Origin of the sequence: Rhodococcus sp. KRD162, assembly GCF_017168335.1 — a bacterium.
Lineage (GTDB): Bacteria > Actinomycetota > Actinomycetes > Mycobacteriales > Mycobacteriaceae > Rhodococcoides.
Map to the genome: position 1 here is coordinate 35,803 of NZ_JABFAU010000016.1, position 41,181 is coordinate 76,983.

The 41,181-nt window shown below is 65.9% G+C and carries 31 protein-coding genes; 14 read left to right on the top strand and 17 right to left on the bottom strand.

Annotation, left to right across the window (positions count from 1 at the left end):
- Positions 1–148 precede the first annotated feature (148 nt).
- Positions 149–1,399 (bottom strand): pyridoxal phosphate-dependent aminotransferase, encoded by a 1,251-nt coding sequence (locus J1M87_RS22330; protein WP_206491999.1) that lies wholly within the window; start codon positions 1,397–1,399, stop codon positions 149–151.
- 65 nt (positions 1,400–1,464) lie between these two features.
- Positions 1,465–2,370: an SDR family NAD(P)-dependent oxidoreductase gene (locus tag J1M87_RS22335; RefSeq protein WP_206492000.1), complete on the bottom strand. Its 906-nt coding sequence runs from the start codon at positions 2,368–2,370 to the stop codon at positions 1,465–1,467.
- Positions 2,371–2,425: 55 nt separating this feature from the next.
- Between J1M87_RS22335 and J1M87_RS22340 the strand changes: the two genes are divergently transcribed.
- Complete coding sequence (locus J1M87_RS22340) at positions 2,426–2,980, top strand: helix-turn-helix domain-containing protein (RefSeq protein WP_307830904.1); 555 nt, start codon at positions 2,426–2,428, stop codon at positions 2,978–2,980.
- A gap of 40 nt (positions 2,981–3,020) precedes the next feature.
- On the top strand, positions 3,021–3,725 hold the full coding sequence (locus J1M87_RS22345; protein WP_206492002.1) for an SOS response-associated peptidase: 705 nt from the start codon (positions 3,021–3,023) through the stop codon (positions 3,723–3,725).
- A 3-nt stretch (positions 3,726–3,728) separates the two neighbouring features.
- Here the strand turns inward: J1M87_RS22345 and J1M87_RS22350 are convergent, their stop codons facing one another.
- Positions 3,729–3,989 (bottom strand): DUF3263 domain-containing protein, encoded by a 261-nt coding sequence (locus tag J1M87_RS22350; protein ID WP_241257368.1) that lies wholly within the window; start codon positions 3,987–3,989, stop codon positions 3,729–3,731.
- Between the two features lie 67 nt (positions 3,990–4,056).
- On the opposite strand from J1M87_RS22350, the gene J1M87_RS22355 reads away from it, so the two are divergent.
- Positions 4,057–5,970: a prolyl oligopeptidase family serine peptidase gene (locus J1M87_RS22355; RefSeq protein ID WP_307830905.1), complete on the top strand. Its 1,914-nt coding sequence runs from the start codon at positions 4,057–4,059 to the stop codon at positions 5,968–5,970.
- Positions 5,971–5,984: 14 nt separating this feature from the next.
- Here the strand turns inward: J1M87_RS22355 and J1M87_RS22360 are convergent, their stop codons facing one another.
- The 3 genes from J1M87_RS22360 to J1M87_RS22370 form a co-directional block, all read right to left on the bottom strand.
- Complete coding sequence (locus J1M87_RS22360; protein WP_206492004.1) at positions 5,985–6,320, bottom strand: hypothetical protein; 336 nt, start codon at positions 6,318–6,320, stop codon at positions 5,985–5,987.
- Between the two features lie 233 nt (positions 6,321–6,553).
- Positions 6,554–7,474, bottom strand: coding sequence for a hypothetical protein (locus J1M87_RS22365; RefSeq protein ID WP_206492005.1), 921 nt, complete (start codon positions 7,472–7,474; stop codon positions 6,554–6,556).
- A gap of 169 nt (positions 7,475–7,643) precedes the next feature.
- Entirely contained in the window at positions 7,644–10,898 is a 3,255-nt protein-coding gene (locus tag J1M87_RS22370; protein ID WP_206492006.1) for a (Fe-S)-binding protein, read from the bottom strand.
- A gap of 595 nt (positions 10,899–11,493) precedes the next feature.
- Here J1M87_RS22370 and J1M87_RS22375 point away from each other — a divergent pair.
- On the top strand, positions 11,494–12,147 hold the full coding sequence (locus J1M87_RS22375; protein ID WP_206492007.1) for an ammonium transporter: 654 nt from the start codon (positions 11,494–11,496) through the stop codon (positions 12,145–12,147).
- Between the two features lie 63 nt (positions 12,148–12,210).
- On the opposite strand, the gene J1M87_RS22380 is transcribed toward J1M87_RS22375, so the two are convergent.
- The 5 genes from J1M87_RS22380 to J1M87_RS22400 form a co-directional block, all read right to left on the bottom strand.
- On the bottom strand, positions 12,211–13,353 hold the full coding sequence (locus tag J1M87_RS22380) for a S1 family peptidase (RefSeq protein WP_206492008.1): 1,143 nt from the start codon (positions 13,351–13,353) through the stop codon (positions 12,211–12,213).
- Positions 13,354–13,439: 86 nt separating this feature from the next.
- Entirely contained in the window at positions 13,440–14,738 is a 1,299-nt protein-coding gene (locus tag J1M87_RS22385) for a S1 family peptidase (protein WP_206492009.1), read from the bottom strand.
- Positions 14,739–14,813: 75 nt separating this feature from the next.
- Complete coding sequence (locus J1M87_RS22390; RefSeq protein WP_206492010.1) at positions 14,814–16,469, bottom strand: Hsp70 family protein; 1,656 nt, start codon at positions 16,467–16,469, stop codon at positions 14,814–14,816.
- Positions 16,466–17,632, bottom strand: a complete 1,167-nt coding sequence (locus J1M87_RS22395) for a hypothetical protein (protein WP_206492011.1) — start codon at positions 17,630–17,632, stop codon at positions 16,466–16,468. Before J1M87_RS22395 ends, J1M87_RS22390 begins: the two co-directional genes overlap by 4 nt.
- 40 nt (positions 17,633–17,672) lie before the next feature.
- The gene (locus J1M87_RS22400) at positions 17,673–21,560 is read right to left on the bottom strand and encodes an Hsp70 family protein (protein WP_206492012.1); all 3,888 of its coding nucleotides are present in this window, start codon (positions 21,558–21,560) and stop codon (positions 17,673–17,675) included.
- A gap of 257 nt (positions 21,561–21,817) precedes the next feature.
- On the opposite strand from J1M87_RS22400, the gene J1M87_RS22405 reads away from it, so the two are divergent.
- The 3 genes from J1M87_RS22405 (at position 21,818) to J1M87_RS22415 (ending at position 27,699) form a co-directional block, all read left to right on the top strand.
- Positions 21,818–24,304 carry an IniB N-terminal domain-containing protein gene (locus J1M87_RS22405; protein WP_206492013.1) on the top strand — a complete coding sequence of 829 codons (2,487 nt, stop codon included), beginning with the start codon at positions 21,818–21,820 and terminating at the stop codon, positions 24,302–24,304.
- A gap of 129 nt (positions 24,305–24,433) precedes the next feature.
- The gene (locus tag J1M87_RS22410; protein ID WP_206492014.1) at positions 24,434–26,242 is read left to right on the top strand and encodes a dynamin family protein; all 1,809 of its coding nucleotides are present in this window, start codon (positions 24,434–24,436) and stop codon (positions 26,240–26,242) included.
- Positions 26,239–27,699 (top strand): dynamin family protein, encoded by a 1,461-nt coding sequence (locus J1M87_RS22415; protein WP_206492015.1) that lies wholly within the window; start codon positions 26,239–26,241, stop codon positions 27,697–27,699. Before J1M87_RS22410 ends, J1M87_RS22415 begins: the two co-directional genes overlap by 4 nt.
- Here the strand turns inward: J1M87_RS22415 and J1M87_RS22420 are convergent.
- Positions 27,688–28,242: a hypothetical protein gene (locus J1M87_RS22420; protein ID WP_206492016.1), complete on the bottom strand. Its 555-nt coding sequence runs from the start codon at positions 28,240–28,242 to the stop codon at positions 27,688–27,690. The two genes, J1M87_RS22415 and J1M87_RS22420, sit on opposite strands and share 12 nt — an antisense overlap.
- A 40-nt stretch (positions 28,243–28,282) precedes the next feature.
- A complete protein-coding gene (treS, locus tag J1M87_RS22425; protein ID WP_206492017.1) occupies positions 28,283–30,463 on the bottom strand; it encodes a maltose alpha-D-glucosyltransferase in 2,181 nt (726 codons plus the stop codon).
- Between the two features lie 298 nt (positions 30,464–30,761).
- Here treS and J1M87_RS22430 point away from each other — a divergent pair, with 298 nt between their 5' ends.
- The 6 genes from J1M87_RS22430 (at position 30,762) to J1M87_RS22455 (ending at position 36,535) form a co-directional block, all read left to right on the top strand.
- On the top strand, positions 30,762–31,262 hold the full coding sequence (locus J1M87_RS22430; RefSeq protein ID WP_206492018.1) for a Pro-kumamolisin, activation domain family protein: 501 nt from the start codon (positions 30,762–30,764) through the stop codon (positions 31,260–31,262).
- A gap of 248 nt (positions 31,263–31,510) precedes the next feature.
- Entirely contained in the window at positions 31,511–33,355 is a 1,845-nt protein-coding gene (gene dnaK / locus J1M87_RS22435) for a molecular chaperone DnaK (protein ID WP_206492019.1), read from the top strand.
- The gene (gene grpE, locus J1M87_RS22440) at positions 33,352–34,014 is read left to right on the top strand and encodes a nucleotide exchange factor GrpE (RefSeq protein WP_206492020.1); all 663 of its coding nucleotides are present in this window, start codon (positions 33,352–33,354) and stop codon (positions 34,012–34,014) included. Before dnaK ends, grpE begins: the two co-directional genes overlap by 4 nt.
- A 31-nt stretch (positions 34,015–34,045) precedes the next feature.
- The gene (dnaJ, locus tag J1M87_RS22445; protein WP_206492021.1) at positions 34,046–35,221 is read left to right on the top strand and encodes a molecular chaperone DnaJ; all 1,176 of its coding nucleotides are present in this window, start codon (positions 34,046–34,048) and stop codon (positions 35,219–35,221) included.
- Positions 35,221–35,637 (top strand): heat shock protein transcriptional repressor HspR, encoded by a 417-nt coding sequence (locus tag J1M87_RS22450; RefSeq protein WP_206492022.1) that lies wholly within the window; start codon positions 35,221–35,223, stop codon positions 35,635–35,637. Before dnaJ ends, J1M87_RS22450 begins: the two co-directional genes overlap by 1 nt.
- Before the next feature lie 151 nt (positions 35,638–35,788).
- Positions 35,789–36,535 carry an FAD-binding oxidoreductase gene (locus J1M87_RS22455; RefSeq protein WP_206492023.1) on the top strand — a complete coding sequence of 249 codons (747 nt, stop codon included), beginning with the start codon at positions 35,789–35,791 and terminating at the stop codon, positions 36,533–36,535.
- Position 36,536: 1 nt separating this feature from the next.
- On the opposite strand, the gene J1M87_RS22460 is transcribed toward J1M87_RS22455, so the two are convergent.
- Both J1M87_RS22460 and J1M87_RS22465 read right to left on the bottom strand, forming a co-directional pair.
- The gene (locus tag J1M87_RS22460) at positions 36,537–36,941 is read right to left on the bottom strand and encodes a MarR family winged helix-turn-helix transcriptional regulator (RefSeq protein ID WP_206492024.1); all 405 of its coding nucleotides are present in this window, start codon (positions 36,939–36,941) and stop codon (positions 36,537–36,539) included.
- The gene (locus J1M87_RS22465; RefSeq protein ID WP_206492025.1) at positions 36,938–38,353 is read right to left on the bottom strand and encodes an MFS transporter; all 1,416 of its coding nucleotides are present in this window, start codon (positions 38,351–38,353) and stop codon (positions 36,938–36,940) included. Before J1M87_RS22465 ends, J1M87_RS22460 begins: the two co-directional genes overlap by 4 nt.
- A 143-nt stretch (positions 38,354–38,496) precedes the next feature.
- Here J1M87_RS22465 and J1M87_RS22470 point away from each other — a divergent pair, with 143 nt between their 5' ends.
- Complete coding sequence (locus J1M87_RS22470; RefSeq protein ID WP_206492026.1) at positions 38,497–38,727, top strand: hypothetical protein; 231 nt, start codon at positions 38,497–38,499, stop codon at positions 38,725–38,727.
- A gap of 1 nt (position 38,728) precedes the next feature.
- Here the strand turns inward: J1M87_RS22470 and rsgA are convergent, their stop codons facing one another.
- Both rsgA and J1M87_RS22480 read right to left on the bottom strand, forming a co-directional pair.
- Positions 38,729–39,754: a ribosome small subunit-dependent GTPase A gene (gene rsgA / locus J1M87_RS22475; protein WP_206492027.1), complete on the bottom strand. Its 1,026-nt coding sequence runs from the start codon at positions 39,752–39,754 to the stop codon at positions 38,729–38,731.
- Positions 39,755–39,895: 141 nt separating this feature from the next.
- Positions 39,896–41,181, bottom strand: a 1,286-nt coding sequence (locus J1M87_RS22480) for a trehalose-6-phosphate synthase (protein ID WP_206492028.1), incomplete at its 5' end; no start/stop codon positions are given.

Here is a 41,181-nt window from a genome sequence, read left to right on the forward strand (position 1 = left end):
CCACCTGGCCGACCCAGGGGGGAGGGGGCGACCAGGGCTCGCGGGCACAGAAGTGCCGTCCGCCAATGTACAGATCATTTGCTGATCGGGCGGGATCACGCCGATGTTTTTTGCGTCACGTTCAACTACTTTCCGATAACTACGACGCTCACTGCTTGTACGAGGCGAGGAAGTTGCCGAACCTCTCGATCGCCACCGCCAGATCGCGAGCCCACGGCAGTGTCACGATGCGCACGTGGTCGTGTCCCGGCCAGTTGAATCCAGTGCCCTGAACCACCAGGATCTTCTCCTGTAGCAGCAGATCCTGGACCAGCTTCTCGTCGTCGTAGATCTCGTGCACCTCGGGGTCGAGCTTCGGAAACGCGTACAGAGCGCCCCTGGGTTTGACGCACGAGACTCCGTCGATCTCGTTGAGCTTCTGCCATGCGACGTCACGCTGCTCGAGCAGCCGACCGCCGGGCAGGATCAGATCCTCGATGCTCTGATAGCCACCGAGTGCAACCTGAATGGCATGTTGCGCAGGCACGTTGGGGCACAACCGCGTCGACGCCAGCAGGTCGATGCCCTCGATGAAACCTGCCGCGTGCTTCTTCGGGCCGGTGATCGCGAGCCACCCCGCCCGGTAGCCGGCCACCCGATAGGCCTTGGACAACCCGTTGTAGGTCAGGCACAACAGATCCGGAGCCAAGCTCGCCAACGAGGTGTGCTGTGCGTCGTCGTAGAGGATTCGGTCGTAGATCTCGTCGGCGAGCAACAGCAGCTGATGCTTTCGCGCCAGATCGACGATGCCCTGCAACACTTCCTTCGAGTACACCGCACCCGTCGGATTGTTGGGGTTGATCACCAGCAGCGCGACGGTCTTCGGCGTGATCTTCGATTCGATGTCGGCCAGATCGGGGTTCCACCCGTTGTCCTCGTCGCACAAGTAATGCACGGCCTTGCCCCCGGACAGCGTGGTCATCGCCGTCCACAGCGGATAGTCCGGGGCCGGGATCAGCACCTCGTCACCATCGTCGAGCAATGCCTGCATCGTCATGGTGATGAGCTCGGACACCCCGTTGCCGAGGTAGATGTCATCGACGTCGAGCTCGGGAAAGCCGGGTTCGAGCTCGTAGCGGGTGACGATGGCCCGCCGCGCCGACAGAATGCCCTTCGATTCCGAGTAGCCCTGGGCCACCGGCAGAGCGGCGATCATGTCGCGCACGATCACGTCCGGGGCTTCGAATCCGAACGGAGCCGGGTTGCCGATGTTGAGCTTGAGGATGCGGTGCCCCTCGGCCTCGAGGCGGGCAGCGTGGGCGTGTACCGGTCCGCGGATCTCGTACAGCACGTTCTGCAGCTTGGTCGACTGCTGCAGCGTGCGATAACGCGGCTGGGAGTTGCTCTGCGGAGTGGTCACCCGTCATATCGTGCCAGGCGAACGGTCTCTGTTTCCACAAGGTTGTTTCGGTGCGCGGCATGCGGTCAACCGTGAGCCGGATCGGATCGGCGATACCACCACGGTGCGGCGGCGGTCGGATCCAGGCCGACCAGGTCGTTCAGCTCGTCGAACAGCTCGAGTTCTCTCGCGTCGTCGTAGGACTCGTCCGAGGAGGCAGTCCGATGGTCGATCTCGACGTAATCGCCTCGCGGCCCGTCTGCCAGTGCGAGGTCGGCCAGGTTCCGGCCCGACACCTCGGGGGTGGACACTCCTGGAAGCGGTCGCAGGCTCGGCATCACCCGCCTCCACATGAACTGTGCGACGGTTCCGCGATTCCTCGCGAGCGCGGTCCCAGGCATCATTCCGGGATCGAAACACATGGGTACGACGGATTTCGGTGCGCGCCGCGCAAGCTCGTGAGTGTGATGGAGCAGCGCGAGTTTGCTCGTCGAATATGCGGCACCTCCGTCGATGTCGCTAGTGATCGCCAATCGACCAGCCGATGCCCAGCGCGGCGCGGGCACCATGGCGTACGAGCGTCGGAACTGTCCGTAGTGCGTGCCGGATCCGACGTGCACGACTGTCGTGTGGTGTAACTGCGGCGACAGCAGTGCAAGAAGCAGGTGTGGCGCAAGCACATTGACGGCAAACGTGAGTTCGTATCCGTCCGAACTTCGCGCGGCGGTGTCCACCGTCTGAATCCCAGCAGCCAAGACGACGCCCTGCAGTGGTCTGCTGATTTGCTCGACCGCTGCGCGTACCGACTTCAGGCTCGACTGGTCACAGACGACGTACGTCTGCCCGGGAATCGCCGTTTCGAGCTCGGCCAGCCGGCTGGCCGACCGCGCGGTGAGTACGAGGGAGTGACGCTCGGCCAGGTGCAACGCTGCTTGCTTACCGAGGCCCGAGGTGGCACCGGTGATCAGAACCGTAGTGTCATCAACTGTCATTATGTCACTGTATGACACAATTGCGCGCAGTGTCGAGGAGTGTTGTACTCGGGAGGTGTCAGCACCCTCCTCTCGACGTCAACTTCGCACTCGAGATCGACTGGCGTCCGCGGCATTGCGACTTTTCGCTGAGCAGGGCTACGACGACACCACTGTGGCGCAGATCGCGGACGGGGCGGACCTGTCCGCTCGTTCGTTCTTTCGGTACTTCTCAGACAAAGACGCGGTGCTGTTCTCCGGAGAAACTGCGTTGCTCGATGCTGTGGCAAGGGTCGTCGAAAATTACGCCGACGACCTCGGGGCACTGATGCACGATGCGCTGCACGCCGCTGCGGACGCGCTGGACCTCGATAGGGACGGCTTCGCGGTGCGCCACCGTGTCATCTCTGCGAGTGATCGACTGAGAGGGCGTGAGCAGGTGATTCAGCTGGACATGCTGGCGGCGCTGTCTGCTGGACTCGTCGCTGCTGGTGTCGAGCACGACGAAGCCTCGCTGACGTCGCGAATGACGATGGCGCTGTGGAACGAGGCGTGCGAACGCTGGGTTGCGTCGGGAATGCGTTTGGGCGATCACCTCGACGCCGTGCTGGCGGAATTCCGCAGCCTGTAGACCGTAGTGGTTGTCGGTAATGGGTGGAAGAATCGCAACCATGTGCGGACGGTATGCCAGTACCCGGAGTGACACCGACCTCCAGGCGGTGTTCGACATCGCCGAGACCGTGGGCGAGGAGGTGCCGCCGTCGTACAACGTCGCCCCGACCCAATCGGTGCGGACGGTGCTCGAACGCGCGCCCAGCGGCGATCCCGAGTCCGACGCCGTGCGGCAGCTGCGGTCGGTGCGTTGGGGCCTGATCCCGTCCTGGGCGAAAGACGCGAAAATCGGTTCCCGACTGATCAACGCCAGGTCGGAAACCATCACCGAGAAGCCGTCGTTCAAAAAAGCAGCAAGCCGTCGACGCTGCGTCGTGCCTGCCGACGGGTACTACGAGTGGGAGAAGCGCGACGGGGGCAAAGTGCCGTACTTCCTGCATACCGAAGGCGTGCTCGCGATGGCGGGTCTGTACGAACTCTGGCGAGATCCCACCAAGGCCGAGGACGACGAGAACAGGTGGGTCTGGTCGGTCACGGTGCTGACCTCGCCTGCAGCCGACGCGCTCGGTCACATTCACGATCGCTCGCCGGTCGTGCTACCACCGGATCTCCGCGCGAGCTGGCTCGATCCGACCGTGACCGACCTGGGAGCGGTGCAGGACATGTTGGCAGCAATTCCCGAGCCGCGGCTCGAGCCCTACGAAGTGAGCACTGCGGTGAACAGCGTCAAGAACAACAGCCCGGAGCTGTTGACGCCGGTGTGACGATCAGGTGAGTCTCGTTCGGCAGATGTCGAGAATGGCGGCCCGCTCGTCGGGGGACAGATCCTCGGCAACCGGCGAATCGAGAATGCGACTCAGACGCTGGAAATAGGTGCGCCCGTCGACGCCGAATGCCACGTAGATGTCCTCGTCACTGCCGCCGCCGTACCCTTGCCAGGCTCGGCCGAAGGCCAGAATTTCGTGATCTACCGACTGGCTGCTGGTCCGGCGCATCATGTTCCCCTCGTGGTACCTGGCTTCCATCATCCTGGTCACGATTGAAGGGCTGGTGAACACTGCGTTACGCCCGCGTCAGTTCACTAGGGTGGTGCTCGTGACCGCACTCGCCTTCGGATCCTGGCCTTCACCCATCACCGCAGCCGACCTGTCCTCGGCCGGCCATCCCATAGAGGGCGGCCGCTTCGTCGGTGGCGAAATATGGTGGTCGGAGCTGCGGCCGGCCGAAGGGGGAAGGACGGCCATCTGCCGTCACATCGACGGGGAAGTGCACCCGGTCCTGCCCGCCCCGTTCAACGCCCGCACACGAGTTCACGAATACGGCGGGGGAGCCTGGACCGCCACCGACGACGGCGATCTGGTGTTCGCAGAATTCTCCGACCAACGTCTCTACCGACTCACCCCCGGCGGGACGCCGACGCCGCTGACTGTGAAACCGGCTGTGGCGTCGAGCATCCGGTATGCCGAACTGTCGGTGGTCGGCAGCGACGTCATCGCAGTCCGAGAGACTCACGACGCCGGCGAGGTGTCCCGAGACATCGTGGCCGTCGACCTGGGCGGCGGCGGACTGCGCTCACTGGTCTCCGGCTCGGATTTCCTTGCGTTCCCGACCCTGTCACCCGACGGCACTCGCATTGCCTGGATTGCCTGGAATCACCCGCAGATGCCTTGGGATGGAACGGAACTGCGTGTTGCCTCCCTCGCCGATCCGGAGAACTGGACGGTGCTGCTCGGCTCGACCGAGGAATCGGTCATGCAGCCGCAGTGGATCGACAACCATTCGCTGTACGCCATCAGTGACCGAACCGGTTGGTGGAACCTGTATTCGGTCGGTATCGACGGGCCGGTGACCCCACTGCGGACGCTCGACGCGGACTTCGGGGCACCGCTGTGGCGGCTCGGATCCAGTTGGTACCAGGTGCTGGGTGACGGAACGTTGCTGACCGTGCGGACCGTCGGCACCGATACCCTCGCAGTACTCGACCCGGTATCTGGGACGCTGGACGATATCGAGCTCGACGGTGTGACCTCGGTGGGACTGGGCGGGAGTTCGGGATCGACCGTGCTGATCAAGGGCGGCGGAGCGCAGCTGGCCAACGGGCTCTTCGCCCTTGACCTCGAGTCTCGCCAACTGACCTGTGTACGTTCGAGTTTCGACTCGGTCCCCGAGAGCGCCCATCTGCCGGAAGGTCGGCAGGCGACGTTCCGCGGACCTCGGCGCGAGGTGCACGCCATCGTCTACGCGCCGCGAAATCCGTCCTACGAGGGATTGGACGGCGAGCTCCCGCCGTACATCGCGTTCGTCCACGGCGGCCCGACGGCGCACGTGGTCCCCGCCCTGAACCCGTTGTTCGCCTACTTCACCAGCCGCGGCATCGGCGTCGTCGACGTGAACTACGGCGGCTCGAGCGGGTACGGCCGCGAATACCGCAATCGGCTGCGCGGGCAGTGGGGGGTCGTCGACGTCGAAGACACCATTGCCGCAGTGCAGGGGCTGGCCGAGAGCGGTCTCGCCGATCCACGCAGGTTGGCCATCGAGGGCGGCTCCGCGGGTGGTTGGACGGTGCTGGCCGCGTTGACTTCCTCGGACGTGTTCGCTTGTGGGGCATCGTATTTCGGTGTGGCCGAGCTGGAGCTGTTCGTCGCAGAAACCCACGACTTCGAGTCTCGATACATCGATGGGCTGATCGGACCACTGCCGGAGGCGATCGACCTGTACCGGACCCGTGCCCCGGTCAACAACGTCGACGGACTCTCGTGTCCGGTGTTGCTCTTGCAGGGTTTGGACGACCCCATCGTGCCACCCTCGCAGGCCGAGAGGTTCCGAGACGCGATGGTGCAGAAGGGAATACCGCACGCTTACCTCGCCTACGAGGGCGAGTCGCACGGATTCCGGAAACTCGAAACACAGGTGAACGCGCGGGAAGCGGAACTGTCGTTCTACGGACAGGTCATGGGATTCACCCCGCCCGGAATCCCCGAGCTACAGCTGTGGCGTCCCGCGACGTGAGGCTCGTCGACGCATCACCGGGGCGGGTGGGCGCGCTTGGATTCGAGGAACTCGAGTAGGGCGCTGGGAATGGCGCAGTACTTACTGTTGCCCTCCGACAGCTTGCTGCCCACCTCGAACGCTGCCTTCGAGGGCCCGTCGTTTTCGAGGATGAGCGCACAGAGGCGCTCGTCGGTGCGGCCGGTCTCGCAGCATTGCTCGACGTGCGCTCGATCGTCCGGCGACAGAGCCGTCCACCACTTGTCGTAGCGGCGGAAGAGCCTGTCCGCGTCGTCGGTCATGCCTGCTCCTACTTCTCGGGTGAGCCGTTCGATTCCGACGATACTCACGGTGTCCGATTCGTCCAGCATTGCGGGGCGATGTGGGGATTGTGCCGGGCGGGGACGTTACACCCGCCGTGTGGACCGTGTGCCTGTGGTGCCGGTAGTGCCGGTAGTGCCGGTAGTGCTGAGCTCGCGCCCCCAGTGCTCACCGCGCCTCCGCTGCTGACCTCACACCCCCGCTGCCGACTTCACACCTTTAGTGCCGACCGCGCGCCCGCGCTCGGAGGTGAACATACGCGCGCAGTCGGCAGCGGAGGCGCTCACTCACCCCTTCGGGCACGGTCGGCAGCATCGCGGATCATTCGATCGACCAGCTCGGGCTTGTCGAGGTCGGTCCAGGTCAATCGCACCACCTGGCGCCCGGTCCCACGTATGCGATCCTCGCGACGCTTCTCCTCCCACAACACGTCTGCCGCAGACTTTCCCTCCGGTACGTAGCGCCCGTATTTGACCTTGCCGTCGAATTCGAGGACTGTTCCGATTGCCGGTAGCTCGAAATCCACGCGCCCGCAGCCACCTCGAGCATCGACGATCTGTACCTGCAGCTGCGGTGTGTAGCCCAGGCGATGGAGCAGCACTCGGGTGCGTGATTCGCCTACGCTCTCGGATCGACCGTCCATGAAGTCGGCAACCTTGCGTGCCATGCGATTGCCCGGATGGTTCGGGCACGAATCCAGCGCCGCCGCAACGTGTTCGGTGGCCACACCGCGAGTTCGCGCGGCGACATCGGCGATACAGACCGCCGTCTCGAAATCGAGCGTGCGAGCGATGTCGGCGATGGTTCGTGCCAGTGCAGTCACTCGCACACCGTCGATGTTGACGACTTCCTCGTCCGTGTACGGGGAGGTGTGCAGAACTCTGATGGCACTGCTACGTCCACCGCCGCGGGCGCGGTTGCGCGTGATGTGCACGCGGCTCAGATCGGCATTCCACATGTCGAGGCCGTGAAAGACCGCTGCTGACACGTGGCTGACGACGGCATCGGACGCCGTAGTTGCATCGAATACAGCCTCTGCGATCACCCGATGCTTTTGTTCGGCAGTCAGCGAATCGAATTGCGCCCTGCTGACGAATCGTCCGGGCCGGAGTCGACGCCACGCCCTGGTTCGGCAGTAGCGTTGCAACTCGGCGTCGGAGGTGCCACGGGAAACCGCGTCGGATCGCGAGACGATGCGGATCATGAACAAATGCTCACCCGCACAGGTGCTTTCGACAAGCCCCGACTGCTCGATTGTGGATAACTGTAGGCCTGTGGATAGCCGGGTGCCCCAACCTCACACCCCTGCTGACGACCGCGCGCCCCCGCTCTGATGTGAGCGGGGGCGCGCAGTCGGTAAAAAGGGTGTGAGGTTACTTCCGGCGACCGGGAACCTTTGCCCCCGGAGCGAACCCGAGTCCGCCGGCCTTCGGCTTGGGCGGAGTCCGGTCATCCGAACCGTTCGACGCCGTATTACCCTCGGCTGCGGGTGCCTCGGCGGACGGTGCTTCGGTAGCAGGCACCTCGGTGGCGGGTGCCTCGGTAGCAGGTGCTTCGGTAGCAGGTGCCTCGGCTTCCGGTGTCGGTCCGGCCTTTTCGGGCTCGGTTGCTTCTGACTCGGGCTCCGGTGCCGCTGCAGGCGCACCCGGCTTCCGTGCGCCCGGCTTCTTGAATCCGGACTTCACGGCCAGGCCCTTGGGTTGGACGGTCGGCTTGGATTCGGTTGCCGCGGGTGCTGATTCCGTTGGAGTTTCGGGGGCGGGTGCCTCAGCGGCCGGGGCGTCGGCCGGCTTACTGGGTGCTTTTGCGCCGGGCTTCTTGAATCCGGACTTCACGGCCAGGCCCTTGGGTTGGACGGTCGGCTTGGATTCGGTTGCCGCGGGTGCTGATTCCGTTGGAGTTTCGGGGGCAGGTGCCTCAGCGGCCGGGGCGTCGGCCGGCTTGCTGGGTGCCTTTGCGCCGGGCTTCTTGAATCCGGACTTCACCGCCAGACCCTTGGGCTTGACGCTCGGCGTGGACTCGGTCGCGGTCGACTCCGGGGCCTGCGCAGTAGCAGACTCTTCGGACGCGGCGGGAGCGGCGGCTGCGGCCTTCGCACCGGGGGCCTTGCCCTTCATCTGCAGGCCCTTGCCGCCGGGTGCCTTGCCCCCGGCCATTCCGAGACCCTTGGGCTTGGCCGCAGGCTCGGCCGCTGGTTCGGCTGCGGACTGGGACGCAGGCTTGGCAGCTCCCGGAGGCTTGGCCAGACCCTTCATCTTCAGTCCGCCTGTTGCCTTCGGAGCCGGAGCCGGCGCAGCCGACTTCGCCTCGGCGGGCTCTTCGACGGGTGCGATGCGTTCGGCCTCTTCGACCTCCGCAGCGGTCTCGGTCTCGAGTTCCTCCTCGGGAGTGCGCTCTCGGGGAATGACCTTGATGTTCTCGGCCAACACCGAGGGTTCGACGCGGGTGATCGACTCGAGCATCAGCTGTGCCACATCGACGACCTCGACACCCTCGTGTGCGCCGCCTTCCTGGCGTGCGGTGACGCCGTCGGTGAGCATGACACGGCAGAACGGGCATCCGGTAGCGATCTTCTTCGGGTCGGTGCTGAGCGCCTCGTCGACCCGGTCGATGTTGATGCGCTTGCCGATGTTCTCTTCCATCCACATACGTGCGCCACCGGCACCACAGCACATGGACCGCTCGCCGTGGCGCGGCATCTCCTTGAGATTGGAGCCCGATGCGGCCATCAGTTCGCGCGGGGCGTCGTACACCTTGTTGTGACGTCCCAGGTAGCACGGATCGTGGTAGGTGATGTCCTGGCTGACCGAGGCCACCGGAATGAGCTTCTTCTGGCGCACGAGGCGGTTGAGCAGCTGCGTGTGGTGGACGACGTCGTAGTCGCCGCCGACCTGCGGGTACTCGTTGCCGAGCGCGTTGAAGCAGTGCGCGCAGGTGACGACGATCTTGCGCTTGTTCTGTTGCACGCCGTCGAACACGTTGTTCAGCGTCTCGATGTTCTGCAGGGCGAGCTGCTGGAACAGGAACTCGTTACCCGCGCGGCGAGCAGAGTCGCCGGTGCAGGTCTCGTCGGCTCCGAGAACCAGGAACTTCACGCCCGCGGTGGCGAGCAGTTCGGCGACGGCCTTGGTGGTCTTCTTGGCGCGGTCCTCGTAGGCACCGGCGCAGCCGACCCAGAAGAGGTATTCGTAGTCCTGGAACGAATCGGCATCTTGGCCGAAGACCGGGATGTCGAAGTCCATCTCGTTGATCCAGTTGAGACGATCCTTCGAGTTCTGGCCCCAGGGGTTGCCCTTGTTCTCGAGGTTCTTGAACAGACCGGCGAGCTCGGACGGGAACTCCGATTCGATGAGGACCTGGTAGCGGCGCATGTCGATGATGTGGTCGACGTGCTCGATGTCCACCGGGCACTGCTCGACGCAGGCTCCACAGGTGGTGCAGCTCCACAGCACCTCGGGATCGATGATGCCGCCCTCGACGGCGTCGGCGACCAGCTTGCGGTCGGCTTCGTCGCGAGCGGCCTGCGGGATGGCGTCCAGCTTGGTCTGATCGACGTTGCCCTCGGAGTCCACGAGACCGACCTCATCGCCGGCCGGATCTTTCTTACCGCCTGCAAGCAGGTATGGAGCCTTCGCCTGGCCGTGGTCGCGCAGCGACATGATCAGCAGCTTGGGGGAGAGCGGCTTGCCGGTGTTCCACGCGGGGCACTGCGACTGGCAACGGCCACATTCGGTGCAGGTGGTGAAGTCGAGCCAGCCCTTCCAGCTGAAATCCTCGACGTTGCCTGCACCGAACGCGTCGACGTCGGGGTCGGCCTCTTCCATGACGAGGACCTTGCCACCGGACATCATCGGCTTGGCCGGTCCGAGTGCGACGCTGCCGTCGTCCATGCGCTTGAAGTAGATGTTGGGGAACGCGGTGAAGCGGTGCCATGCGACGCCCCAGTTGATCCGGCTACCGACCACGTAGACCCAGACCATCGCGGACATGAGCTTGACGAACGCGAAGGTCGAGACCATCTCCGGGCTGGCCGGAAGCAGCTTGGCGACCTGCATGGTGAAGAAGTCCGTGTACGGGTTCGCGTGCCCGTAGGTGGCGATCTTGCCTGCCTTGACCAGGATCATGCCGAGGCCCTCGATGAGGACGATCGCTTCGACGAAGTAGGCGGCCTTGAAGTTGGAGCCGGCGAACCGTGATTGACGGTCGGCCTTACGGGGGTGGTTCAGCTGGCGAATCGTGACGAGCGCGATGATTCCGATGACGGTTGCGATACCGAGGACCTCGTCCATCAGGTGGTAGATCGCCCAGTTACCGAAGATCGGCCAATGGCCTTCGGGGTTGAAGGTCTGGATGTTCGCTTCCATCGCCACCAGTGCGCCACCGAGGAAGCCCCACATGACCAGCCAGTGCGCCCATCCGACGGTGCGGAACTTGACCATCTTGGTGTGGGCCGCGAACTCGACGACCATCTGCTTCAAGCGGGGAACGACAGGCCGCCACCGATCGGGGGCGGGCTGACCCAGCCGGACGATGTGGAACATCCGTAACCCGCCGCGGATGAAGATGTACCAGCAGTAAATGCTGATGACAGCGCCTACAAAGCCGAAGGAGAGAGTCACGGCGTTCATGTCGCGGCCTTTCGCTGTAGTTGGCAGCTGGCGAAGCTACCGCGTGTTCAGCCAGTCGAACTATACGACGGCCGATGTTACCCGCTGGTAACAGCGGCTGCCTACTCGCGGGTAACTTGGGGTCGATCATGTATGCGATGCTGGTGAGCGAGTAAACGAGGCCTTCCGGCGGGCTCGCTGAACTCACCGGTAGGTTGTCTCGTGGATCACGTTAGGCGTATGCCCCCGAGGTGTGGTCGGGAAGGCAGTCCTTACCTGGCGGCGGCGCGGTCGTGCCCGGAGTGGGAATCGCCGAATCGATCGGTATCGCTGGCCGAGATTCGACCGATCGAACGACGTGCGTGGGGTGATTCCGAGGCGGAGAATGCGTCTGCACAGCGATTATCGAGAATGTTTGTGACAGTTGGTAACTGACAGTTATCGACGGTGTGGAAAAGGACAACGAGCGGTACGGTTCGTGCGCTACACTTCGCCTGCATCGAATTGCCGCAAATGAGTCACCGGCGCAAACAAGTCATCGGGGTGACTCTGCGTGAAACGGGTACTCGGCGGCACCGGCACATGCTCACTGCACAGAAACGGAACAGAACTACACATGAAACTCAGCAAACTGGTCGTCACCTCGGCCCTCGTCGCAGTAGCGATGGGCCTGGCCAGCGGAACCGCCTACGCACAGTCCCCGACTGAGCAGACGACGCCCGATACCAACTACTCCGTCGAGCTCGAAGACCGCACGATCGTCACCACCATCGACGCAGGTGTCTTCAAGATCGCCGACGACGGCAAGACAGTCGACGTCCTCGACGCCGCCGACAAGACTCTCGTGACTCTGCCGCTCTCGTTCAACCTGGGTGGACTGAACTTCCCGTACGAGCAGAACGTCGACAACGACGGCAAGACTCTGCGTCTGGTCCCGCAGCTCGACTTCACCAAGGCATCGGCGAACTCGCGCAGCATCGGCGCAACGACTGTCGCCTCGCCCGAGGAGAACCTGAGGGCTCAGCAGAACTTCTCCTCGCAGCTCGGTATCGCGACGGCCATCGGTGGCTTGACCGGAACCGCAATCGGGGCAGTTGTCGGTTGTGTCGCTACCTTGGCTGCAGGATGCCTTGCAGGGCTGGTGACAGGTGCAGGAGTGGGCGGAATCATCGGCACCATCACCGCTGGCGGCCCCACCCTCGTGGTTGCGGGTATCGACCTCATCAACACGCTGAACGCGGCACCCGGCACCACGGTCTGGGCCAAGTAAGCGCCTTCTCACCCGAAAAACCCGCACTCTCGACGAGGGTGCGGGTTTTTTGTGCGCTGCGGGCTACGACGTCCGGATCGTCAGACCAGGATTCTCGGCGAGCACGTCGTTGATCGGTGTGGCGAACAGTTCGGGTCGCTGGCCCTGCAGCATGCTGACGAGGGTGGCGATCTCGCAGGAGGGCTGATCGCCCACGTTGGATGCACTGGCGATGCCGACGGCGAGGGTGCCGCTGACGACCGGCCCGCCACTGTCGCCGCGTAGGCCGCAGATGGACGTGCTGAAGTTGCGGTCCAGGACGGCCTCGCCCATTCCGATGCTGCGCCCCGTGGACAGGATTGTGCCGCAACTGAATCCGGATGTGGAACCGGCCTTGCAGACCGGTGCACCCACGATCGGGTCCACCGTCCCGGTGATGTGCAGCGGCTCCCTGCCGGGCACCCGGACGGCGTTGCTCTCGAACTCTCCGACGTGAGCGTCCTCGATGTCGATCAAGGCGTAATCGTTGTGCGACTGGCTGGTTCGGTAGAACGAGCCGAATTTCGACCCGACCAGACTGCCGTACATCGGATAGGCGCCCGTCGTTGCCGCTGAACCGGTGGCGGCCGTGCCCGGATCGCAGTGCCCGGCAGTGATGTTGACGGCTCCTCGGGTCGAATCGACGGCATTGAAGCCGAGTGAGCAACGCAGGCCGAGACCTGCCGGAGTTCCCGCCAGAAAGCTGTCGCCGCCGAGATAGGAAGTGGCGCGGATCGGCCCTGCGATGGGCGAAGGATCGAAAGGAAGCAACTCCAGCAGCGGTTGGATCGCGACGCCCACTGCGGGCGGGAGTTCGGGTGCGGGGGCGTCGACCACGAAGCCGGCAGCCGAGGCCGCGTCGGACACCGCCGTGTGCTCCGGGCCGTCGGCTGCGGCAATGACAGGTCTGCCGTCACCGTCGAGCCACGCGTCCGTCACGCCCGCGGAACCGACGGTGGCGGTGAACTCGGCCAACCGGCGAGCGGCGGCGGCGCGGTCGAGAAATTGCTGCGGGTTCAGGCCGAGATCGCGGGCCACGGCCTCCGCCAAAGCGGGAGGCAGCATCGGATCGGCGGTGTCGACGGCCGGCGGCAGGCTCGGCTGGGCAGCTGCCGCTGGGGCGGAGACCGCCATTGCCGTCAGACACGACACTGCAACCATCGACAGACCGATTGCGCGGCGACGCATGCAGAACCCCTCCCCGAGGCACCCACGATGTGATGCCGTCCACTTGTCGTACGACTATAGGGGGTGAACGGCTCCCCGATGGTCGACTACTCGGTTCGAAGAGTTGCCCCGGTTGCGCCGAGTACCTGATCGATCGGTATTCCCAGACTTGCGGTGCCGCCGTATTGCGCCAGAGCCAGGTTCGCCTCGTTGCAATCGGGCGCGCCGCCACTGTTGGATCCGCTGGTGATTCCGAGGGCGAGTGTGCCGGTCACGATCGCACCTCCGCTGTCACCTGCGAGAGTGCATGCGGTGCTGGCGAATCCACGAACGGTACGCGATGTTCCGTCTTCCATGTACAGCTGCGTCTCGACGCGGTCGGCCGCAACTACGCCGCAGGTGAACGACGAGGACTGGCCGGACTTGCAGACCGGAGCTCCGATGACGGCGGCTGCGGTTCCGGTGACCGCGACAGTGCTGCCGTTGGCTCCTCGAACGGTGGGACGGTTCAAGCCGGATGCAAGGCCGGAATCGTTGAGGGCGATCACCGACCAATCGAGGCCGTCCTGTGCCCCCAGGCTCGACCGGTCGAAGGATCCGATCTGTGTGCTGCGCGCGACGTCCGATGGATCCGGAAGGTAGACCGGTGCGCCGCCTACTCCGGTGGCCCTGTTGGGGTTGCAGTGTCCGGCGGTGAGATTGACTGCGGCACCGGAGGAGTCGACGGCATTGAAACCGAACGAGCAGATGCTGATGTCGGTGGGCGGAGCGTCCGCGATAGGCCCTGTGCTGGTGACGTAGGTGTCGCCGCCCATAGGAGTCGGATCGACTGGCGCGTTTCCACCGGGAGAGAGAATGACTTTGATGTTGGCCATCAGGGTCGGCAGGTTGAGTGCCCTGCCGATCGGGCTGTTCACCAGGTCGATGACGATCTGGTTGTCGATGAAATCGATGGCCGTTCCGTTGATCTGTCGCGAGATCTCGCGGGGCAGAGCGGCGATCCAACTGTTGAGATCTGCCAGTGACTTCTCCAACCCGTCGGCCGAGACCGGCGACTGCGCCGTGGCGTACCCGTCCTTGGCCACGGCCTGTGCCGCGGCAGGTGAGGTGACGGCGACGACGGCATTGCCGTCGGGCCCGATCCATGCACCGGCGAAGTCCGCCGGACGACTGGCCCGAAAGTCCGATGCGTACGCGGACAGTTCCTGAGCGCGAGCAGCCCGATCGAGATACTCCTGGGGGGACATCTTCAGATCGCGCTGCACTGCCTCGACGAGCTCGGCGGGGAGCTGATCGGCGGCAGATTGGACGACGGGATCGGCGGCCGCTGTTCCGGAGAACGATGCAACGAGTACGAAAGCCGTCGAACACAGCACTGCAGCACGCAGAGCCCCGGTGTTACGCATGGAATCCCTTCATCGGGTGCTAGGTATCAGCGACCCACCCTAGGGCATCAGTCGTGTAACCAGTGTTTGCGCAGCTCAGGGCTGAGTCTGCGGAGTCGTGGAAGGTGTGGTGTCGACGCTCGTCGTCGGTGCGGTGGTGGTGGGGGCAGTAGTAGTGGTGGTCGGCTCGACCGGAGTGGTGGTCTCCGCAGTCGTCGTCACCGCAGGGGCGGTCGCGGTGACGACGGGCTCCGAGGTAGGGACCGTTGCGGGCGGCGGCACCGGAAGGGGCGCAGGCTGCGGTGCGGGAGCCGGCTCGTTCGTCGGTTCGTCGACCACTGGCGGCACGATCACGGGCACAGCGGAGGTGACCGTCGTGGTCGAGGGTGTCCGAGTCGAGGTGACGACCGGTGAGCCGGCGTCGGTGACCGTCGGGGGTGTCGTAGCGGGAGCACCGCCGAACACTCCACTCAGTGCCGCGATCACCAGGACGATCACCACCCCCGCTCCGGCTCCGGCGATGATGGTGGTGATGGTTCGAGAGCGCTCACTGCGTTCTGCCTTCGCCGGGGCCTGCGCAGCGAACACCGGCGCTGCGTCGCCGGTGTCGGGCGCGCTGTCCTGAGCCGGTTCGATCGGTTCGGAACGAAACCCGGAGGGTCCGAACATCGGAGTCACGGCCGGAATTGCTCGCGAGAACGCGAGGGACTTCTCGGTCGGGACGACAGGGATGGCGTCGGTGTCGAGGGTGTCGATGCCGTCGTTGCGGGTGACGATCGGCGCGGCACCGGTCACCAGGGAATTGCCGTTGACATCCTCGATCTCGGCGAGCATCAGCGCACCGCGGGGTGCGGCTAGCGGCTCGACGAGCAGTCGGCCGGAAGAGAGTTGGGCTATCTCGTCCGCCACCGGTGCGAGTGCGGCGCTGCCGCCGGTGAGTACCACCGTGTCGGCCTGCGGGACGTCGAGGGACCGCACCGTCGGCGCGATCAGATCGGCGAACTCGGCTCGTGTCACGGTGGTGGTCTGCGGCCGTCCCGGCAGTTCGGCCGAGATGACGGCCTCGTCCGCGGTACTGAGCGTCTGTTTGGCTGCCTCACAGGATGCGACGATGCCGGCCAGGGCACTCAGTACCGTCGCGTCGGACAGATCGATCCGGTCACGATCGGTCACCACGTGATCGAACAGTGCGTCGGTGAAGACGTCCCCGCAGACCTCCGTCGTGCGGACGGTTCCCCCTCCGGGATAGGTGGAGATGTCGGTGCCGGTTGCGCCGATGTCGATCACCGCGGCACCCGAGCCGGGGTTGCGCTGAGCGAATGTGCTGACCGCTTTCGCGTCGGGCACCAGGGCGACCGCGGTGAGGCCGGCATGATCGAGGGCGTCACGCAGCAGGGCGACGCTCTCGCGCGGCCACCGCGTCGGGTACGTCATCGTCGTGACGGGTCGCTCGCCGGATTCGGTTGTGGCCGCCACCGAGGTGACGAGGCAGTTGGCGGCGTTGGCCATCAGGTCCTCGGCGCGGTAGGCATCGGCATCGGGCTCGAGGTCCTCCTGCCGACCGACCAGGTCCACGAACCGGGTGAACGGGGCCGTGTCGGCGGGCTCACCGAGATGCGCGCGCCCCTCGTCGTCGAATCTCAGGGTCGTCGGCAGTACGAAGATCGTCGGTTCGTCGTCGGCGTCGATGCGATGTACCGCGACCGACCTGGTGTTACCGACGGTGATTCCGAGATGCCCGGCAGCGCTCACGGGGTTGCCCCCGTCGATCGGTCCGTCGGCGCTGACGGGTCTGCGCCCACCCGCGCCGCCGGATCCTGGCCGGACTCGGGCTGTTCGTCGGTGGGGCTAGGTTCGGGACTGTCGCTGGGCTCGTCGGTCGGCTCCTCGACGGGCACTTCCTGGTCCGGATCGGCGGGAGCGACAACGGCCGGAGGTCGCGTGGTCTCGCTCTCCTCGGGTGATTCGATCGCCGGGCGGGTGTCGATCTGGGTCGGATCCCGCTCGACTCGCCGGTCTTCGGACGGCTCGGTGGTCGGGGTGGTGCCGGTCTGCTCCGGGGTGTTGGGCGCAACCGGCGCGACGGGTGCGATCTCGGCCGCAGGCTCGACGACGGCGGTGGGGAAGTCGATGGGGCCACCCGGCGCGGTTCGAGGCGATGTCGGCGGCGCGATCAGCTGAGCGTTGTCGAGGGTCGGAACGGTCGTCTCGGCCGACGTTCCCAGCTGCAGCGCGATCAGTACCGCGCCGACCGTCAACACCGCGGCGAACGCTGAGGCAGCCAGCAGTGGGCGGCGATCCGGTCGGGGTGGAACGTACGTCGCGAATCGCTCGGTGACTGCGTCGACGGGGAACTCTGCAGCCAGAATCGCGGCACCGCGCGCTGCGGCGACGGCACGGTCCTTCTTCTCCAGGGTGGCGCGGACCGACGCGTTCCAGGCGGCGAGAGCCTCTGCCTCGGCCACCAGAGATACGTGCGCGAGTCCGTGCGCGTTCATCGCCGAACGCAGCGCGAACACCTGCTCGGCCGTCCAGTCGGCGGGGTAGGTGGCGGCGGCGGCGAGGTCTCGGGGCTCCAGATCGATCGACGAGGCCACCTCGGTGAGCAGACACAGCAGGGACATGGACGTCAGCTGCTCGGCGGGCATGACGGTGCCACGGCTGCCGGTGACCCCCACTCCGTCACCGAGGGAGCCGAGGAAGTCGGTGTACGACTCGGACGGGTCGTCGGGTGTGTCCCCGAGCGAGACGGTGCCGTCGGAGTGCGTGTGGAGAACGGTCGGATGCAGCGACGCAAGATGCAGCGACGGTCCGGTCGCGACGGGATGCGACACCGCTGCGACGGCGCGTTCGTCGTCCAGGTAGAGGCCGACGTCCGGTGCGCCGAGGTGCACACTGCCGGGCTGCTCGGTCATGGGGTGAACCTGTTCTGATCGGGAGTGGTGCTCGCCATCGTTATGTCGCTTCGGAACGTCGCGGAGTTACAGTGCCGACGGCTGCGCTGGTCGAGGCCCCGTAACCCATCGCGCGCAGCATCGAGATCAGCTCCGAACGTGATTCGGCCCCGAGCCTGCGTCGAATCCGGGCGACATGATGTTCGACGGTTTTCGGCGAAATGTAGAGGCGGCTGCCCACCTCGCGGTAGGTGACTCCGAGGACGAGCAATTCGGCGACCTCGGCCTCGCGTTCGCTCAGCGAACCGGTCGGTGCGGGCGTGGTCCCCGGGGTGTCGCGCTGGTGTGAGGTGGGCTGGCGCAGCGACCGGGCGATGTGCAGCAACGAGGTCGCGGTCGCGGTATCGGTGACGGCCAATGCGGCCTCACTGGCCAGCCTGGCACCATCCCAGGGCAATCCGAACGCGGTCAGTGTGCGCGCGGAGTTCTCCACATCGGTCGCGTCGGGTCGGCCCTGCAACACTCCGAGCCAGGCCCGGCCTGCAGCAGCGAGCGCCGCACTGTACGGGTGGGTCGGTGCGGCCGCGGCCAGCGACTTGGCGTGCGGCACCAGCGCATCGGGCCGCTGGGCCACGATGGCCGCCTGTACGCGGTACCAATGCAGCGCCGATGCCCACACCGGCGGATCGCCCAACGCCGAGAGCAGATCGTCGGCCTGCGTCAGGAGATGTTCGACGCGATCCATCTGACCGAGTCGCGTTGCTGCCAACAGTAATTCGCCGACAGGGAGCAGTGCGAACAGGTCGACGGAGTACTCCGAGATCACGTCCTGCGCCTGGGACCATGCCGTGATCAGCGACCCTGCATCGCCTGATCTGCGGGCCAGGCCCACCCGAATGGCGTGCAGGAAGAGTTGATTGCGCACGTGCGAGAGCGGAATCGGCAGCGCATCGATCGTCGAGCTCGCCTCGGCGGCATCGCCGCGCAGCATCGATGCCCACGCTCCGATCAGGCACAACCTGGTATGAGCCTCGGACCCTGGGCGATGCTCGGGGAGTGCCCGGGCGAGAACGGAATCGGCGCGGGTGAGATCGCCGCACTGCACCGCATGGACGGCGGCGATGGCCGCCGCAGTATCCGGCAGGCATGATCGTTCGGATACGTTGCCGGTCAGGGTCATTGCACGGATCAGTGAGTTCGCGGCGGCGCTCGACGCGGCGGCGCTGCGCGAATCGACCGAGCCGAGTACCCCGGCCACGAGCAAGGTTCCCGACGCGGTGCTCGACGTCGGCGCGAGAGCGGACACCGCGGCCATCGACCGGTCGGCGGCGGCCCGATCACCGGCTGCGACGGCGGCCAGCGCCGCCCACACTGCATCCGGCCCCAGCCGATCCTCTCCCAGCCAGGTGAACAGTTGCGCACTGCGCGAGAGCATTCCGCGCTGCGCCGCGATCGATGCCGAAACCCGCACCGCCGTACGAAGATCGGCCGCATCGCAGATCGCTGCGGTGTCGAGCACTCCGTCGGCCAAGCGGCCCGCCTCGTCCAGTTCCCCGGCCGCCGCCGCGACCTCGGACCTGCGGGCTGCAAGTACCGCCGGGTCGAAGCCCGCGCTCACCGCAGCGCCGTACAGGCCACCGGCAGCGTCGATCGAGGCCGAATCTGCCTGCTGTACGAGGAAATCGGCCAATCCCGCATGGACGACGCCGCGCTCGGCCAACGCCTGCGCGGCGGTGGCGTCGAGCAGGCGGGATCGGGCGGCGACGTCGGTGACGGTCTCGAGCACGGTGCGGCACCGGCCATCACCTACCAGCTCGATCAGCGGGGCCTCGACCGAGGGAATCAGCGCCCCGGCGGCGTCGAGCAGGCCGGAGCCCAGCGCGAGGTCGACGACCGACTCGGCCTCGGCCCCGCGCCCGAGGATCTGCGCAGCCGTTGCAGGATCGGGCACCAGGCCGAACCGAGCCGCGAGCAACAGCGCGCGAGTGTCGTCGCTGGTGTCGAGCAACATTCGACGGTGTTGCTCGGCAACGGATTCGGTGACCACGCGCAGGGGAGCCGGATCCGGGCGATCCCCGCCGAGTGCGGTGAGAGCCGCATCGACGGCCGCCAGAACTCCGCCCGTCGATTTCGCGATGGCCCCGGCCAGTGCCGTCGACAGTGGCCGAGCGGTTGCTGCCGAACGCGCAGCGATGGACTTCTTGTCCAGTGGCACCAGGGTGAGCCGAGCGGGGCCTGCGGACGCGACACCGCCGAGTCCCTGACCGAGACCCTGGCCGACCCCGCCGAGAGTGGGGCCCTGATAGGTGGGCGGCTGGTACGAGGGAATCTGCACGTTCGGAACCTGCGGAGCTTGCACGGCGGGCGGTTGGTAGTTGGGCACCGTCGGGGCCGAGACCGGCGGAACGGTCGGCACGGTTGCCGCGCCGTTGTCGGCCGGAGCCTGCGTGGGTGCTCCCCCCGCAGGCGCACCGGCGACCGGGGCTCCGGTGGCGGGGTCGATCTGTGTCACGGAGCCGTCGGCGTTGACCACCGTGGTGGGGGCACCCTCGGATCCGGCTGCGGCAGGGCCGTTCTCGCCGGTCGTAGCCGCGGTCTGGGTATCGGCAACAGCGGAGGTGGTGCCCGGCGTCGTGGTTGCCGAGATCGAGTTCTCCGCATTGGATTCGGTCGGCGCGGTGTTGTCGGAGGTCAACGCCGTGCCCACCGACAGACCGCCCCCCGCGAGAAGCGCAAGCACGACGACGGATCCGGCAACCAGGCCGGCTTTCTTGCGACCGGACATGCCCTCCTCGGAGGCGGCGGCGGTGGGCGTCGGCGCTGGTCTGGGAGTCGGACGCGGCGTCGGGGCTGCCGTGGCAGCGGCCACGGATGCGGTGGGAACCGCAGCCAGCGCTGCGGCGTCGTCGGCAGCGGTGGCGTCGGCGATATCACTGGCGAGCATCGCGGCACCGACGGCGACCGTCAGTTCGGGCCGGGGCCCGGCGACCACCGGAGCGCGCAGTTCGGAGGAGATGAGCTCGGCGACGAGGGGAATGGCTGCGCTGCCGCCGACGAGAACCACCTGGTCGATGTCGGTGACCTCGAGCCCGACAGCGGTCACCGCGTCGCGGACGACCCCGACGGACGCCAGCAGCGACGCACGCACCAGTTCTTCGATCTCCGAGCGCACCAGGCGAACCTCGGTGTGGAGCCCGGGCAGATCGACCGTCAGCGCCGTGGACGTGTCGTAGGAAAGTTGTTCCTTGGCCTCGCTGCAGCGCGCTCGCAGTTCCACCAACGCGCCGACCGTGTCGGGGTCGAAGGGGTCGAACTCGAAGGACTGGCTCCCCGACACCGTGTCGAGGACGTACTGCATGATCGCGTGATCGAACTGCGCGCCACCGAACTCCTGCGAGTGGACGCCCGCGCCGACGACGCCCGCGTCGGAGCCGGTCCGCATCAGGGTCACGTCGAGTGCGCTCGCACCGAGGTCGTAGATCACGGCCAGGCCATCCGACTGTGGTCCACGAGTGACCTCGAGCCACCGCATCGTGGCGACGGACTCGGGCACCAGGGTGACATCGGAGAGCCCCGCGCGGTCCAAGGCCTCGCCGAGAACCTCGGCTGCATACGCCGTCCAGCGAGTGGGGTGAGCGACCACGACGGTCGGGGGTGCATCCGATCCGGCGGCGACCTCGGCGACGAGGGCGCGGGTGGCGGTGGCGTACAGGTCCTCGGCGAGGTGACTGCGGCCGTCGTCGTCTATCAGTTCCACGGGATCGCCTACTCGGTCGGCGAACCCGCCGATCAGGTTTCGCGTCGACCGATCGCTCAGCTCGACCAGGCTCGGTGCCGCGCCGGGGCGAAGGTCGAGCGCCGAACGCTTGACCACAGAGGAGACGGGCTCCGTATCGAGAGCAGCCGCAGCCGTCACCGAACCGATACGTATGCCGAGTCCTGTGTTCATCGTGTCGCCGCCTTCATCTCGCCCAGCTTTCGGTAGTACCGCCGTCACTCGCACTGTCGCGCCGCGCTACCTGTTCGTTACGTCTCACAGCAGGGTAGAGCCTGTAACGAGTGAAATCCCCTAAAGCGCCCCGATCCCCTAATGATTTCCCCCTGGCGGCCCCAGGGGGAGTACGGGGATCGCCCCCGTTGGCCGGGGGACCTGCGGTGCATAGCTTTGTGATCAACCACGAAGCACCCCTCGTCAAGGAGACCTCAATGGCTACCAACGCCGTACTCGATTTCATCCTCAGTCTGCTGCGCGACGACCAGGCAGCCGCTGCGTACTGCGCCAATCCCGAGATGGCTCTCGCTGCCGCAGGACTCGGCGACGTGACCCACGCGGACATCGTCGCGGTGGCTCCGCTGGTCGCCGAATCGGGACTCTTCGCCGGCGCTGGCAGCCAGCTGTCGGCCATCCTGGGTGCAGGCGGGTCCGCCGGCCTCGGGGGCGCACTTGCCGGAGGCGCGAGTCTCGGCGGCGGACTGTCGGCCGGTCTCGGACTGGCAGCAGGTGCGGTCGCCGGTGGCGGACTCGCCGCGGGCGGCAGCCTGACCGGCGGTATCGACGTCACCGGCGAGCTCGCGGCGTCGCTGCAGGCAGCTCTGGCCGCCGCGCTGGCGGTCGGCGGACAGGTCGGTGCCGAGCTCGGTGCCGCGTTCGGCGGTGCCCTCGACGCATTGATCGGTGCAGGTACAGGCCTCGGCGGCGGTGTCGATCTGGATCTCGGCGGATTGCTCGGCGGAACCGTCGGCCTCGGCGCTGCGTTGACCGGACTCCTCGGCGCAGGTGCCGACATCGGGGGACAGATCGGCGGCGATCTCTCCGCGCAGCTGCAGGCAGCTCTCGACGCTGCCATCGGTGCAACCGGCGCCGTCGACCTCGGCGCACTTGCCGATCTTCAGGGTGGACTTGGCGGCGCGCTCGGCGCGATCTTCGGAGTCGGTGGAACCATCGGAGCAGAGCTCGGCACCGCGCTCGGCGGGGTCTTCGGAGCCGTGCTCGACGCCGGGGCCGGACTCGACCTCGGTGCCGGACTCGACCTCGCAGGTGGACTCGGCGCGGCCCTGACCGCAGGTCTCGGCGGCGCACTGGGCGGACTCGGTGCCATCGGTGCCGATCTCACCACCAACGTCGGAACCGCACTCGACGGGGCGCTCGGAGCAGGCGGGGCGCTGGTCGGTGACCTCGCAGGAGGCCTCGGCGCAGGTCTCGGCGGGCTCTTCGCCGTCGACGGTGCCGTTGCAGGATCTCTCGGAACCGCACTCGGAGCGGTCCTCGACGCCGGCGTGCTCGCCGATCTCGACGTCGACGCTCTGCTCTCGGCAGGCGGCAACGTCGGTGCGATCGTCAGCGGTGCCCTTGGAACCGCACTCGATCTCGACACCGCTGCGGTCGGCGGCCTGACCGCCGCCATCGACAGCGCGATTGCAGGGACCATCGGCGCAGGTGCCGGGCTGGCAGGCGGCGCTGCAGGTGGCGTTGCGGGCGGGCTCGAAGGAGTTCTCGGAACGGCGTTCGGCGTCGGCGGAACCGCAGGTGCGCAACTCGGCACAGCCCTCGAAACAGTGCTCGACACCAGCGCAGCCCTCGACCTCGGTGCCGTCCTCGGTGCCGGAGCCGACCTGAGTGCCGGACTGGCCGGAGCGGTCGATGCCGCTGCCACGGCAGGTGCAGACCTCACCGGAACCGTCGACGCCGCACTCGGCGCAGCAGGCGGGGTAGGCGCGGGCCTGACCGGTGGCCTGGGGGCCGTCGGGAATGTGGGTGCTGATCTGACCGGTGGCCTGGCGGCCGTCGGGAATGTGGGTGCTGATCTGACCGGTGGCCTGGCGGCCGCCGGGAACGCTGGTGCGGGCTTGGCCGGTGGATTGTTCGGCTCGGGAGGGGCAGGCGCAGGTGTGACCGGTGGGTTGTCCGGCTTGGGTGAGGCAGGCGCGGGCCTGACCGGTGGGTTGTCCGGCTTGGGCGACGCGGGCGCGGGCCTGACCGGTGGCCTCGCCGGTCTCGGCAGCCTCGGCGGAGGTGTCGCAGGCGGACTTGCCGGCGGAGTGGCAGGTGGCGTCGATGCAGCAGCACAGGCCGGGGCCGGGCTCGAAGGCACCGTCACCGGAGCTGTCGATACCGGCGTCGACGCAGCAGCGTCCGCAGGGGCAGGCCTGGCCGGAGCCGCGAATGCAGCAGGATCGGTCGCAGGCGGCCTCGACGGTGCGCTGGGCGGAGCGGTCGACGCGGGAACCTCGGCGGGCGGTGATATCGCCTCGAACGTCGGTGGTGGACTGGACCTCGGCGGCTCGCTCGGCGGCGGCATCGGTTCCATGGTGAGCGGGGGTTTGGATGCTGGTGCGGACGCTGCGGCTTCCGCGGTCGGCGGGTTTGACTCGGCTGCGCAGGTCGGCGGTCAGGCCGCGGGTAACTTCACCGGCGCTGTGCAGTCCGGTGCCGAGGGTGCAGCGCAGGCAGGCAGCTCGCTCTCCTCGGCGGCCTCGGGATCCTTCGAGCACTCGAGCTCGTTCGATTCGAGCGCAAGCGCAGGCGGCACGGGCTGGTCGAGCGTCGACTCCGACGTTTTCGGTCAGGGCGAGAGCCACACCGACCTGTTCAGCGACAGCAGTGGCAGCTTGCACGGAACGGTCGATTCGGCAGCCGATTCCCTCGGCCACGCGGCGACCGTCGATCACGACATCGACCTGCTGCACCCATGATCGCGTCGCCTGTGATCGGGTGAGAACGATGCGACTCGGCCCCGAGTGTTCCCCACACTCGGGGCCGAGTCGTAGCTAGAGTTCTTTCTATTGCGAACGTCGACGAGAATGGGTTGTGAATACAAGCGTATGGACGGGCAATCTACGGAGCTGGCCGAGCTGCTCAGTCGAACTGCGGCGGTGGCGGCTTCGGCAGGCAGATCCGATTTGGTCGATCGAGTCGAGGCAGCTCGATCGCGGGTATTGGATCCACGCCGACGCATCATCGTCGTCGGGCCACTCAAGCAGGGCAAGAGCCAGTTCGTGAATTCACTGCTCAATCTGACGGTGTGCTCGGTCGGCGACGACGAGACCACCGCCATCCCGACGGTGGTGTCCAATGCCGAGAATTTCTCGGCGCAGCTGGTGCTCGCTGATCCGGGCAACGAGCCCGTCCGGGTGGACGTTCCGCCCGAGGAGGTCACCTCGGTCACCCCGGCCAGCCCCCTGGCCCAGGGGCGTGAAGTGCTGCGCCTGGAGATCGCGGTGCCGAGCCCACTGCTCGCAGACGGATTGGTGCTGGTCGACACCCCAGGAGTCGGCGGTCACGGAAATCCGCACGCCGCAGGCACATTGGGTCTGATTCCGTCGGCCGACGCGGTGCTCGTCGTGTCCGACGCCTCCCGCGAATTCACCGAGCCCGAACTGTCCTTTCTGCGACAGGTGCAAGGCTTGTGCCCGGCCGTGGCGGTGCTGATCACCAAGATCGATCTGTATCCGCACTGGCGGCAGATCGTCGAGGCCAACCGTGGGCACCTCGGCCGCGCAGGCATGGACGTCCAGATGTTGCCGGTGTCCTCTCTGTTGCGTTCGCACGCACTACGTTTGAACGACGAGGAACTCAACGCCGAGTCAGGGTTCCAGCAGCTGTACGCCTTCTTGCGTGACGAGGTGGTGGCCCGGGCAGATGTGCTGGCACGCTCCTCGGTGTCGCTCGATGTCCGGTCGGTCACCGAACATCTGACCCTCTCGTTCGGCAGTGAGCTTGCGGCGCTGAAGGATCCGGAGCGAGCAGCGGCGGCCGTCGCCGGGCTGCAGCGCGCCAAGTCCGCCGCCGAGGAATTGCACAAGCGTTCCTCGCAGTGGCAGCAGACGCTCGGTGACGGCATTGCCGATCTCGCGTCCGATATCGATCACGATCTACGCGACCGGTTGCGGCGCGTCACCCGGGAAGCGGAAGAGACCGTCGACGAGGGAGATCCGGAGAAGGACTGGCCGCAACTCGGCGAGTGGCTCGAGGAACAGATCGCCGCGTCGGTGGGCGACAACTTCGTCTGGGCACACGAACGGGCACTGTGGCTTTCGGAGTTGGTGGCCGAGCACTTCGCCTCGTCCGGGGCGGCAGCGCTGCCCGATCTCGATCTCGGTGACCTGGACAACGTCCTCGAACCCGTCTCGTCGTTGGCCGATCTGGAATCCGGTCGTATCGGCATCACCCAGAAGGTTCTGGTGGGAATGCGCGGATCCTACGGCGGCGTGCTGATGTTCGGTCTGATCACCACCTTCGTCGGTCTGAGCCTGCTCAACCCGATCTCGATCGGCGCGGGTGTGCTGCTGGGTACCAAGGCGTACAAGGAGGACAAGGAGAATCGCGTCAAAGCGCGTCGAGCCGAGGCCAAGATGGCGATCCGCCGGTTCACCGACGATGTCAGCTTTCAGGTGGGCAAGGAGTCGAAGGATCGGTTGCGGCAGATCCAACGAGTACTGCGTGACCATTTCACGTCCATCGCCGAGCAGACCGTGCGTTCGCTCAACGAGTCGCTGCGCTCGGCGCAGGAAGCTGCCGCCGCCGACAACACGGACCGCGCCGCACGGATCGCTCAACTCGAGCAGCACATGCAGCAGGCAGCCGATTTGAACTCTCAGGCAACAGCTCTCGTCGCGGACACCGCAGTATGAGCGTGACCGCCCTGGATCGGGCACGAGATTTGATCTCGGCGGCCCGATCGACCTGTGCCGGTGACGCCGAGGCGTCGTGGATGCTCGACGAGTGCCTGTACCGCCTGGACGAGCCGCTACGGGTGGCACTCGCCGGTTCCCTCAAAGCCGGAAAGTCCACGCTGCTCAATTCACTCGTGGGGCAAGATATTGCCCCGACCGACGCCACGGAATGCACCAAGGTGGTGACGTGGTACCGCAACGGCGTCACCCCGGCCGTCACCGCATGGTACGACGGCGACCGGGCGGCGAACGTGCCGGTGCAACGGCGGGAGGGGCGATTGACGTTCGACCTCGGCTCGCTGACGGCAGCGCAGGTCGATCGCCTGGACGTGGAATGGCCGGCGAGCGCGCTGGCGCAGACGACCATCATCGACACGCCCGGTACATCGTCGCTGTCGCGGGATGTCTCGGCGCGGACGCTGGCGATGCTGACCCCGGAGAACGCGTCCTCGGGAGCCGACGCCGTCGTGTACCTGCTCCGCACCCTCAACGCGTCGGACGTGTCTTTTCTCGGGCAGATCGGCGCACACGTGGGCGGTGATTCGGGGCCGCTGGGTGTGATCGGGGTGGTCTCGCGGGCCGACGAGGTCGGTTCCGGCCGGATGGATGCGATGATGTCGGCCAAGGAGGTCGCCGCGCGGTTCGCGTCCGAACTCGAGGCCACCGGGTTGTGCCAGGCGGTGGTCCCCGTCGCGGGTCTGCTTGCCCTCGGTGCGGAGACGTTGCGGCAGAACGAATTCGCGGCGTTCGAGATGCTTGCGACGGTACCGACCGAGGATCTGCAGTTGGCTATGCTCTCGGCTGATCGTTTCGTGCGGCCCGAGAGCACTCTGCCCGTCGATGCAGGGCTGCGGGCCAGTATCGTCGACCGATTCGGCTTGTTCGGCATCCGGATGGCGGTCACCCTCATCCGACTCGGGGTCCGAGATTCGCCGACGCTGGCTGCCGATCTGGTCGAACGCAGCGGCCTGAGCGAGCTTCGGTCGGTGATCGACGTGCAGTTCGGGCAACGTGCCGACCAGTTGAAATTACATTCGGCACTGGTTGCCCTGCAACGGATTCTGGAGTTCAGGCCGGAATCGAAAGCGTTGCGCACCGAGGCCGGAAGAATGCTCGCAGATGTACACGGCTTCGCCGAACTCCGGCTGCTCGGCCGATTGCGCTCCACCACACCGAAACTCCCGGAGGGTGCGCTGCTCGATCTGCAGCGAATCATCGGCGGATTCGGCATCGCCGCCACCGAGCGGCTGAACCTACCGCCGGACGCCGGACGTAACCAACTGCGCGACACCGCGCTGGCGGCCGTGCACAGGTGGCGAGAGTTGTCCGAGCATCCACTGCTGGATCAGTTCACCTCTACCTCGTGCGCCTCGGCCGCTCGCAGCGCAGAAGGGATTCTCGCCTCACTGGCGTGAGGACCGCCGGGGCAGTACGGCGACGACAGTGGCCACCGCTGCGGTAGCGGCCACGACGTACGGCCCCCAGCGCAGAACGCCGCCGAGCAGTGCGGAGGCGTCGGAGACGAAGGTCGAGAAGGTGACGGCTGCGCCGATGGTCAAGATTCCGACAGCCCCCATCAGAACCTTGGACGAGGTCGCCGCGCCACGCAGCAAGTTCAGTGCGACGAATCCGAGGAGCACCAGTACCGCGGACGCCGCGCCGCTCGAGAGCAGCGTGGCCGACGCGGTGGTGCGAACATCGGCCGCGCTCGCCGTCGAATCTTGCTGCGATACTGCGGTTTCGACGGCAGCGAGCACGGTCTCCCAGTTCAGCGCAATGACGAGGGCCAACGCGAGAACCAGGGCCGTCGTCACCATCCACAGTGCCCGGGCAACCTTGGGAAGTGCCGACGGAGCGCTGTCCTGCCGCGGCCGGAGCGGTTCCACCACTACCTCGGGCCGCGGCGGCTGCGGACGCCGAGACTGCTTCGGTGCTGGATCGTTCTCTTCTTCGGCCACGATGGAGCATTCTATCGGTCGACGCAGATCGATTGCCGACTCAACGCAGGATCACCGCCACGCCCTCGTACGGACGCAGAGTCATCGGGAAGCTGTTCAGCTCGTCCACGGTTGCGATTTCGTTGTCGTCGAACACATCGACAGCGCAGGTACCCGGCACCAGATGCTTCGACTGAATGGTCGCGCTGATCTCCTCGGACGAGAAGTTGAGTACCGTGGCCTCGATGGTGCCCTGACTCAACTCGTGCACCATCACCAGCAGGCCCTTGTGCGAGACCGTCGGGATGTCGATCTGCTGGGCGGTTGCGATACCGAACTTCTTTCGCAGCTCGATGATTCGGGCCAACTGACGAGCGAACGACTGCGGGTCGGCCAGCTGCTCGGGAAGCGATCCGTACAGGCTTCGCCCGCGAGGAATTCCGGACTCCGAACGCACCGCGTCGGGGAAGTTGCCCATCAGGTCGTGTGCGCCGCGGTTGAGCCAACGGGTGTCGCCCTCGCGGATGAGGTCGTCGACCTCCGCTGCGTCGACGGGGAGAATCCCCAGCAGATCCCAGCCGGACAATGCGAACACGCCGGGCTGGAGTGCGTTGTACATCGCGAGCAGCAGGTGGGCGCGCTTGACGGTCTCGATGTCTTCCTCGTCCATCCGTTCGAGATCGCGGATGCCGAGTGAGGCCGTGATGACACTTGCTGTGGTGCAGGCGATTCCGTTGGTCGTGAAGGTTCGGTTGTACGGTGCCCAGCGTCCGGTGAGGCGATCGGTCAGCTCGCCGCGAATACGGTCTCCGAGATCGCAGCCCTTGACCGTCTCCCCGCCGTAGGAGAACTCGTCCTCTGCATGCAGGGTGGCGAAGTGGATGAGCTCGAAGGTCATCTCGTCGTGGTTCTGCAGCGCGTGCACCAGGGACGCGCTGTCGACGCCGTGGTCGCGGGCGAGGGTCATGGTGAGCCTGAGAAACTCGGTGTTCCCCATGACGAGTGCATGCTGGTAGGCCGGACGGTTGATGAAGTCGTACGACAGATCGGCACCGTTGGTGCCCATCGCCTTGATGTCGTCGATCGTCAGGTTCAACTCCTGGAAGGTGAACCCGCCCATCTTGCGTACGACGCTGGCGATCAGGTGGTTGGCCGCCTCCGAGAGCGGGTGGCCCTCGGACCAGCCCGGCCCCTCTGCCCGGCGCTCGACACCGAGGAAACCGTTGGCGTCCAAGCGCAATGCGCCTGCTCCCAGATCGGCGATCGAATGGCATGCGTCGCCGATCACCAGTCGCATTCCGGCGAAGGAGGGATCGAGCCAGTTGATCGAGGGTTGACCGGCCTTGAAGTAGTGCAGGTACACCCAGCGACGTTCGATTCCGTCGATACCGACGACGGGAGGGGTTGCGCTCCAGTTGGTTTCCTTGACGCCGAGCTCGTAGAAGATCACCCGCTGCAACTGGCCGATGATGTACCCGGCGCGAGCGAGGTTGGCCTCTGCCTCGGCGTCGATGTTCTGCGAGTCGGCTCCGGCGCGCACTCGCGGTAGCAGGTGCCAGTCCTGCGGTTCGATCTCGACCATGTGATAGATGCCGGGGTAATCGGCGACGGCCATCTCGGCCAACCGGAAATCTGCGCCCTTGCCGGTGTGTCCCGGCACGATGTCGTCGATGACGATGCCGTCGTATGCGGAGGCCACAACGCACAGGCGTCGGAACTCCTCTTCCGAGCCGAAGGCAGGGTCGATCTGCATACCGATGCGGTCGAAGTGGCCGTCGACCGATGGCGTCGGACGCCAGCCGTGGATGCCGCCCGCCACCTTCACCGGCCCGGTGTGCACTGCGGTGACACCGATTTCGGAGAAGGCCTGCCACAGTTTCTCGTCGCCCAAGGTGCTCAGGAAGCTCGTCTGCGGAGCGTTGATCACCGAGATGGGATACGCGGTGAACCACACCGGAGCGCGTTCGACGGCCGCACGAGGGTCAGGATCGGCGTAGGGGTTCTGCCACATGCTGCCCTTGCCCGAGAGCTGCTCGGCGATCAGCTTGGCGTCCCGCAGCATCGACTGTTCGGTGAGCCAGTCCACGTACTCGGGATTCGATGCAACCGGTTCGCTGTCGGGTGTGGGGTTGCTGCTGCGATTGGCCCGGCGCACGGAGGGGCGAAGTGGCTTCGGCCGAGCCGGATAGAACTTCTCGTCGTAGGTGATCTCGCTCGGTTCGTGCTGCACTTCGGGATCCATGTGCCTCCGTAGCCTCGCTTTTCTTCAAACCCTACGTAGGGCGCGGCCGATCCGCAGGATTGTGGTTTCCCCTGATCGTCGGCGCGTGAAACCTGACGCGCCGGCCGCCGAAGACCGCGTCGAATGACAGCAATGTCATTCGTTCGAGTCCAGTTCCTTCGATATGCGAACGTCATCGAATCGAGACCGCCTGGTGTGGAATGTCTGATTCCGATAGGCCATAGTGAGTGAGTACCAACCGCCTCATCAGTCACATCAGACTCATGAGCCACATCCCCCTCAGCTACAGGAGTTGTTCATGCGACGTCTTGCCCGCACATCGATCCTGGCCTCGACGGCCGCTCTGGCCGCCGCCATCGGTGCGGTTGCCCTCGCACCTGCCGCCTCTGCCGAACCCGATCCCGAACCCGTCGGCCCGCTCGGCTCGGTGGTTCTCGAGAGCCCCGATCTGGTGGTGACCATGGCCGCTGTCTGTGACACCACCGTCGAGGACGCACCCGAGGGCGGAGTCGTCGCGCTGGAGGTCAAGGTCGAGAACATCGGTGCGGACGACGCGTCGAACGTCAACGTCAACTACGGCGCGCTGCCCGGAGTTCAGGGTCAGAACACCGAAAAGGTCATCGAGGCAGGCGAGGCAGCCACCTACACGGTGCCCTCGGTCGATCGCGAATGGGTCGCCCGTCCCGCCGGTGCCGCGGCCTTCGCCAGTGCGCTCGACGCCGACTTCATGAACAACATCACCGCCGGACTGCTGAGCCACAGCTGCATCCCGGTGCCGGACGAGGAGTCTTCCGAGTAGTTCCCCACGACCATGTAGTTCCCCACGATCCATCTCCCCGCTGCGCCGCGACGATCCACGCCGATCGTCGCGGCGTACTGCTGCGGGCACTGGGGAACAAATTCGCCACACCCTCCGTTGTGCAGGTCAGCAGCCTTGAGTGGATGAGGCTCAAGTTGAAAGTTGACGCGATAGATCGCGTTGTGCAAACTTGAGCGGAGTTCGCTCACCCAGGGACTGGAACCCACGCAACAACAGGAGGAAACATTATGGCTCGTGCGGTCGGTATCGACCTCGGGACCACCAACTCGGTCGTGTCCGTCCTCGAGGGCGGCGAACCGGTTGTCGTCGCCAACTCCGAGGGATCACGCACCACCCCGTCGATCGTCGCTTTCGCCAAGAACGGTGAAGTGCTGGTCGGCCAGTCCGCGAAGAACCAGGCGGTCACCAACGTCGATCGCACCATCCGTTCGGTCAAGCGCCACATCGGCACCGACTGGACCGTCGGGATCGACGACAAGAAGTACACGCCGCAGGAGATCAGCGCGCGCACGCTCATGAAGCTCAAGCGCGACGCCGAGGCGTACCTGGGCGAAGACATCACCGACGCCGTTATCACCGTCCCCGCATACTTCGAGGACGCGCAGCGTCAGGCGACCAAGGAAGCCGGCCAGATCGCCGGCCTGAACGTCCTGCGCATCGTCAACGAGCCCACCGCTGCCGCACTGGCATACGGCCTGGACAAGGGCGACAAGGAACAGACCATTCTCGTGTTCGACCTCGGTGGCGGCACGTTCGACGTCTCCCTCCTCGAGATCGGCGACGGTGTCGTCGAGGTCCGTGCGACCTCCGGTGACAACCACCTCGGTGGCGACGACTGGGACGAGCGCATCGTCACCTGGCTCGTCGACAAGTTCAAGGCGCAGAACGGCATCGATCTGACCAAGGACAAGATGGCGCTGCAGCGTCTGCGTGAGGCCGCCGAGAAGGCGAAGATCGAGCTGTCGTCGAGCCAGAGCACCTCGATCAACCTGCCCTACATCACCGTCGACGGTGACAAGAACCCGCTGTTCCTCGACGAGCAGCTCAGCCGCTCGGAGTTCCAGAAGATCACCTCGGACCTGCTCGATCGCACGCGTGCGCCGTTCCAGGCAGTGGTGAAGGATTCCGGTATCGCCGTCAAGGACATCGACCACGTCGTGCTCGTCGGTGGATCCACCCGCATGCCCGCGGTGTCGGAACTGGTCAAGGAACTCTCCGGTGGACGCGAGCCCAACAAGGGCGTGAACCCGGACGAGGTCGTGGCCGTCGGTGCTGCACTGCAGGCCGGTGTGCTCAAGGGTGAGGTCAAGGACGTTCTGCTCCTCGACGTCACGCCCCTGTCTCTCGGTATCGAGACCAAGGGCGGTGTCATGACCAAGCTCATCGAGCGCAACACCACCATCCCCACGAAGCGGTCCGAGACCTTCACCACGGCCGACGACAATCAGCCGTCGGTGCAGATTCAGGTCTTCCAGGGCGAGCGCGAGATCGCAGCGCACAACAAGCTCCTCGGCTCCTTCGAGCTGACCGAGCTGCCCCCGGCTCCTCGCGGCGTCCCGCAGATCGAGGTCACCTTCGACATCGACGCCAACGGCATCGTGCACGTCACGGCCAAGGACAAGGGCACCGGTAAGGAAAACACGATCAAGATCCAGGACGGCTCCGGTCTGTCCAAGGAAGAGATCGACCGCATGGTCGCCGACGCCGAAGCTCACGCAGACGAGGACAAGGCTCGTCGCGAAGAGGCCGAGGTCCGCAACCAGGCCGAGTCCCTCGTGCACCAGACGGAGAAGTTCGTCAAGGACAACGAGGACAAGGTCGACGCCGAGCTCAAGGGACGCGTCGAAACCGCCATCTCCGACGCCAAGTCGGCTCTCGCGGGCAGCGACATCTCGGCAGTGAAGTCTGCCGTGGAGAAGCTCTCCACCGAGTCGCAGGCCCTCGGCACCGCCATCTACGAGGCTCAGGCCAAGGAGCAGGGCGGCGCAGAAGGCGAGGCCCAGGCCGCTGACGACGGTGTAGTCGACGCAGAGGTTGTCGACGAGCCCGCCGACGACGCGGAGAAGAAGTGACCTCGGGTAACACCGAGCAAGAACCGGTCACTTTCGTGGACAAGCGGAAGATCGATCCCGAGACCGGTGAAGTACGGGACGGCGACGCAGTTCCGGAGCCCCTCGCGGGCACCGGCGCTGCGCCCCAGCCCGGCTCGGTAGAGGAAGGGACAGACAGCGAGACGGAGACCGAGCCCGAGGTCGTAGAGGATCCTCGTGATACTCAGATCGCCGAGCTCACCGCCGACCTGCAGCGAGTCTCGGCCGAGTACGCCAACTATCGGCGTCGCACCGATCGCGAGAAGCAGAGCGGAGCAGAGAATGCGAAGGCGTCCGTCGTCTCGCAGTTGCTCCCGGTCCTCGACGACCTCGAGCGAGCACGCCAGCACGGCGATCTCGAAACCGGACCGCTCAAGGCCGTGGCAGACAAGCTGGCAGGGGTGTTCTCGAACATCGGCCTGACCACCTTCGGGGCCGAGGGCGACGCCTTCGACCCGGCCATCCACGAGGCCGTCTCGCACGAGGGCGACGGCAGCAGTCCGGTCGTCGGAACGCTGATGCGTCCGGGCTACAAGCTCGGCGAGCGTGTTCTGCGCACCGCGATGGTCGGCGTGATCGACAGTGCTGGTGAAAGTCCGGCACCAGAGGAATCGGATGCACCTGCGTCCGACGAGCAGTAAAAAGAAATAGCGCGAGAGGAGGAGACGCCCGGTGAGCCAGCGGGAGTGGATCGAGAAGGACTTCTACAAGGAGCTGGGCGTTTCCTCCAGCGCTAGTGCAGAAGACATCAAGAAGGCGTACCGAAAGTTGGCTCGGGACAACCATCCCGACGCCAATCCCGGCAATGCCGCCGCCGAGAACAAGTTCAAGGCGGTCAGCGAGGCGCACGCCGTTCTGGCCGACCCGGCCAAGCGCAAGGAGTACGACGAGGCCAGGCGGCTGTTCGCCTCCGGTGGCTTCGGTAGCCGCGGCGGCGGTGGCTTCTCACCGGGTGCAGGCGGATTCGGCGGCGGTGGTCAGAGCTTCGACGTAGGCGACATCTTCGGCCAAGGTGGCGGCGACGGCGGACTCGGCGACCTGTTCGGTGGCCTGTTCAATCGCGGTGGTGGCGCGGCGCGCCCACAGAACAATCGGCCTCGACGCGGCAGTGACGTCGAAACCGAGACCACGCTGCAGTTCCGTGAAGCGGCACAGGGCGTTACGGTCCCCTTGCGGTTGACCAGTCCGTCCTCGTGCACCACCTGCCACGGCAGCGGTGCCAAGCCAGGGACCAGCCCCCGAGTGTGCCCCAAGTGCAACGGCCAGGGCGTCGTCAACAGGAACCAAGGCGCATTCGGCTTCAGTGAACCGTGCGACGACTGCCGCGGTTCCGGTTCCATCATCGACGAACCATGCGCCGACTGCCGTGGAACCGGAGTGCAGAACCGGACCCGCAGCATTACCGTGCGCGTACCGGCCGGAATCAGCGACGGCCAGAAGGTGCGCCTCGCCGGACAGGGCGAGGCAGGGCTGCGCGGTGCCCCGTCCGGCGACTTGTTCGTGACGGTACGGGTCAAGCCCGACAAGGTATTCGGGCGAACCGACAACGATCTGACGGTGACCGTCCCGGTGAGCTACGGCGAGTTGGTGCTCGGTACCACGCTGTCGGTGCCCACCCTCGACGGACGCGTCGGTGTCAAGGTTCCACCGGGAACCGTCGACGGCCGAGTGTTGCGCGTACGGGGTCGCGGCATCCCGAAGAAGTCCGGCACCGGTGACCTGATGGTGACCGTCAAAGTTGCCGTCCCGCAGAAACTGGACAATGCTGCTACCGACGCCTTGAAGAACTATCTGGAAGCCGAGAAGGCCAGCGGATTCGACCCGCGGGCCGGGTGGGCAGGTGTGTGATGTCGGTTCCCCCAGACGGTGGTGCCGCGAAATCCGGCGGAGTACAGGCTGATCCGGACGCCCAGATCTTCGTGATCTCGGTCGCCGCGCAGCTTGCGGGCATGCATGCGCAAACCCTGCGCACCTACGACAGGCTCGGGCTCGTCATTCCGCATCGCACCACCGGCGGGGGACGACGCTACTCGCCGCGGGACGTCGCATTGCTCCGTGAAGTGCAACGACTCTCGCAGGACGAGGGGGTCAATCTCGCCGGAATCAAGCGCATCATCGAACTCACCAATCAGGTCGAGGCTCTCCAGGCTCGGGTGTCCGAGCTGGCGCAGGAGCTGGCGACCGTGCACGCGAGCTATCGCCGCGATCTGGTGCCGATTCAACGCAATGCCCTGGTCGTCTGGAAGCCGAGGCATCAGCGCTGAGGGTTCGCCCAGCTCGCAAACGCGCGCGCCTTCGCCAGGTGCGCGCGTTCTCGTGCTCGGTTCGGCCGCTATTTTGCTCGCGTCCGGCGAATGCGCGCGCGTTCGCGGGGAGCGCGATGCGGAGGGAGCTCGAGCCCCTATCCTGGTCGACATGCAGGCGTGGAAATCGACGGTCGTTCAGTACCACCGCCTTCGGAACGACCTCGCGGTAATTCGGCTCGAAGGCGATGTGGTGCCGTTCAAGGCGGGCCAGTCGGTGTCGGTGTCCGTTCCTCAGCATTCTGCGCTGACCCGTCGGTATTCGCCCGCATTGCCGCCATCGCTCGACGGCAAGCTGGAGTTCCACGTCCGCGCAGTTCCGGCCGGCTGGGTCAGCGGGGGCATCGTCAACGAGACACGGCCCGGTGACGTCTGGCAGATCAGTGACCCGCAGGGCAGTCTGCACGTCGACGATTCGGGTCGCGACGTGGTGATGATCGCGGGCGGCACCGGACTGGCTCCGTTGCGCGCCATTCTGCTCGACCTCACCCGATGGGAGAGGCCACCGAAGGTGACGCTCTTCGTCGGAGGTAAGTCGCCCCGCGATCTCTACGCGAGCGACATGCTGTGGTTGATGGCGGCAGAACTGCCGTGGCTGACCGTCGTACCTGTGGTCGATCAGTTGCACGAGCCCTGGGCCTCGGACCGGTGGAACGACCGGATTCATGCCGAGATCGGTTCCACCGCAGCATTCTTCGAGCCCGAACACTGCTGGGAGGGTGCTGTGGCCGATGTGGTTGCCACACAGGGCCCCTACCCGGATCGGCAGATCCTGGTGTGCGGATCACCGGGTATGGAAGCGGCCACCGTGCGCGCACTCGTCGAGATCGGCACCCCACTCGACGCGGTGCGCCGCTGAGTCAGGGCAGCCGCAGAATCCGTCGTAGATGGGCCAGATCCTCCGCCGATGTGGTGGTGAACTCCGGGGGCGGGGCGTCGGCGATGGATCGGGCCGTTTCGGCGAGGCGGCGTCCGGCGTCGGTGAGTCCAATGATGCGGCGTCGGCGATCGTCGGGGTCCTCGGTGCGGATCACCAGTTCTCGCTTTTCCAGTTCGCGAACGTTGAGCGACACGTAGGGCGCATCGGACGCGAGGATCTCGGCCAGCTCGGTTACCGTCCGATCGGAGGTGAGTAACTTGGTCAGCAGTTTGGCCCGGAGGAAGCTCATTCCGGTGGCCTCGGCGACGGCACGTCTGGTGTCGTGTTTCTCGAGCATCAACGCGCGCATCTCACGCCAGACGGCGGCCGCATCGGAGTTCGTCATACGAGCACCGGACGGCCGATGGTCTCGGCGGTCGATCGGGCCCAGCGGCCGGTGGTGACCAGTGCGAGCACGGTGACGACCACGCCTGCACCTGCGATGACGAACCACGCGGGCACTGCGGCAGCGGTGAAACCGTCGGAGATCTCACCGACGATGCTCGCGGTGACGATCGAGCCGACGACCGCCACGCCGAGTGACTGACCCACCTGCCTGCTGGTCGAGGCGATCGCGGACGCCACTCCAGCCTGGCTGCGCGGCATCCCGGACACCGCGGTGTTGGTGATCGGGGCGTTGACCATGCCGAACGATATTCCGAAGATCACGTACGCCACCGCCAGCCAGGTGAAGGAGGTCGTGGGGGCCATCCGACTGAGCATCAAGGCCGAGGTCACGAATCCGATGCCTGCGACCAGCAGTGGAATTCGCGCTCCGAGGGAGCCGACGATGCGCCCGGAGATCGGCGCGAAGATCAGGGTCATCAATGCCATCGGCAGGGTGAGGAGACCGGCGTGCAGGGGCGAGAAGCCGCGCACATCCTGGAGGTAGAGGGTGTTGAGGAACAGGAATCCGCCGAGGGATGCGAAGGCGCACACCGCGATCACCGTCGCTCCACTGAAGGGCGCACTGCGGAAGAACTTCAGTTGGATCAACGGCTCTTCGAGACGCGATTCGACGACCAACAGGCCGAGGAGGGAGCCGAGTGCAATGGCACCGGTGAGCACGATCGGCGGCGATGACCAGCCCTTCGTCGGGCCCTCGATGATGGTGAACACCAGGGAGACGAGGAACGCGAAGATCAGGATCTGACCGGCCGGGTCGAACTTGCGTGAGTGTTCGGCTTTGGATTCGGGGACGAATTTCAGCGTCATGGCCAGCGCGAAGATGCCCACGGGGACGTTGATCCAGAAGATGGACTGCCATCCGGCCGCGGTGACGAGGACGCCGCCGAGAGCGGGGCCGGCCGACATCGAGATTCCCACGACGGCACCCCACATTCCGATGGCCCCGGCGCGTTCTTTGGGGTCGGTGAAGGTGTTGGTGATGATCGACATCGCCACGGGATTCATCATCGAGCCGCCGACGGCTTGGAGCATGCGGAAGGCGACGAGCCAGCCGAGGGAGGGTGCGATGCTGCACAGCAGGGACCCGAGTACGAACGTCCCGGTTCCGATGAGGAAGAAGCGCTTGCGGCCGTACCTGTCGGCCATCGAGCCGCCGAGCATGAGCAGTGACGCCACTACCAGGGTGTATGCATCGATGATCCATTGCAGACCGGATACCGACGCGTTCAGGTCGGCGCGCATCGACGGCAGTGCGATGTTGACGATCGTGTTGTCGGTGCTGACGAGAAACAGGCTGAGGCAGCAGATGCCGAGCACCGAATATCGGTGCCGTCGGGTCAACTCGCCCATGTCCACCTCCAGCCAAGTATGTGTATATGTACAACTATTACATGAGTACTCCTAACTTGTTGAGCGAGCAAGTGCGATGCACGTGACGTTGCCCGCTAGGGTGTGGGTCACAGACTCGCTGTATTCGTGAATGGAGAACAACCGTGGCTTCCGAGATCGCACCAGGCGACCTGGTTCAGGCGTCCGGGCACGCCGGCCCGTGGAAGGTGCTCGAGATCCGCCAGGGTTTGGCGTTGCTCGAGCATCACGACGGACATCGACTGTCGGTACGGACCACCACGGTCGAGGTGGTGCGCAAGGCGTCGAGCAACGAGGGTTCGACTCCACAGGCAGAGGCGGAGAGCGAGAACCCCTCGCTGTTCGACGAGAACTGACCTACCGCACCTTTCGTTCCGCCGCGTACTTCTGCCGCAGCGACTTCGAGATCTGCTTGAACTCCCGCAGCTTCTCGCTGCGTGCTCTGGCATCATGCCTCGAGGTTGCCCACGCGTTCTCCCGCAGCAGCTTTCGGTAATTTCCGAGCCGACGAGCGGTGAGTTCACCCGAATCGACGGCGGCGAGCACCGCACACCCGGGCTCGTGCACGTGCGCGCAGTCGCCGAAGCGACACGAGGCGGCGAGTTCCTCGATGTCGGAAAAAGTGCTTGCCACCGCATCTTCCGATCCCTGCACCCCCACCGACCGCAGGCCCGGCGTGTCCAGGAGCGTCAGTCCCGTGTCGGGAATCGGCACCAACTCGCGATGCGTCGTCGTGTGTCTGCCCTTGCTGTCCGCCGCACGGGTGTCGCCGGTGACGAATGCGCTGCGATCGAGCAAGGCATTGCCGAGGGTCGACTTTCCCGATCCCGACGGCCCGATCAGCGCCACCGTTCCGCGCAGATGCGTTGTCAGTGAATCGATTCCGTCGCCCGACAGTGCGCTGGTACGGCAGACGGCGACGCCGGGCGCGCAGGCTCGAAGCTGGTCCTCGGCCACGGTGCCACTGTCGGCTTTGGTGATCGCGAGAACGGGGACGGCGCCGCTGCCCCAGACAAGCGTGAGGTAGCGCTCGACGCGACCGAGATCGACAGTGGTGTCCGACGCGACAGCCACCACGACGGTATCGACATTCGCCCCGAGAACCTGTGTCTCGGAGGACGATCCGGCGCAGGCGCGTTCGATCGCCGTTCGGCGGGGCAGGATATCGGCCAGGAGGAACTGGCGTTCGGAATGTGGCCGGAGGGCGACCCAGTCCCCGGCGCAGGTACGAGTGCCTGCGCCGCGGACGATTCCGTCGCCGGTCACGGCATCGAATTCACCGCGGTCTACGCGAACGACGCGGCCGAGAACCGATCCCGGGGTGAGCTTTTCGAACTCGGTCAGCCAGTGCTGGTCGAGGCCGTACTGGTCCAGTGGAGACATGCAAGATCCTTCGGAGAGGCGGAACGAGGGCTCGGGTGTGTGCTCGTCCAGGTGGCCATGATGCCCACCTCCTCACGTGAAAGCGCATGAAAAAACCGTCGACGGCACGCTAACAGCCGTCGACGGTCTCGGGAAAGCGATTTATCGCTGCGCCGGGCCGGACCCCTCCGGGGGTTGTGCCAGCGCGGTCAGGAAAGAGCGAGCCCAGCGATCGACATCGTGCGCGAGCACCTGCCGACGCATGGCACGCATGTGCCGTTTGCCTGCTTCGGGTTCCTGTTCGAGTGCGCCGGTGATCGCGTCTTTCACGCTGTCCAGGTCATGTGGGTTGCACAAGTACGCCTGACGCAGTTCTGCTGCAGCACCGGTGAATTCGCTGAGGACCAACGCTCCGCCGAGATCGCTTCGGCAGGCCACGTATTCCTTGGCGACGAGGTTCATGCCGTCGCGCAGCGGGGTGACCAGCATGACGTCGGCGGCGACGAAATACGCCAGCAGGTCGTCGCGGGGGATCGGCCGGTGCAGGTAGTGCACCACCGGGTGCCCCACCTGGCCGTACTCGCCGTTGATTCGACCCACCTGTTGCTCGATCTCGCTGCGCATCGCGACGTAACTCTCGACGCGTTCACGGCTCGGCGTCGCCAACTGCACGATGATGTTCTCGGCCGGATCGACGCGTCCCTCTTCGAGCAACTCGCGAAAAGCATTGAGCCGGACGTCGATTCCCTTGGTGTAGTCCAAGCGATCGACGCCGAGCATGATGCGTTTCGGGTTGCCGAGATCCTTGCGCAGTTGCTTCGCGCGATCGCGGACGGCCTTCGTCCGTGACTTGGTGTCGAGATCACCGGAATCGATGGAGATCGGAAACGCGCCGACTCGCACGGTCCTGAACCCCACCTGCACGACGCCCAACTTGGACCGCACGCCGACGGTGCCGCGGGACGTGGTTCCCCCGGCGAGGCGTCGGGCAAGGTAGAGGAAGTTCTGCGCGCCGCCGGACAGGTGGAAGCCGATGAGGTCGGCACCGAGCAGTCCTTCGACGATCTCGGTGCGCCACGGCATCTGCATGAACAGCTCGATCGGCGGGAACGGGATGTGCAGAAAGAACCCGATGGTCAGATCGGGGCGCAGCATGCGCAGCATCTTGGGGACGAGCTGAAGCTGGTAGTCCTGGATCCACACCGTTGCGCCCTGAGCCGCCGCCTCAGACGTCTTCTCGGCGAAGCGGCGGTTGACCTCGACATAGGCGTTCCACCAGTCGCGGTCGTACACCGGTTTGACGATGACGTCGTGGTAGAGCGGCCACAGGGTGGCGTTGGAAAAGCCCTCGTAATACTGCTTGTACTCGTTCTCGCTGATCGGGACCGGACGCAGTTGCAAGTCGTCCTCGACGAAGGGCTCGACGTCGACATCGGACACCCCGACCC

Coding starts and splice junctions, on each gene's coding strand:
- J1M87_RS22335 (WP_206492000.1), bottom strand. CDS start 2,370: ATGACAGTTGATGACACTACGGTTCTGATCACCGGTGCCACCTCGGGC.
- J1M87_RS22455 (WP_206492023.1), top strand. CDS start 35,789: ATGCAGGCGTGGAAATCGACGGTCGTTCAGTACCACCGCCTTCGGAAC.
- J1M87_RS22460 (WP_206492024.1), bottom strand. CDS start 36,941: ATGACGAACTCCGATGCGGCCGCCGTCTGGCGTGAGATGCGCGCGTTG.
- J1M87_RS22385 (WP_206492009.1), bottom strand. CDS start 14,738: ATGCGTAACACCGGGGCTCTGCGTGCTGCAGTGCTGTGTTCGACGGCT.
- J1M87_RS22365 (WP_206492005.1), bottom strand. CDS start 7,474: ATGATCCGCATCGTCTCGCGATCCGACGCGGTTTCCCGTGGCACCTCC.
- J1M87_RS22375 (WP_206492007.1), top strand. CDS start 11,494: ATGAAACTCAGCAAACTGGTCGTCACCTCGGCCCTCGTCGCAGTAGCG.
- J1M87_RS22410 (WP_206492014.1), top strand. CDS start 24,434: ATGGACGGGCAATCTACGGAGCTGGCCGAGCTGCTCAGTCGAACTGCG.
- dnaK (WP_206492019.1), top strand. CDS start 31,511: ATGGCTCGTGCGGTCGGTATCGACCTCGGGACCACCAACTCGGTCGTG.
- J1M87_RS22370 (WP_206492006.1), bottom strand. CDS start 10,898: ATGAACGCCGTGACTCTCTCCTTCGGCTTTGTAGGCGCTGTCATCAGC.
- J1M87_RS22360 (WP_206492004.1), bottom strand. CDS start 6,320: ATGCTGGACGAATCGGACACCGTGAGTATCGTCGGAATCGAACGGCTC.
- J1M87_RS22395 (WP_206492011.1), bottom strand. CDS start 17,632: ATGACCGAGCAGCCCGGCAGTGTGCACCTCGGCGCACCGGACGTCGGC.
- J1M87_RS22450 (WP_206492022.1), top strand. CDS start 35,221: ATGTCGGTTCCCCCAGACGGTGGTGCCGCGAAATCCGGCGGAGTACAG.
- treS (WP_206492017.1), bottom strand. CDS start 30,463: ATGGATCCCGAAGTGCAGCACGAACCGAGCGAGATCACCTACGACGAG.
- J1M87_RS22415 (WP_206492015.1), top strand. CDS start 26,239: ATGAGCGTGACCGCCCTGGATCGGGCACGAGATTTGATCTCGGCGGCC.
- J1M87_RS22405 (WP_206492013.1), top strand. CDS start 21,818: ATGGCTACCAACGCCGTACTCGATTTCATCCTCAGTCTGCTGCGCGAC.
- J1M87_RS22465 (WP_206492025.1), bottom strand. CDS start 38,353: ATGGGCGAGTTGACCCGACGGCACCGATATTCGGTGCTCGGCATCTGC.
- J1M87_RS22350 (WP_241257368.1), bottom strand. CDS start 3,989: ATGATGGAAGCCAGGTACCACGAGGGGAACATGATGCGCCGGACCAGC.
- J1M87_RS22430 (WP_206492018.1), top strand. CDS start 30,762: ATGCGACGTCTTGCCCGCACATCGATCCTGGCCTCGACGGCCGCTCTG.
- rsgA (WP_206492027.1), bottom strand. CDS start 39,754: ATGTCTCCACTGGACCAGTACGGCCTCGACCAGCACTGGCTGACCGAG.
- J1M87_RS22380 (WP_206492008.1), bottom strand. CDS start 13,353: ATGCGTCGCCGCGCAATCGGTCTGTCGATGGTTGCAGTGTCGTGTCTG.
- J1M87_RS22400 (WP_206492012.1), bottom strand. CDS start 21,560: ATGAACACAGGACTCGGCATACGTATCGGTTCGGTGACGGCTGCGGCT.
- J1M87_RS22345 (WP_206492002.1), top strand. CDS start 3,021: ATGTGCGGACGGTATGCCAGTACCCGGAGTGACACCGACCTCCAGGCG.